General features: G+C 41.9%; 46 protein-coding genes and 1 pseudogene (2 of these 47 only partly in view). 23 read left to right on the top strand and 24 right to left on the bottom strand.

What is annotated here, in order from left to right; translation table 11 throughout:
- Positions 1–148, top strand: the 3' end of a protein-coding gene (locus tag AWW72_RS18430; protein WP_062848289.1) for a PoNe immunity protein domain-containing protein. 749 nt of this gene lie to the left of the window's left edge; only the last 148 of its 897 coding nucleotides appear in the window; its start codon lies beyond the left edge, outside the window; it ends in the stop codon at positions 146–148.
- An 89-nt stretch (positions 149–237) separates the two neighbouring features.
- On the opposite strand, the gene AWW72_RS18425 is transcribed toward AWW72_RS18430, so the two are convergent.
- Positions 238–1,611: an NAD(P)/FAD-dependent oxidoreductase gene (locus AWW72_RS18425; protein ID WP_062848288.1), complete on the bottom strand. Its 1,374-nt coding sequence runs from the start codon at positions 1,609–1,611 to the stop codon at positions 238–240.
- Positions 1,612–1,687: 76 nt separating this feature from the next.
- Positions 1,688–2,440, bottom strand: coding sequence for a hypothetical protein (locus AWW72_RS18420; protein ID WP_062848287.1), 753 nt, complete (start codon positions 2,438–2,440; stop codon positions 1,688–1,690).
- 81 nt (positions 2,441–2,521) lie between these two features.
- Here AWW72_RS18420 and AWW72_RS18415 point away from each other — a divergent pair, with 81 nt between their 5' ends.
- Together AWW72_RS18415 and AWW72_RS18410 are read left to right on the top strand one after the other, a co-directional pair.
- A complete protein-coding gene (locus AWW72_RS18415) occupies positions 2,522–3,118 on the top strand; it encodes a TetR/AcrR family transcriptional regulator (RefSeq protein WP_062848286.1) in 597 nt (198 codons plus the stop codon).
- Positions 3,119–3,412: 294 nt separating this feature from the next.
- Positions 3,413–3,820 carry a hypothetical protein gene (locus tag AWW72_RS18410; protein ID WP_005258706.1) on the top strand — a complete coding sequence of 136 codons (408 nt, stop codon included), beginning with the start codon at positions 3,413–3,415 and terminating at the stop codon, positions 3,818–3,820.
- A gap of 42 nt (positions 3,821–3,862) precedes the next feature.
- Here the strand turns inward: AWW72_RS18410 and AWW72_RS18405 are convergent, their stop codons facing one another.
- From AWW72_RS18405 to AWW72_RS18390, 4 genes are all read right to left on the bottom strand, one after another.
- The gene (locus AWW72_RS18405) at positions 3,863–5,872 is read right to left on the bottom strand and encodes an esterase/lipase family protein (protein WP_062848285.1); all 2,010 of its coding nucleotides are present in this window, start codon (positions 5,870–5,872) and stop codon (positions 3,863–3,865) included.
- A gap of 417 nt (positions 5,873–6,289) precedes the next feature.
- Positions 6,290–7,165: a phytanoyl-CoA dioxygenase family protein gene (locus tag AWW72_RS18400; RefSeq protein WP_005258702.1), complete on the bottom strand. Its 876-nt coding sequence runs from the start codon at positions 7,163–7,165 to the stop codon at positions 6,290–6,292.
- A 205-nt stretch (positions 7,166–7,370) separates the two neighbouring features.
- The gene (locus AWW72_RS18395) at positions 7,371–8,291 is read right to left on the bottom strand and encodes an alpha/beta hydrolase (protein WP_004773546.1); all 921 of its coding nucleotides are present in this window, start codon (positions 8,289–8,291) and stop codon (positions 7,371–7,373) included.
- 68 nt (positions 8,292–8,359) lie between these two features.
- On the bottom strand, positions 8,360–9,895 hold the full coding sequence (locus tag AWW72_RS18390) for a flavin-containing monooxygenase (protein WP_171254747.1): 1,536 nt from the start codon (positions 9,893–9,895) through the stop codon (positions 8,360–8,362).
- Between the two features lie 414 nt (positions 9,896–10,309).
- On the opposite strand from AWW72_RS18390, the gene AWW72_RS18385 reads away from it, so the two are divergent.
- Positions 10,310–10,915 (top strand): TetR/AcrR family transcriptional regulator, encoded by a 606-nt coding sequence (locus tag AWW72_RS18385; RefSeq protein ID WP_004773542.1) that lies wholly within the window; start codon positions 10,310–10,312, stop codon positions 10,913–10,915.
- A gap of 249 nt (positions 10,916–11,164) precedes the next feature.
- Positions 11,165–12,517: an OmpP1/FadL family transporter gene (locus tag AWW72_RS18380; RefSeq protein ID WP_062848283.1), complete on the top strand. Its 1,353-nt coding sequence runs from the start codon at positions 11,165–11,167 to the stop codon at positions 12,515–12,517.
- Positions 12,518–12,721: 204 nt separating this feature from the next.
- Here AWW72_RS18380 and AWW72_RS18375 read toward each other — a convergent pair whose 3' ends face one another.
- Genes AWW72_RS18375 through AWW72_RS18365 form a run of 3 tightly spaced genes read right to left on the bottom strand, consistent with a single transcriptional unit; the run spans position 12,722 to position 18,592 of the window.
- The gene (locus AWW72_RS18375; protein ID WP_062848282.1) at positions 12,722–14,173 is read right to left on the bottom strand and encodes an efflux transporter outer membrane subunit; all 1,452 of its coding nucleotides are present in this window, start codon (positions 14,171–14,173) and stop codon (positions 12,722–12,724) included.
- Between the two features lie 10 nt (positions 14,174–14,183).
- Positions 14,184–17,363, bottom strand: coding sequence for a multidrug efflux RND transporter permease subunit AdeG (adeG, locus tag AWW72_RS18370; protein WP_062848281.1), 3,180 nt, complete (start codon positions 17,361–17,363; stop codon positions 14,184–14,186).
- Positions 17,364–17,368: 5 nt separating this feature from the next.
- Entirely contained in the window at positions 17,369–18,592 is a 1,224-nt protein-coding gene (locus tag AWW72_RS18365) for an efflux RND transporter periplasmic adaptor subunit (RefSeq protein WP_062848280.1), read from the bottom strand.
- Between the two features lie 196 nt (positions 18,593–18,788).
- On the opposite strand from AWW72_RS18365, the gene AWW72_RS18360 reads away from it, so the two are divergent.
- Both AWW72_RS18360 and AWW72_RS18355 read left to right on the top strand, forming a co-directional pair.
- Entirely contained in the window at positions 18,789–19,820 is a 1,032-nt protein-coding gene (locus AWW72_RS18360; RefSeq protein ID WP_047428913.1) for a LysR family transcriptional regulator, read from the top strand.
- 133 nt (positions 19,821–19,953) lie between these two features.
- Positions 19,954–22,212, top strand: coding sequence for a TonB-dependent siderophore receptor (locus tag AWW72_RS18355; RefSeq protein WP_062848279.1), 2,259 nt, complete (start codon positions 19,954–19,956; stop codon positions 22,210–22,212).
- A 104-nt stretch (positions 22,213–22,316) separates the two neighbouring features.
- Here AWW72_RS18355 and AWW72_RS19755 read toward each other — a convergent pair whose 3' ends face one another.
- The 12 genes from AWW72_RS19755 to AWW72_RS18300 all read right to left on the bottom strand — a co-directional run bounded on the left by AWW72_RS19755 (position 22,317) and on the right by AWW72_RS18300 (position 34,988).
- Positions 22,317–22,541 (bottom strand): DUF4377 domain-containing protein, encoded by a 225-nt coding sequence (locus AWW72_RS19755; protein WP_249409187.1) that lies wholly within the window; start codon positions 22,539–22,541, stop codon positions 22,317–22,319.
- Positions 22,542–22,602: 61 nt separating this feature from the next.
- Complete coding sequence (locus AWW72_RS19750) at positions 22,603–22,746, bottom strand: membrane lipoprotein lipid attachment site-containing protein (RefSeq protein WP_249409186.1); 144 nt, start codon at positions 22,744–22,746, stop codon at positions 22,603–22,605.
- A gap of 303 nt (positions 22,747–23,049) precedes the next feature.
- A complete protein-coding gene (locus AWW72_RS18345; RefSeq protein ID WP_062848278.1) occupies positions 23,050–24,276 on the bottom strand; it encodes an acetamidase/formamidase family protein in 1,227 nt (408 codons plus the stop codon).
- 145 nt (positions 24,277–24,421) lie between these two features.
- Positions 24,422–25,120: a DUF1826 domain-containing protein gene (locus tag AWW72_RS18340; protein ID WP_062848277.1), complete on the bottom strand. Its 699-nt coding sequence runs from the start codon at positions 25,118–25,120 to the stop codon at positions 24,422–24,424.
- A gap of 207 nt (positions 25,121–25,327) precedes the next feature.
- Positions 25,328–27,079, bottom strand: coding sequence for a tannase/feruloyl esterase family alpha/beta hydrolase (locus AWW72_RS18335; RefSeq protein WP_062848276.1), 1,752 nt, complete (start codon positions 27,077–27,079; stop codon positions 25,328–25,330).
- A gap of 33 nt (positions 27,080–27,112) precedes the next feature.
- On the bottom strand, positions 27,113–27,502 hold the full coding sequence (locus AWW72_RS18330) for a PaaI family thioesterase (RefSeq protein WP_062848275.1): 390 nt from the start codon (positions 27,500–27,502) through the stop codon (positions 27,113–27,115).
- Positions 27,503–27,541: 39 nt separating this feature from the next.
- Complete coding sequence (locus tag AWW72_RS18325) at positions 27,542–28,078, bottom strand: DUF3237 domain-containing protein (RefSeq protein WP_062848274.1); 537 nt, start codon at positions 28,076–28,078, stop codon at positions 27,542–27,544.
- A gap of 57 nt (positions 28,079–28,135) precedes the next feature.
- Positions 28,136–29,386: an OprD family porin gene (locus AWW72_RS18320; RefSeq protein ID WP_005258687.1), complete on the bottom strand. Its 1,251-nt coding sequence runs from the start codon at positions 29,384–29,386 to the stop codon at positions 28,136–28,138.
- A gap of 82 nt (positions 29,387–29,468) precedes the next feature.
- Positions 29,469–30,608 carry an acyl-CoA dehydrogenase family protein gene (locus tag AWW72_RS18315; RefSeq protein WP_062848273.1) on the bottom strand — a complete coding sequence of 380 codons (1,140 nt, stop codon included), beginning with the start codon at positions 30,606–30,608 and terminating at the stop codon, positions 29,469–29,471.
- Between the two features lie 82 nt (positions 30,609–30,690).
- Positions 30,691–32,577: a feruloyl-CoA synthase gene (locus AWW72_RS18310; RefSeq protein ID WP_171254746.1), complete on the bottom strand. Its 1,887-nt coding sequence runs from the start codon at positions 32,575–32,577 to the stop codon at positions 30,691–30,693.
- Positions 32,578–32,659: 82 nt separating this feature from the next.
- A complete protein-coding gene (locus AWW72_RS18305) occupies positions 32,660–34,111 on the bottom strand; it encodes an aldehyde dehydrogenase (protein ID WP_062848271.1) in 1,452 nt (483 codons plus the stop codon).
- 37 nt (positions 34,112–34,148) lie between these two features.
- Positions 34,149–34,988 (bottom strand): p-hydroxycinnamoyl CoA hydratase/lyase, encoded by an 840-nt coding sequence (locus tag AWW72_RS18300; protein WP_171056853.1) that lies wholly within the window; start codon positions 34,986–34,988, stop codon positions 34,149–34,151.
- A gap of 248 nt (positions 34,989–35,236) precedes the next feature.
- Here AWW72_RS18300 and mhpT point away from each other — a divergent pair, with 248 nt between their 5' ends.
- From mhpT to AWW72_RS18285, 3 genes are all read left to right on the top strand, one after another.
- On the top strand, positions 35,237–36,469 hold the full coding sequence (mhpT, locus tag AWW72_RS18295) for a 3-(3-hydroxy-phenyl)propionate transporter MhpT (protein WP_062848270.1): 1,233 nt from the start codon (positions 35,237–35,239) through the stop codon (positions 36,467–36,469).
- A 70-nt stretch (positions 36,470–36,539) separates the two neighbouring features.
- Entirely contained in the window at positions 36,540–36,995 is a 456-nt protein-coding gene (locus AWW72_RS18290; protein WP_062848269.1) for a MarR family winged helix-turn-helix transcriptional regulator, read from the top strand.
- A 123-nt stretch (positions 36,996–37,118) separates the two neighbouring features.
- A complete protein-coding gene (locus AWW72_RS18285) occupies positions 37,119–37,811 on the top strand; it encodes a GntR family transcriptional regulator (protein ID WP_077162611.1) in 693 nt (230 codons plus the stop codon).
- Positions 37,812–37,854: 43 nt separating this feature from the next.
- Here the strand turns inward: AWW72_RS18285 and AWW72_RS18280 are convergent, their stop codons facing one another.
- Both AWW72_RS18280 and AWW72_RS18275 read right to left on the bottom strand, forming a co-directional pair.
- Positions 37,855–38,799, bottom strand: a complete 945-nt coding sequence (locus AWW72_RS18280) for a PDR/VanB family oxidoreductase (RefSeq protein WP_062848268.1) — start codon at positions 38,797–38,799, stop codon at positions 37,855–37,857.
- A gap of 12 nt (positions 38,800–38,811) precedes the next feature.
- Positions 38,812–39,888 carry an aromatic ring-hydroxylating dioxygenase subunit alpha gene (locus AWW72_RS18275; RefSeq protein ID WP_062848267.1) on the bottom strand — a complete coding sequence of 359 codons (1,077 nt, stop codon included), beginning with the start codon at positions 39,886–39,888 and terminating at the stop codon, positions 38,812–38,814.
- 518 nt (positions 39,889–40,406) lie between these two features.
- On the opposite strand from AWW72_RS18275, the gene AWW72_RS18270 reads away from it, so the two are divergent.
- The 4 genes from AWW72_RS18270 (at position 40,407) to AWW72_RS18255 (ending at position 46,111) form a co-directional block, all read left to right on the top strand.
- Positions 40,407–41,753 (top strand): MFS transporter, encoded by a 1,347-nt coding sequence (locus AWW72_RS18270; RefSeq protein ID WP_062848316.1) that lies wholly within the window; start codon positions 40,407–40,409, stop codon positions 41,751–41,753.
- A gap of 32 nt (positions 41,754–41,785) precedes the next feature.
- Positions 41,786–43,066, top strand: coding sequence for an OprD family outer membrane porin (locus tag AWW72_RS18265; protein ID WP_062848266.1), 1,281 nt, complete (start codon positions 41,786–41,788; stop codon positions 43,064–43,066).
- Positions 43,067–43,331: 265 nt separating this feature from the next.
- Positions 43,332–44,705 (top strand): outer membrane protein transport protein, encoded by a 1,374-nt coding sequence (locus AWW72_RS18260; protein WP_062848265.1) that lies wholly within the window; start codon positions 43,332–43,334, stop codon positions 44,703–44,705.
- 38 nt (positions 44,706–44,743) lie between these two features.
- Positions 44,744–46,111 (top strand): amidohydrolase, encoded by a 1,368-nt coding sequence (locus tag AWW72_RS18255; protein ID WP_062848264.1) that lies wholly within the window; start codon positions 44,744–44,746, stop codon positions 46,109–46,111.
- 59 nt (positions 46,112–46,170) lie between these two features.
- Here AWW72_RS18255 and AWW72_RS18250 read toward each other — a convergent pair whose 3' ends face one another.
- Entirely contained in the window at positions 46,171–47,175 is a 1,005-nt protein-coding gene (locus AWW72_RS18250; protein ID WP_062848263.1) for an AraC family transcriptional regulator, read from the bottom strand.
- Positions 47,176–47,389: 214 nt separating this feature from the next.
- On the opposite strand from AWW72_RS18250, the gene AWW72_RS18245 reads away from it, so the two are divergent.
- From AWW72_RS18245 to AWW72_RS18205, 9 genes and pseudogenes are all read left to right on the top strand, one after another.
- Positions 47,390–48,406, top strand: a complete 1,017-nt coding sequence (locus AWW72_RS18245; RefSeq protein WP_155858576.1) for a fatty acid desaturase — start codon at positions 47,390–47,392, stop codon at positions 48,404–48,406.
- 270 nt (positions 48,407–48,676) lie between these two features.
- A complete protein-coding gene (locus AWW72_RS18240; protein ID WP_062848261.1) occupies positions 48,677–49,621 on the top strand; it encodes a DUF4424 family protein in 945 nt (314 codons plus the stop codon).
- Positions 49,622–49,730: 109 nt separating this feature from the next.
- The gene (gene mumR, locus AWW72_RS18235) at positions 49,731–50,642 is read left to right on the top strand and encodes a LysR family transcriptional regulator MumR (protein ID WP_062848260.1); all 912 of its coding nucleotides are present in this window, start codon (positions 49,731–49,733) and stop codon (positions 50,640–50,642) included.
- A 338-nt stretch (positions 50,643–50,980) separates the two neighbouring features.
- Positions 50,981–52,235 (top strand): annotated as a pseudogene (locus AWW72_RS18230) (NRAMP family divalent metal transporter).
- A 34-nt stretch (positions 52,236–52,269) separates the two neighbouring features.
- Positions 52,270–53,034, top strand: coding sequence for a LamB/YcsF family protein (locus AWW72_RS18225; protein WP_062848258.1), 765 nt, complete (start codon positions 52,270–52,272; stop codon positions 53,032–53,034).
- Between the two features lie 2 nt (positions 53,035–53,036).
- The gene (locus tag AWW72_RS18220; protein ID WP_155858574.1) at positions 53,037–53,852 is read left to right on the top strand and encodes a putative hydro-lyase; all 816 of its coding nucleotides are present in this window, start codon (positions 53,037–53,039) and stop codon (positions 53,850–53,852) included.
- A gap of 32 nt (positions 53,853–53,884) precedes the next feature.
- Complete coding sequence (locus AWW72_RS18215; protein ID WP_062848256.1) at positions 53,885–55,468, top strand: 5-oxoprolinase subunit B/C family protein; 1,584 nt, start codon at positions 53,885–53,887, stop codon at positions 55,466–55,468.
- Positions 55,468–57,186 carry an acetyl/propionyl/methylcrotonyl-CoA carboxylase subunit alpha gene (locus AWW72_RS18210; RefSeq protein ID WP_062848255.1) on the top strand — a complete coding sequence of 573 codons (1,719 nt, stop codon included), beginning with the start codon at positions 55,468–55,470 and terminating at the stop codon, positions 57,184–57,186. Before AWW72_RS18215 ends, AWW72_RS18210 begins: the two co-directional genes overlap by 1 nt.
- A 366-nt stretch (positions 57,187–57,552) precedes the next feature.
- Positions 57,553–57,671: the start of a LysE family translocator gene (locus tag AWW72_RS18205; protein WP_062848254.1), read on the top strand. The gene runs 475 nt beyond the window's last position; 119 of the gene's 594 nt are visible here — the first part of the coding sequence; the start codon lies at positions 57,553–57,555; its stop codon lies off the right edge, out of view.

Here is a 57,671-nt window from a genome sequence, read left to right as displayed (position 1 = left end):
AGGTTACTATGGCTATTGGTCATGGGAAGCAGCAGCGGTAACGTGGTTGCTGGATATAGATGATACGTCATATCGTGAACATGAGTTCTATCCAAAAGATTTGGTTGATTTTGCCCGAATACATTCAAAAGTAGTTTTAGGTGATTAACTCCAACAAATCTCTATTTCATTTTGATTGTCATCGCTTTCATCAAATATAAGAAAGAGATTTGTTATAAGCTTTTATTTAAAACTTACTCACCTCACCGAATCTGTGGCAATAGAACGTGCTTTACGGTCAGTTAGACGATCATAAAAAGCAGCCGCTGAGAAAGCGGTTTTAAAAGCACACCACTGCAATGGCTCAGGGAGGGTCGAAGGCGTTTTATGATACAGGGCTGTTAAAATAGGACTCTCAACGCCTTTAATTTTCTCGGCAAGTAGCGGGCCCATGAAGGATTGAGTGGCAAGCCCATGTCCAGTGCAGCCAGCAACATAAATGATATTTTGATGCGTTCCTGTGGTGCCTACCACAGGCAGAAAATCATATGCCACGCTAACGTAACCACTCCAGCAATGCTTGATACCAAGACCTTGCAAGGTAGGATGACGTTCACGTAAGGTTTGTACCAATGCGGCATAGGCATCTTGATCTGGTATGTTCGGGGTCTTTGAACCATAAACATAATTTAACTTCTTCACCGTCAACACCATCGTATTGTGTGCTGTGAGACGATGGCTCTCCATCATGAGATGCGGTGTAATAATTCCTTCTCTATTCTGCCAACCCAAAGATGCCAATTGCTTTGGAGACAATTGCTCGGTTTCAATTGCTGATACGCGTATCGGCGCTACCTTATCACGTAGTAACCCCAACTGTGGTGTGAACGCATTTGTCGCCAATACCACGATTGGGGCAGTTGCACGACCCCGTGGAGTCTTGCAGGTTATTTCCGCGCCTTCACTGTAAGACAGCAAGGGCGTTTTTTCATAGAGCTTAACGCCTGCCTGAATTGCCGCACGACGTAAACTGCTGACATATTTACCGGGATTGAGCGTGCCGCCACGTTGCTCACTACCAAATAGAAACGCTGGTGGAATACCGCGAGCGCGCATCTCGGCTTGATCTACAAAGCGAGTGATTGACCCCAGTTCACGACCAACCTCCATACTGCGACGTAGCCATTTTTCCTGAGAAGGATCAATCGCAGCACGTATGATGCCAGAAGGGTTGTAATCACATTGAATTTCCAACTCGGCTAGACGCTTTTCGACGTAGCACACGGCTTCGTCATAAAAATTCACAAATTTTCGTGCATGCTCAACGCCGACGCGTTTTGCGAACATTTCAAACTCAATTCCCATACTGCCGAGCAGATAACCAGCATTACGCCCACTGGCACCGAAGCCACCAAACTCTTGTTCAAGCACAATCACTTTTGCGCCACGGGCGGTCAGCTCAAGGGCAGTGGAGAGCCCCGCAAATCCAGCCCCCACCACAATGACATCAGCGCTGTCAGAACCTTCCAGTTCGGGTTGAAGATCATCAGGTTGCTCTATCCAGCCACCCAGAAGACGAAAGGGTAACGATTTAGGGTTGTAGTTCGCCATTTCTTCATTGATATGATTCATTTGCTATCCTTTTTTATCTTCACCGTACTTCTGTACGGTGTTTGATTTTAAAAATAATGATGCGGTGATGTATGGATTAGTGAGCTGGAACCAATGATGCTCTGGAAAGTGTCTGCGAACGTGCCAATGCGTCATAGGCGTAATACAACTGGATGACAGCATAAGCCCAGGTAATGAATGCCCAAGTCATAAAGATCATATGCGTATCATCGCCAGGGATCGGGAAGAAGTCATAGACGATCGCGACGGCGAGGCTGATGATTAAAGTGAATGTTGTCGCCACGGCATGCAGAGTTTCCCCAGCACGTGCCAAGCAAAGAATGAAGTAGCAGAGATAGATCGCAAGAATCGCCCACATGACGACGTAAAAATACGGGCGTATCCCGTCAAAGAAATCGGCCAAGAAGATAACAAATGTGCCAGCGAATGCAGCGGCGAACAGCAGCACTTCCTTCAACGCTGTGGGTTTATAATTATGGGTCAGTGCCATTAAACCCAGTACGGCAATGACGGGCATACCAAAGCTGCGTGAGAATGAATCCAGAAACATTGTAATTGAATAATGAACATGCCCACCCGTCAGCATATATAACACAAAGTTTGTCGCAGAAAAAGCCACAATCCACCACTCTAGTCCAAGCAGATAATTGTTCTTCTTGAGAAATTTCGCGCCATAAATCCAGCCCGAAAGCGCCAGTATAATACAGGCAACCAGCCCACAGATATTGATAATTTCTAGAATAGCGGTATGCAGCATTTCACTATCAGTTAAGATTTGTGCTGTTGTAGCGTCCATTTCGCTACCGACAGCAAGTCCAAGTATTTTCATGATATGACTTCCTTTAATTAATTGACTGTCATGTCAGTAAAATAATATGGTATGATTAATTAGTAAACATTTTTTTTATTTATGACGATGATGGAAAACAAGATAGGAAGACCGAGTAAAGCGCATGAAAGGTCGTATGAAATTCTTCAAGCTGCTGTTTCAGTCGTTGCGAAGGAAGGACTAGAAGGAATTACTTTTGCCAAAGTAGCGGAAGCATCAGGCATGCAACGCACGCTGGTACATCATTATTTTTCTTCACGTGCAGATTTAATCAATGCTTTTATTGAGCACTATATTGGAGAAATGGGGACTGCAATTATTCATCGGTTTAGTGGAAAACCATTGAGCGAAAGAATCGTCATGTTATTCACGCCCGAAGTTTATCGGAGTCAGGATGATTTGATTGTTTGGTTAGAGCTGGTTGCGCAAAGTGCCAGAAATCCGTTGATCAAGCAGATGCTGCATGATCTTTGGACAAAGCATTGGCTGCCTGATTTTGAAAATCAGTTGGCACAAGAGTATCCAAACGCAACTCAAGATGCGATTAGTTCGACTGCTTACGTACTGGCTTGTTTATTTGAAGCATATTGGGGATTTAGTGTTCAAGGCGTTACGGATACACAGAAACAAAAGCAAATGGAACAAACTGTGTTAATGCTGTTGAATCGTTTAATCTGATTTTTAGCAGAATCAATTGAAAAAGGTCGCTTAGGAAATGTGGCACTGAATTAAACCAGTGCTACGGACGCTTGATTTAACTTATTCATGTATAGATGCTGTTTAGAGAGTAAATCATCATTCATCTTATTAGGAATGGGTTAGCTTAAATTGAGCGTTTTTGTGTTTGATTGAAAGGATCAAAGAGAGCTTTATTCAACTGATATAAAGAGGCCCGTTCTTGTGAAAGAGGGTTACTTCTTCCACAACAATTAGTAAGATTAAAGACAAGAAAACTAATAATGCACGGTATCTATGAAGAAAAATTCAAAACTCGATCAAGATACATTATTTATTAAATTATTATTCAAATCCTCCTCCAACGTGACAGAGGATGAAATCGAGTACTATCGAAAATATCCTGATCAAATTGACCAAGTCACAGCGCCGATCAATATCCATAAAATCTTTTTATGGACGGGGGCATTATTAGGTATTCTGGTTGTAGCAATCGCCAAGTTTCTGAAATTTTCTGGCATGTTAGCATTCTTATCCGAAGGCGTGCTTGAGTTCGTTATCGATATCATTTATGAAAGTGGTATTGCTTTGATTGGTGCGGCAGTGACTGCTTATATGCTCGGTGTGTTACTCAATAAACAACAAGAAAATGCACTGAAATGGCGAGAAGAAATTCGTAAAAGAATACAGGAAAGCGAACAATAAAAAGAAAAAAAGCTAAAGTGCTGTCACTTTAGCTTTGGATGTTTAGTTTTTCACTTTGTCTAAACCATGCTCGGTTAAATGTTGGCTCAAGATACGGCGAAGTTCCAATACCGTTTCAGGCTTTATTTGAATAGAATGCCCGCCTTTAATGATTTTCTCTGAAATCGCACCTTCTAAATGGGCACTTTTATAAGGAACAATGCCATCGGTAATCTTATCCGTATCATTACTTTTGGTGATATTACCCATGATGGAATGAAAAACTAGACCTTCTTTAGGCTGTATACCCGAGGTGAGTTCCATAAACTCAGATTTATTACTCAGATCGCTAGGGCCATTTTGCAGCCTATTATTGATGGTTCTGACAAAGTCTTTCAGATCATCATCATAGCTTGTCAGTGTATCGGTTAATGTTTTTAAAAATACTGAGGGCAGTCCAATAATCTTTCGTGCAGTGACGGTAAACCAGCGGTCGGCGTAGCTTGTTCCACGATGAGGCGCAGCGAGGAAAATGACGCGATCAAAGTTTGGAATTGGTTCCATCTTTAAACGTTCGCCTATGACGGGATGTTTTCTCATCCGTGCTTGTACGTGGTTACTCATCATTGGTAAGGCTTCTTTTGAAATATCCGCATGACTGACTAAAAGGCGGCTAATAATTCCTCCCATGCTATGACCAATCAAAACAGCATTTTGAGATGCAGGATCTTGGGGATTGAGAGAGGCAAACGTTTGTTTTAGTAAAGCAGAAATCTGAAAGCGACTTTCCAGAATAGGCATATTGGTTGAGTAAAATACCTGCCAGACTTGATAATGCTCGCGTAGCGTCTTATCGCCCATAATTTCATTGGTCACCGCAATCCACGCCTCTGGGCTACTAGCGAGTCCATGGATCAATACAATCACTTTTTTATTCGGATTATAAGGTTCAAGCATATATAGATGAGGCATGGTCAAACGTTGATTACGGTCAATCAAGGTTAGGTAGGCAGCAGAGCCCAAGTTATTCTCCGCTAACCATAAACCATAGGGTGCAGAGAAGTTCGCAGCAAGGGAATATTCTTTATCTTCAATTTTGATCTTTTCGATATTGTAAGGATCATAGATTTTTATTTTGAAATCAGGCCTGTTGAGTATCTCGCTGAGAGTGGCTTGCTCATTCACTGGTTGGGCAATCAGCGTCGACGCAAGATAATGGGCTTCATGGATATTGGGATTAACGCCATTTGGGTAAGCATAGTTCACTGGATCAAGAATATAGGGATTTCCATTTTTGGAATCATTTTCTTTAGTGTTCAAAACCGCGACGAAATCTGCACCGAAACCATCACGACGGTTAATGGTTCTTAATCCAGAGAAATTCATGTTGTAGCTTGAGGTAAATTTCTCAAGCTTTTTACCTTGTAGTTTGGGATAGGAGTTAATATCAATCTTATAAGTACTTTCACCAATTTTAATACTGTCTGGAATCGTCGCTGATGAATTCTTCGCACTGTACACATTGACTAACTGATTAAGTGCCTGATTATAGAAGTCCCGAATTTGCACCTGACGATTATCAAAAATACGATCTTGAGGCTGACGAGAGGTCTTAAACAGATAAGCATAGCTGTACCGAATACTTTTATCTAAAGCTTGCAGTTGTTGGTCTAAACATTCATTCACCTGTGGGGCAGGTTTAGCGCTGGTTTTAGGGTTTTTATTGATTTTGCAATCGTGTGAGTCTGCAAGTGCCAAAGCTCTAGAGAGATATAACTCGCTCGCGGCGGATAATAATTGCTCTGTCTGTACCTGAGGAATTTTTTCTAGATCGACAATACATGCATCTGGATTTTTCATGCACAGTTTCATGTCCATATCGGACATATAGAGCAGATTCAGGCTGGCGCCACTTAGTTTATTTTGAGTGAGAATACTGTTACGTTCATTGGCAATGGTGGTATGCAGTGTCTGTTTTTTTAGGCTAACCACCTGACAGCCATTTGTTATTAGAACGCTAAATACAGTCAGAATACACAGCGGCTGATATAGAGGAAATGTAAGTCTTTTCATAGATTGGCCCTTCGGCATTCTGTCCAGATTGGGGGAGTTTTGATACTGGTATTATTTTGAATGTTTGTGTAATGACGATTATTAAAGTGTGGAAACAGTGTGGAGATGAGAGGGTTAATTAGCTTCGATTGAGCATTTTAGCCCTATTACCGAAACCACTGACTCGCGTTGACGTGAGGAAGGGTATATATAGAATTGCATTGAAGGTGATTTCAAATATGCATAGCACAGTTGCATATAAGCTTTTGCAGACCAGTGATTGATTTGATGGTCTAAATGAACGGATAAGGATGTGATGAAAATATTTAAAACATCCAGAAATTTTTAAATATTAAGTCAGTGATTTGCGATAAAAAGTCTAAGAAAACGTCGACTTGATCGACGTTTTCTTACTTTCCAATTTCCAGATACTAAGGCTCAGATAATCCCAGTGGTTTTAAACTCCTGAACATTTAACATATCGATTGGACTCATCATCTTGCCTTCATGTTCGACAAATCCAACAAAAGTGGTGCTCATATTCCAGCCGAGCAATCCTCTTAGCTCATCTGGGAAGCTTTTAATTGTTTCGGTGGATAGAGATAAATAATGGTTTTCTTCCTGTCTGAGAAAGCCAAGATCATAAGACATCGTGAGTCCGATACGAGGTGCATGACTGACATTGGCACCTCCACCATGATAGGTCGAACCAATCCAGATTAAAGCATCTCCAGCTTTCATTTCAGCCGCGACGGTTTCGTCTTCTTTAGGTACTCTTAGATCATCCCACAAATGGCTGGCAGGAATGACGCGAGTCGCGCCATTTTCTTCTGTAAAATCAGTCACAGCAAACATAATCTGGACTCTGGCTTCACGACCATAACCCGGATGTTGCCACATCCATACTGTATCGTCACGATGTAAGGGTTGTGCTTTTTGACCTGGCCAGATCTGAATCGCTTGAGTCACACCCACCTGAATGTCTGGATAGAGTTCAATTCTATTTTCACCACTCCATGCCTGTAGTGGGGTTTGAAGAATCGATTTTGCGGTATCTAAAAATACTGGATTCATTGCCACCAAGGGCATTTGTGGCAAGCGTGCAAATAAACGGCTCATTCGGCGGGTCTTCGTACCTGCAAAATATTCATCTTCTCCGTCTGGGATCAACTCTAATTGCTGTGATAATGTTTGATAAATATCTTGGGTTATTTCATCATTTAAAAAATTTTCAATGATGACACCACCATCTCTTTTAATAATCGAAACGATTTCATCGATTTGTGTATCTTTGCTTAATTTGACGAGTGACATAAGATTTCCTTATCCATCCTGATTGATATGATTTCAAAGCATTTAAATGAACTGCTTTGTGATGCGATTGGTGTTCATACATAACGCTTCAGTTTTTAGTCTTCATCGCGATAGCTGATTAAATTTTTGAGGCTGTCGCAGAATGCTATGCACTTATGTATGTATTTGAATTAAATGTTTTTCTACAATGAAAATTTATAAACTTTCATTTCTCTAGGGAGGGTGGAGCAAGTGTCTTTTTCAAGAAATTGATCTGATCAATTAGCACGGTTTCACCCCATGATTCGGTATAGAAATCAAAATGATCAATTGGATATTCCAGCAATTCAGCTGGGCCTTGAATCAGACGCGCTGTTTTTCGGGCTGGGTTCGGTGGTGCAATTTGGTCATTGGCACCTACTTGGATCAAGGTCGGGCATTTCACATTTTTTGCAAAAGCCACAGGCCGGTTGTATGAAACTTCCAAAGCTGCACGAGCACAGACTTCATTCCGCCAAGTCGGACCTGCCATAGAGGTATAGCTTTCTTCGGCACCGGGTGTGCTGATCATTGCAGCCGTACCGGGTTGTCCAACAATTGGAATGAGATGGGGAGGGCGTTGAGTGATGGCATGCATTAAATCTTTTATGCCATGACCGATTGCAGTCGATATCTGCTTTATTCCACCATATTGGAATACTTGTTTTAGAGCTGCTAAACCATCAGTTGCCGGATTCATGGAGACGACAGCCGATATTTTTGGATCTTGTGCAGCAACGACCACCACATGACCACCCGAATAAGACGTGCCCCACAGTGCAATACGACTTCCATCGACATGGGGTAAATTCCGTGCAGCTTCGATCGCGGCATGATAATCCTCTCGTTGTTGAATATAAGAGACATGCTGTCTTGGTAATCCAGCAGACTCTCCAAATCCACGATAGTCAAATGCGAAAGTATCAAAACCTGCCTGACTGAAAGGTTCGGCAAAATCGAGTAATCCCGTATCTTTGGTACCGCCGAAACCGTTACCTAAAATAATACAAGGCCGTCCTTGAGAAGACTTGTATTCATCCGATTTTGCAGGGATGTACCATGCGGAACAGGTAATTCCTTTACTTGTAAATTTAATATTTTCCATCATATTTTCCTTGATCGATTTATGTCCCTGATTGCTACTGGCAATAAGAGATGTCAATGTAAATCGCTGTGTTAAGCCTGAATTTTGATCTGTTCTGGCATTGTTTCTGTGGTAACAACGCTTGGCTTTTTCTTTGGCTTAATCTGGGTAAAACTTAGTTCTTTATCGAAAACAGGACCTTTACGAAGTCGTTCAACATCGAATTTATAATCTTGTTTTACAATCCATGGGCCTTGTGTACCTGCCATTGGAAATTGTGCGATGCTTCGTTGAATGTAGCCTGAGTTCAGGTCTACAAATGGAATGCGTTTCATGCTCTTATTACTGATGACGGGTGTGAATGTGGCGTACTTATTTTCATCCATGTAATCCAGCAATCTACAGAAGTGTTTCCAGACCAAATCAACTTTTAAGGTCCATGCCAGATTGGTGTAACCGAATGCGAAAGCAAAATTGGGAATGTCGGATAACATCATTGATTTGAAAATCGTGGTCTCTGGATAAGCGATTTTTTTCCCGTCCACAATCAATTGCGTCTTGCTAAATGCGACGGCATTAAGGCCTGTAGCGGTCACAATGATATCGGCTTCCAGCGTTTTTCCTGATTTAAGTAAAATGCCTTCTTTGCTAAAACGCTCAATATGATCGGTGACGACAGATGCTTTACCCGCAGAAATCGCTTTGAACATATCGCCATCGGGGACAACACATAAACGTTCATCCCACGGATTGTATTTCGGTGAAAAATGAGTGGCGACATCAAAGTCTTTTGGTAGATTTCGTTGGACATCCGAGATTAAAAAGCGACGCATCAGCTTTGGAAAGCGACGACTTAAATTGTAAACGCCTCGCGTCAAGGCAATATTTTTGCGGCGGATGAGATCGAAAGCACGTTGTGGTGAGAGAATACCATTGAGAGTATTCGCGATTGCATCTGTACTTGGCGCTGCCATGACATAGCTTGGTGATCTCTGGAGCATGGTAATATGCCCGACCTTGTCAGCCATCGCAGGAATTAAGGTCACGGCTGTCGCACCACTACCAATCACCACAACCTTTTTGCCAGAATAATCGAGGTTCTCTGGCCAGTGTTGAGGGTGAATAATGAGTCCTTGAAATTCCTCCGCTCCCTTAAACTCAGGTGTATAGCCATTATCATAGTCATAATAACCTGTACTCATCAGTAAGAAGCGAGAGCGGAAAGTGGTTAAAGCTTTCTGATCTTTACGCTTCACTTTTACTGTCCATAGGCCTTCAGAAGATGAGAATTCGGCACTAGTCATATAATGGCCAAAGCGAATATGAGATTCGATGTCATTCTCAGTGATCGTTTCTTTTAAATAATTACAGATCATTTGAGCACTGCCAAAAACCCTTTTATTAGTCCACGGTTTAAAGCCAAATGCAAAAGACTGCATATCTGAATCTGAACGAATGCCTGGGTAACGGAACAGACTCCATGTGCCTCCAATTTCGTCGCGGCCTTCGAGCAAAGTGAATGTGGTATTCGGTCTATATTTTTTTAGATGGTATGCTGCGCTAATACCTGAGATCCCTGCGCCGATAATTAAAACATCAGTAATAGCAATTTGGTCTGATGTACTCATATCTTTTTCCTCTTCACACAATTTTAATAAATTGAGCATCAGTTAGATTTCCTAAGATGATGATTTTTATAATCTTCATTTTCCCTGATGAACAAAGTCCTTGATCCAGTCCACATTCACTTCGATTTAAATCGAGTGAAGTCTAGGCATGTGAATATTATTAAGCCAATAATTACGCACTGTCAATGACTGTGTGTAATTATTGCAATATTGTCTTTCGGGTTAAGAGAGAATAAAGAGAAAGGGGAAATTGGGTCGAATTAAGCTACTGAATTTTATAATTTATATTTTATTTTTTTAATTAGTCGTTTTTCTGATTTTAAGCGGATAGAGGGAACGCACAATGGTACAAAGACTTGTCGAAAGATTTATTAATACCTACAATGACACCATGCCAATAGGAAATGGGACCATATGACAACTTCTCGCCGTAGACCTAAACATGATCCAAAAGAATCTGAGCGAGAAATATTAGAGGCTGCTGAACAGTTTTTAAATGAACATCATTTTCGTGACCTCAATATTGATGAGGTTATGCGCCGTACAGGTTTAAAACGCCCAGCTTTTTATGTCCATTTCCGTGATAAACATGATCTTACACTTCGTCTTGTTGAGAATATTGCCAGAGAATTATTTAATATCACGGAACGGTGGTTGGCAGGAAATAATCTCCAAGACGATCTAGAGCGTGCCTTGGTCGACTCTATAAATGTCTATATACAACATGGTCGTTTATTAAGGGCCTTTGTTGAAGCAGCAAGTGGAGATGAACGAGTTGATAGCGTCTATCGAGCAATAATTCAAGACTTTATCAAGGCGGCTGCTCAACACATAAGAGCAGAACAGCAGGCAGGAAATATTAAAAAAAATTTAGATATCGACGAAACAGCAAAAGCGCTGATATGGCTGGAAGAGCGTTATCTTTCCGAAGCATTCGGACGTTCATCTCCTGTAGAACCTGAGGTTGTGATTCGTGTACTTCGAAATATCTGGACTTCAACGCTTTATGAGAATAAATAAAACACCAGCTACAGTTTAAACATTTTTAATTGAAAATATTTTATTTATGAATGGCTTGTATTAAAGATAAAAAGTCAGAGTAGCAATTTCTCTGCATAAATTACACATAGTCATTGACACTGTGTAATTTATTTATCAGTATATTCTTTATCCATTTCATCTGGTCTTCATGATGGTAAATGGATAAGGAAATATCTCATCATTTGTGTGATTGAACAAAAAATTATAATTTTCAGGATGAATTTAATAATGGAAAAATCTGTATGCAAGGAGAGTGTGGGCTTCTCTAGATTATTCTCGAAAACTAGAGAAGTAACTCGAAATAATGGTTTAAATGGCTCATTTTCTAAGATACATCGGTTCGGATTAGCTCCCATTATGTGCGGCATAATCGGTGTGCTGATCAGTGATCATACCCAAGCTTCCGCACTTGATCAGTCTGGTCAGTCGATACTGCCATTTTTAGAAAATGGTCATTATTTTGAAGCGAATGCATTTGCTGTCGATGCTTCAGTTTCTGGTGTCGTGCATGATCGTCCAAATCTTGTGCGTGCAAATCAAAGCCGTGATACAGGTGATATTGGGCAAAATGTGCAATTTTATACGGCTGCATTGAAGCTACAGTTAACTGATCAGTTTAGTTTCGGCCTGCTTTATGACCAACCGTTTGCGGCAAAAACAGCATATCCACTTCGCCCCAACAATAGCTATTCAGATAATGATTTTAGTCAGGAAGGTACATCCGTAAATGTGGAAAGTCAGGATTTAAGTTTCATTTTTGGATATTCACCTTTAAAAAACTTCCAGATTTATGGTGGGCCTGTTTATCAGGAGGTAAAAGGAAAAGCGTCTTTCCGAGGCATGGCCTATACCGAGGCTTTTAATGGTTACGAGGCGAATTTTAAAGAAAAAGGAGAGTTGGGCTGGCTGGCTGGGGTGAGCTATCAAATTCCAGAGATTGCATTGAAAGCGGCGGTCACGTATCGCTCCAAAATCAAATATAAATTTCAGGTCGATGAAAGTATATTTGGCGAACCATTGCAGTATGTCGAAGCCGCAAAAACGACAATTGAAACCCCTCAATCCGTCAATATCGACTTTCAAACAGGAGTTGCCGAAAAAACAATTGCTTATATGAATTTGAGATGGGTGAATTGGAAAGATTTTAATATCCGCCCGACCCAATACAACGCACTTACCGCGGATTATCTGGATGAGCTTACGGGAGGTGTGTACAAGGAAGGCATTGATTTAGATTCGTATCAAAAGGATCAATATAATGTAACCCTAGGAATAGGCCATCAATTTACAGAAAAATGGAGTTTTGCCACCGATGTCGGCTGGGATTCTGGCACGGGTAATCCTGCTTCTACGTTGGGGCCAATGAAGGGATCATGGTCAATGGGACTTGGTGCACAATTCAATCCTGCTCAAAATTATTTTATCGCCGCTGGTGTTAAATACTACTGGTTAGGAGATGCCAAGTCCGAAGACGGAGCCTACTATTTACCTATCGAAGGAATTAAGGAAATGGCAGAACAGGCTGAGTTTAAAAACAATCATGCTATCGCTTATGGGCTCAAAATTGGCTATCACTTCTAAATCATTTGATGAGAGTAATCGTAAATTGAAAAGACTTTTGATTTTTGTGCTTATCTAAAAAAATAAGTCATTTCTACTCTGACATTGGCAATTTATTGAATGACAGAGATAGATAGCTCATTTATCTTACCGTTGTATAAAAAGCAGCAAAGTAATGAAATTTCCCCAATACTTTGCTGCTTTTATTCTATCGTTGGGCGATTCCTATTGGCTATGCCAACCCCCACCTAACGCCCGAATCAGATCTACACTGGCAATCATTCGACTACCATGAAGCTGCGCAGCCAATTGTTCCTGTTGCAAGATACTTCGGTCAGAATCAATCACATCCAAATAGCTGATACTGCCTTCACGATAGCGCAAATGTGAAAGCTGATTGGCATGTCGGGATGAAGCAAGTGCTTGGCCCTGAGCCTGTATTTGCTGATCCAGAATACGTTGATCAGACAAACCATTTTCAACTTCACGAAAAGCATTCAGTACCGTTTGCCGATAATTGGCGACACTTTGCTCATAGCCTGCACGCGCTTGAGCGATACCCGCCTTACGTTGCCCACCGTCAAATAGTGGTAAAGACAAAATTGTGCCTGCAAGGGGGCCGAGTAAAAAAGTCCGACTCGACCATTTGCCTAAATCTCCTAAATTTGCAGATTCATAACCCAGCGCACCAGTGAGATCAAGTTTTGGGAAAAAGGCTGCACGTGCAATACCGATTCGGGCGTTATCCGCGGCCATCGCGCGTTCTGCGGCAGCAATGTCAGGACGACGTTCGAGCAAGGTTGAAGGTAAACCCGCAGGTAGGCGAATCGCCGTAGCAGACAAGGGTTGAATCGCTAAGCTAAAATCAGCAGGGGATTTACCAAGTAATACAGCCAATCCGTGTTCGGTACTGGCTCGACTCCGTGCAATGCTGAGAGCATTGGTCTGTGCTGTAGATAGTTCCGTTTGTGCGCGAGAAACGTCCAGATCACTGACCAAGCCATTGCGATAACGTGCTTGGATCAAATTTTGATTTTCAGTCAGTAATTTGATGTTTTGTGCATAAATGGCCTGTTCAGCATCTAATTGACGAATTAGAAAATAAGCTTGAGCAACATCGGCTTGCAGTGCTAACAATGCGGAATGATACAAGGCTTCTTGTTGCTGTACATCAGCCGTTGCGGCATTGACACTGCTGGCAATCCGTCCAAATAAATCCAGTTCATAGGAGACATTGGCTTGTGCTCGCCATAAGGTACGTGCAGATGTCGATGCATTTGCATCGAGTCCTAACGAAGAGGGTGAGGGCTTTTGACGGGTGGGGCCAAAACCTGCGCCGATGCTAGGTAAACGTTCAGCTTGTGCAGCAGACCTCAAGGCGCGTGATGCCTGAATATTGGCTGCTGCGGCTTTTAGATTCTGGTTGCCCGCGATTGCCTGTTGTTGCAGATCATTCAGCTGTGGATCATTAAAAATCAGCCACCATTCACCACGAGATTGTGCATCAGCGGGTTGAGCAATGCTCCAGTTAGGATCATCCAGTTTGGCATCCGCTTCTTTAAATTGCAGTGGAATAATGACCTTGGCTGGCTGATATTCAGGTGCCAATGAGCAGCCTGCAAGCAGCAGGCTTCCCATGAGCGAGGAGAGTATCCAGTGTGGTTTGAATCCTGTCATATCCTGCTCCTTAGTGATCATGTGAACTGTGCAATGGTGCTTCATGCACAGCTGCCGAATGCAGTTTATGTTTGCTGTTCAGGGTACGAATCAACACATAGAAGGCAGGCGTCAGGAACAAACCAAAGAAGGTAACCCCAATCATGCCAAAGAATACGGCAACACCCATGGCATGGCGCATTTCAGCACCTGCGCCTGTTGATGTGACCAGTGGAACTACACCCATAATGAAGGCAATCGAAGTCATCAGGATCGGACGCAAACGTAAGCGGCTAGCTTCTACCGCAGCATTGAATGCGGTCGCGCCTTGCATTTCCAGCTCTCGGGCAAATTCGACAATCAAGATGGCATTCTTACAGGCCAGCCCGACCAGTACCATTAAGCCAATCTGGGTAAAGATGTTGTTATCTCCACCAGTAAGCCATACGCCTGTCAGTGCAGCCAAGATGCCCATAGGTACAATCAGAATCACAGCCAATGGTAAAGTGAGACTTTCATATTGTGCCGCCAAGACCAAGAATACCAACAGTACACTGATTGGGAAGACCCACAATCCAGCATTACCTGCCAAGATTTTTTGATAGGTCAGATCAGTCCATTCAAATTTCACGCCACGCGGTAAGGTTTCAGCGGCGATCCGTTCAACCGCGGCTTCGGCTTGGCTCGATGAGTAACCCGGTGCAGGGCCGCCGTTAATATCGGCAGCAGTATAGCCGTTATAACGCACCACCATTTCTGGGCCATAGGTTTCAGTGACATTGACCAGAGAAGACAGCGGCACCATTTGTCCAGCATTGTTACGGGTTTTAAGTTGTAAGATATCTTCAGGATTGGCACGGAACGGTGCATCGGCTTGAGCACGTACCTGATAGACACGACCAAAGCGGTTAAAGTCATTCACATATTGTGAACCGAGATAAATCTGCATGGTGCTAAATACATCGGTCACCGCAACGCCTTGTTGTTTGGCTTTGACCCGATCCAGATCAACATTCAGTTGTGGCACATTGATTTGATAGCTAGAGAACATTGGCCCCAATTCAGGTGCAGATTGTGCTGCCTTCATAAAGGATTGTGCTGCATTATTCAATTCGGCATAGCCTAAAGCACCACGATCTTCGAGCTGGAGTTTAAAGCCCCCCATGGTACCGAGACCCATCACCGGTGGTGGTGGGAAGACCGCAATATAAGCATCTTGAATCGCTGAGTATTTCTGATTTAAAGCACCTGCAATGGCATTGGCAGAAAGATCAGCTGCTTTACGTTCAGCGAAAGGTTTTAAGGTGACAAAGACGATCCCTGCACTGGAACTGTTGGTAAAACCATTAATCGATAAACCCGGGAAGGCCACCGCACTTTCTACGCCCGGCTGTTTTAGCGCGGCATCACTCATTTTACGGATCACATTTTCGGTTCGATCCAGTGAAGCACCATTGGGTAATTGGGCAAAGCTGATCAGGTACTGCTTATCTTGCGCAGGGACAAAACCACCCGGAACGATATAAGAAATACCAATGGTCAGGCCAAGCAGGGCTGCATAAACGCCCATGGCTGAGGCTTTATGGGAAATCACCCGATTCACCCCTCGACCATATTGATCAGAGGCACGTGAAAATACACGGTTAAACAGTGCGAAGAAGCGTCCGAAGACACGGTTCATCACACGGGTCAAAAAGTCAGGTTTAGCATCATGTCCTTTGAGCAACATGGCTGCTAAAGCAGGAGATAGGGTGAGTGAGTTAAATGCTGAAATTACGGTGGAGATGGCAATGGTCATGGCGAATTGCTTATAAAATTGCCCTGTTAATCCCGTCATAAAGGCGAGGGGGACAAACACGGCAACCAGCGTCAACGCAATCGCGATAATCGGTCCACTGACTTCACGCATGGCACGATAGGTGGCATCTCTTGGACTGAGTCCTGCTTCAATATTCCGCTCGACATTCTCCACCACCACGATGGCATCATCGACCACAATCCCGATGGCGAGTACCATTCCGAACAGTGACAATGCATTGATGGAATAACCAAAGGCCAGCATTAAGGCGAAGGTACCAATGATTGAAACAGGCACTGCCAGTAACGGAATAATTGAAGCACGCCATGTTTGTAAGAACAGGATCACCACCACAACCACCAGTGCAATCGCTTCAAGCAGGGTGTGAATCACCGCTTTGATACTTGAGCGTACGAATTGGGTGGGGTCGTAAACGATGTCGTATTTAATCGAAGATGGAAAATCTTTGGACAGTTCCGCCATGGTGCTACGCACTTGGTCAGAGACCTGTAAGGCATTGGCACCCGGTGCTTGGAAAATTGGAATTGCCACCGCCTGTTTATTGTCCAGTAATGAACGTAAACCATATTGCGAAGCGGCAAGTTCAACACGTGCGACATCACCGAGTCGAGTCACTGCACCATCCGCAGCTGTTTTTAAAACAATATCGGCAAATTCCTGTTCGGTACTTAAACGGCCTTGTGCATTCACCGAGAGCTGTAAAGGTGAATTGTTGGGCGCAGCACCGATAGTACCTGCGGCAACCTGAATATTCTGTTCACGAATCGCATTCACAATTTCAGTCGCGGTGAGGTTACGTTGAGCCACTTTTTGTGGGTCTAACCATACGCGCATGGCGTAATCACCCGAACCAAACAGGCCGACTTCACCCACACCTTGTAAGCGTGCCAGACGGTCTTTGACATTGAGTACGGCATAGTTCCGCAAGTAGGTCATGTCATAGCGATTGTCTGGTGAGGTGAGATGTACCACCATCGTCAATGTAGGTGAACTTTTTATTGTGGTTACACCTAGGCGTTGTACATCTTCGGGCAAACGAGGCAAAGCTTGAGAGACCCGATTCTGGACCAGTTGTTGTGCCTTATCGGGGTCAATCCCGAGCTTGAAATTGACAGTAATAGTCAGGTTACCATCGCTATTGGCTTGAGACTGCATATACAGCATGTTCTCTACGCCGTTAATGGATTCTTCCAACGGAGAAGCAACAGTTTCAGCGATCACTTTGGGGTTGGCACCCGGATATTGTGCGCGCACGACTACAGAGGGCGGCACTACTTCTGGATATTCAGAAATCGGCAATTGAAAAACAGAGAGTAAGCCCGCCAGTAGAATCAGGACGGACAGCACCCCAGCAAAGATCGGGCGATCAATAAAAAACTTGGAAATATTCATGAGGATTAACCTTTTGCCGAAGTTGGGGTTTTATCTGTAGGCTGAGGTTGTTGTGTGCTGTTATCGGTGGTGATTTGAGGGTTTGGCATAGCAATGAAGTGAGGTTTGACAGGATCACCTGGTCGGATGCGTTGTAAACCATTCACGACAATGCGATCACCCACTTGCAGACCGCTATTGATGATTTGCAAGCCATCTTGCTGAGCACCCAATTTAACTTCGCGATAAGCGGTTTGATTTTTCGCATCGACAACGACCACAAAACGTTTGTCCTGATCAACACCAATCGCCGTTGGGCTAATCAGAATGGCTGCGCGTGGTTGCCCACCACCCAAGCGAATGCGTGCATAGAGTCCTGGTAGCATTACGCCTTTAGGATTATCAAACGTCGCACGTACACGGATCGTGCCTGAGGTGGTATTTAAATTATTATCGATAGAGCTGATATAACCTTCACGGCTAAAACCAGATTCATTGGCGAGACCGAGATAAACGGGGACTTGGGCTGAATTACGTTGATTGCTGATATATTTCAGATAGGTTTGTTCATCTACATCAAAAGATGCATAAAGACGAGAAACGGATACCAAACTGGTCAGTACCTGTGCGCCATTGCCTGCGGAAACCACATTACCGACCGTGACTTCGGCACGGGAAATGCGGCCACTGACAGGTGCGGTAATACGGGTGTATTCCAAATTTAAACGGGCGGTTTCGACTGCGGCTTTGGCAGCTTGCAGGTTAGCATTAGCCGAACGTGCTTCATTTTCTGCTTGATCGAGTTCTTGATGGGCAATCGCATTACTCTGGATTAAACGCTGGTTTCGTCCCAAGTTTGCTGAGCTATAAGTCACTTGCGCTTGTGCTGAAGCCAATTGTGCTTTGGCCCGATTCAATTCTGCTTCAAAAGGACGTGGATCAATAGTGAATAACAAATCGCCTTTATTCACTAAACTGCCATCTTTAAAATGGACTGCAATCAGTTTGCCTGAAACTTGAGGGCGGACATCGACTTGATCAATCGCTTCAAGACGTCCTGAATATTCTTGCCAGTCAGTTATGGTTTGGCTCACGACGCTGGCAACATCTACGGTTGCGGCAGGTGGTGAACTTGCTGTTGGGGTCGCTTTGGCATCTGCATTTTCTTGGAAGAGAATAAAACTGCCACCTGTTGCGAAAATGGCAATAATGACAGCAGACAGCGTCAGCTGTTTGCGGGAAAGTGACATGGGATGCTCCTGGTTATTTGAATCCCTGTTTTCAGACTTTTTGTTTTGGTCTGTATGGGAGAAACAGGTTTATGGAATGAAAGGAGCATAAAAGTTTGTCAATTACGAATAAATATACTAAATTTGATAACACTATTCGTATTTTTATAACAATTGATGTATAAAAGCCAAAAAATGCATCAATGGGAGTGGGCCAGTGGATCTATTTCATGCAATGAAAGTCTTTAATAAAGTGGTTGAAACCAACAGCTTTAGTCTGGCTGCCGATAGTCTTGGACTACCACGTGCATCGGTTACGACCACGATTCAGGCTTTAGAAAAACATTTACAAGTTCGCTTACTCAATCGAACCACACGTAAACTCAGTCTAACCCCCGATGGTGCAGTGTATTATGACCGTACGCTCAGAATTTTGGCGGATGTTGAAGATATTGAATCTTCTTTCCATGATGAGGAACGGGGACCGCGAGGACGATTACGTATTGATGTGCCAGTTTCAATTGGGCGTTTGATTCTAATTCCAAGATTAAGAGAGTTTCATAACCGCTATCCCGATATTGATTTGGTGATCGGAATGAATGATCGGCCTGTGGATTTGGTTGGTGAGGCGGTGGATTGCGCTATTCGTGTGGGGGAATTACAGGATTCGAGTTTAATTGCCCGCCGTATCGGAACATTCCAGTGTGCAACAGCAGCATCGGCATGCTATTTAGAAAAATATGGTGAACCGAAAACACTTGAGGATTTGCAAAAAAATCATCAAGCCATTCATTTCTTTTCCAGTCGTACAGGGCGTAATTTTGACTGGGATTTTGTGGTCGATGACCTGATTCAAAGTGTTAGTGTCAATGGGCATGTGTCTGTTAATGATGGTGATGCTTATATTGATTTGGCCTTGCAAGGCTTTGGTTTGATCCAAGGCCCGCGCTATATGTTGACCAATCATTTTGAGGCGGGAAGTTTAAAAGAAGTTTTGCCAAAATGGACACCTGCACCGATGCCGATTTCGGTGGTTTATTTGCAAAGTCGACATTTATCGCAAAAGGTTCGGGTCTTTGTTGATTGGGTAGCAGAGCTGTTTGCAGGCTGTCCATTGCTTGGGGGGAGTGCGTTACCTTTGGATCAAAAATGTGAATTTGCTTGTGACCAGAAAACCAATCATGAATATACGATTCGTACTTTGGTTGAGCAGCATAATATTGCTGAGGCAAGGGCGTTAAAGACTTGATTCAATGAATTAAAGACAAAATATGCGATCAAGAGGCTTATATTTCTAATAAATAATAGAAATCAGTTAAATTTGTTTGTTTTTGTTGGCTAAATGATAATAATAATGATTCTTGTTTATTTGTTAAAATATTATGGACAGCCAGATCAGAAAAACTGCTTTAAATATTGCGATAAAGTCAATCTTAGTGTGGGGCGTTTTATCAAACAGTGCGCTTGCAGAAGAACAGCTTTTGGCCAAGGAATCATCTTCAATCTTACCTACGATAAAAGTTACTGCGGAAGAAGATGAAAAAACTGAAGGGAATAAAAGTTTTAAAGCGAACTCATCTAGAAGTTCATCCAAGCTTAAACTTTCTTTAAAAGAAACCCCTCAATCAGTCAGTGTGATTACACGAGAACAGATAGAACAGCGAAATCTAAATATTATCGATGATGTCCTTGCTGCTACACCTGGGGTAACAGTCACTAAAAGTGATAGCGAGCGTTCAAATTATTTTGCGAGAGGTTATGCAATTACAAATCGACAAATCGATGGAATGCCAATAGGTGAAAATAGTCCACGTGTAGATAGTTTTTTCTTTGACCGTATTGAGGTTGTGAAGGGTGCGACGGGTTTAACAGGGAGTACAGGAAATCCTTCTGCGACCATTAATATGATTCGTAAGCGACCAACTAAAGAACTGTCGGGTAATGTAGCAACTTCATTTAGCCGTTGGAATAAAGTTCGTAATGAAGTTGACGTTTCGATTCCATTATCCACAGATGGAAGTGTAAGAAGCCGAGTGATGGCAGCCCGAACTGAGGGTGATTCATATATGGATTACTACTCTCTAGAAACTTTGGCTGCAATGGCAATGGTAGAAGCCGATATTACAGAAAAATTAACGGGTAGTGTTGGCTTCCAGTATCAAGACAATCAGCCTCGTGGTTCGACATGGGGAACAGTACCTTACTGGAATCAAGATGGTTCGCTTGCTAATTTACCAAGAAATTTTAGCTTGGCGAATAGCTGGAACACCATTAGTCAACGAGATAAAACAGCATTTGCCGATTTGACCTATAAATTTGATAATAATTGGATGATCAAGGCTGCTGCGGCATATTCATTATCCAAAAGTTTTTGGTTGATGTCCTATGGCGGTTCTGGTTTCCCGAATCAAAATGATGGGACAGGAGTCGGAGTATGGTCAACAGTCTATCCAACATCAGAGTCTAAAAAAACCAGTTTAGAGCTTTATGCGAGTGGTCCTTTTAAGTTATTTAATCGCGAACATGAACTTATTATTGGTGCTAATGGCTTTGACCGTTCTACAGATAGTCCTTCAGGTCAGCTCAATGGTTTGGCGAGTGGTCAATTGACCTGTACTAAAAAAGTGAATGATGTCACTTTACCTTCTAATAATATTGGTGATACATGCGTGATTAATGATTGGCGTACATGGGATGGCAATGCAACCATTAAACCAGATTATACCATTACGCCAGCAACCAAAGATGCCAAACAACGTAATTATGGGGTATATAGCACTTTAAAACTCAATGTTACCGATGAATTAAAATTAATTGTAGGCGGACGCTATAGTGATTATTCAGCGACGAATGGAACGAAAAGTGATGTAAAAGCTGATGCATTTACGCCTTACTTTGGGGTGACGTATGATCTTAATGATTTTATAACGGCCTATACCAGTTATACCGATATGTTTAATCCAAGTAGTCAAAAAGACCGTAATAATAGTTTCTTGGAGCCAGAAGTTGGTAAAAGTTATGAAGCAGGTTTGAAAGCAAGTTTGCTAGACAATCAATTACTGGCAACAGCTGCTGCTTTTTGGTCTAAAAAATCGAATGTTGCCATACTTGATAGTGAAGCAGTCGCTGCGGGTATTAAAACAGATGATGGTGCTGATCCAATGAAAGCATCAGGTGAGGGGTTAAAAATTGAAGGTTTTGAACTCGAGGCTATTGGGCAGATCACACCTAATTGGAATATTACAGCTGGTTATACCTATGTAAACAGTATAAGTTCAGAACAAGTAAGTGCTTCTACCTCTATTCCCCAAAACTTAGCGAAGGTTTATACCAACTTTAAATTACCAGAAAATTTATGGGATGGTGCAAATAAGGTAAACGTAGGCTTTGGGATAAATTGGCAAAGTGAAGTAAAGCGCAAATGGGGTGGAGCACCATCGAATACAGATGGTTTTATTCGACAAAATGCATATTTTTTAGCAAACGCCAATATTGGCTATGAATTAAGTAAAGATCTGAGTGCTAATATTCAAGTTACTAATTTATTTGATAAAAAGTACTATCAGGAAATAGGGTTTTATAATGGCGTGTATTGGGGAGAACCACGTAATGTAACCTTATCTTTGCGAGCAAAATTCTAAATCATATATAAGAAAGGTGTAGGCGGGCCGCCAACTAAACAGTTCAGGTTTTAAAAATAAAAAGCACTCGGTACTAAAACCAAGTGCTTTTTATTTAAAAACTTTTATTTGCTAGGAACCGTTTCAATCACTTCATCTAGCACATAACGAACACTTGAGCCATCAGCTGGTGGATTCGGGATGTCATATTCTTTAACACGAATAAGGACTTGTTCATTGCTCTTATGCGTAAAACCTTCGATTCCTGCATAGAAATTTTCCCAATCTTTGCTCTTATATGTTTTTTGCCCATCTTTATAATCAAGTTGTTTAACTTGTAAGCAATCCATTTGTCCTGCTCCAGCATCACATTTTTGAGTTTTTGGAGAAATCTCAAGATAGGAAACTCGATTAGGCGTTTGCTCTGCTCCCGTTTGTTTGTGCAGTGACAGATTTATCTTCAGTTGTGGGTTTGGTCTCAGTCTGTTTATTCGCGTCTTTTGAACAAGCTGTTAGGGCAATTGTTGTTAATGCTATAAATAAGATTTTTTTCATTTGTTTTCTCAATTATTGAACAGTCTCATCATAAAAGAAATCATAAGAACTGATGTTAATAAAGTGTTAACTAATTATCATTTTTATTGAGCAATCTAGTATCTTTTTTCTAAGATATTGGGTGATATTCCTAACCAACGGAACGTGTTTTATTCCATCTCTACTGGTCATTGTAGAGAATATATAGCGTGAATAGGAATATTCTCACATTATTGTCATTCGTATCAATTAAATATAAAGCTCAAAGAGCCAAGTGATACACGCTAACTCTCTGAGCAAAATAACAATTAGGAATTAACCATATTATTTGGCTGCTTGATTAAATTCTTTAAAATCAGCTTTACGTATTTTTGCGTGAATTCCTTTGGTTTTATCCACCACCTGCGAAACCTCAAAATCTGTGGCTGCACTTAGATAAGCATAAGCAAGCGCTTCATCAATGCCATATTCCTGATTTAAAAAACGGATTGCTTCACGAGTCGATTTTTTCATAGCTTCATCTAAATCCTCATCCAGTCCTGGCGTAATCCAGAATTCAGCATTCTCTGCCAAAGGCTGCACAATTTCCTTACCCGGGATTTTATCTTTGCCTGCTTTTAATAAGGTAAATTTAAGGGTTGCACGAGCGGATGCTTCTAGCGCTGTCAGCGCAACTTCGCCATCACCCTGTGAAAAATGGCTATCGCCTGTATAGAACAGCGCACCGGGAACTTGTACTGGATAATAAATGGTTGATCCAGCGCCTAACTCATTGATATCAATATTGCCGCCATACATTGCAGGCGGGACAGAATGGACAGGCTCAGATGTATTGGCCGCTACTCCCATGATGCCCATAAATGGATAAAGCGGGAAACGAATCGCTTTTCCTGATTCTGTTTTGAGTACGCCTTCGTATTCACCTTTGGCGTTTTTTTCGATTGGGGTAAATACTGAAACATTCCCATAACGTTCTGGGTGAGCAGCAGATGCATTTTCTTGTTTAGGTGTTTTAGGAAATTCACCCACCAGCGCTCCTTTACCATGACGATTGGAAATCACGCCGTAAGGAACACGAGGTTGAACTTTAATGACTTCGACTTTTAAAATATCACCGGGTTGTGCACCTTGAATTTCAACAGGTCCAGTGACGATATGCGGGCCATCCTGATGAAAATCATGTTTTAAATTAGACTTCGTAATTGTTTTTGCTTCATCGAGAATATTTTCAGCTTTTACACCTTTCGATTTAAAATATTTTTCTGCATCACGCCCTTGATCCTCCAATAAGCCTTCATGTGAGACCGTATCAAAGGTCACCACACTTCCTGATGGAACAGCAATAACAGGCTTGGCGTCTTTATTGGGTAAATAGCCCCAAGTGATGGTCTCTAAAGTCGAAGGAACATAATAATTGCCTTTATAGTCACCATTTTTTAGCTGGACAGGTTTATTTGAGATCTGTTTAAGAATATTAAAACTTTCTGCGTAAACCGTTGACGTCGCAAAACTGCTGAGAATGACAAAAGAGAGGAGCGAGCGCTTAAACATAAAACATATCCTAATGAATTTTAAAAAATAACGGATATGTTTAGAGCAAATTTTATGCCACGCTAAAATTCTATTTTATTGGATAATTTAAATGAAAAATGCACTATATTCACACAATAGCTGTCTAATCTAGTGCATTAGCCTCCTAACAAATCAACAGCAACCTATATTCGCCATCTTTTTCAATCGGTGCTCTATGCACACAAGGCAAGACCTGTTGGGTTGGATGATCGACGGCCAAACGCCAAAGATGTCCCACACCTAAATTGACCGGTTGTGCATCAGGCTGGGCCTGATAATGCAAATCAAAAAAGTATTCTTGCAAGAAATGCTCAAATTCAGCTTCTGGCCCGTCATGTAATTTTCTGAGCTGTTCTCTGATTTCTGGAATTAAAACCTTTTGTTGTGCCTGATCATTGGGCAGGATTTCGCTAGCAGCACCATGATAGGTGCATAAAAATGTATCTGTTTCGATGGGTGAACGATCGACGTGATAGGAATACACATCTGTTGAAATGAAATTCAGTTCATCATCGCGTTCGTAACTTTGAATTAAATTAAGCGCAGGCGAGGCTCCAAGATCAGCTAATAATTGCATATCATTTAAGATAATTTCTCTTGCCAGATGACCTTGTACTGAAAGTTGCAGTGCTAAAAGATCTTCTATTGAAATTTCTGTAACGTTCTCTTTTAACTGAAGTTGAGCCACAATTTCTTTAAAATCGCCAACCAAATTTCTGTACCAGCAAATAGCATTCATCTCTCCTTGAAAATGGGTGCTTATAAGTTCGGAAAAAGTAGAAACTATTCCAACTTGTTTGTTGTTAGAGAGCGTATTGTTCATAGCAGAAATAAAAAAGAGACTATATCCAATAATATTACACTTCATTTTAAAGTTTTTTTTATTTTGAGCTATAGGCGAATAAATTTGGGCTCTTAGGGGGAAATAGATGATTTATAAAACGATATTTATGAAAATCATCTGCTTGCCTCCACGATTCTTAAAAAATAAAAAAGAGCTTAAATAAGCTCTCTTTTAATTGCAACGGACTTATTTACAGCTAAAGTTTTCAGCTTTTTCACTATCACCTTGACCCTTGTAACGGGCAACCAGTGGGTAAGGACAAAGTGGACGGGTGCGGTTTGCTGCCCAATCTTGCGGAAGTTCAGTATTCACTTCACCACTTGGATTGCCTGTACCGCGCGCAGTCGCAATGATACGGTCTGGTGCCTGTCCATATTCAACCCAGTTGACTAAAGTGGTTAAAGCATCAAATTGGTCGGTTGCAATGCCACCACGGGAATGGTTCATGCCCGGAACTCTAAAGAAACGTGCAAATTCAGGTGCTTTGCCTTTTGCATCATTTTTATAGTGTTGTAGTAGTTGATCGTACCAATTTTGGGTGTCATCTACAGAGAAAACGCCGTCTGCTGTGCCTTGTACCACAATCATTTTGCCACCGTGATTGCGGAGTTTATCTAGATTGAGTTCATCGGGTGGCATCATGAATGACATGGAGCTTTCGGTGTATACATCATTGGTTGCCGAGAGTTTTGGATAGTCAGTATCGAAGTTAAAATTAAAGGCAAATTGTCTAGAGTTTTGCGTCATGGTTGGGTCTGGTGGAACCTGAAACAGAATGCCGACTGCAACAGGATCACGTGCTGTTCCCACCGAAGATTCAAATTTCCAGCTTGCCCAGTTACTGCCAACTAAACCGGGGTCGAAAGGCTGAGTTGCATAAAGTGCTTGTCCAGCAGAATTTACAGGGCCGCGGTAAATGTTGGCTAATACATCAATTTGTTCGGTACTTAAACAAGTACCATCTCTTGTGCTTGAGCAAACGGGTACATCTTTGTGAATATCAAAAGCTGTACGGCAAGCCTCAACATCTTGAACCAAGCCATCTGCAACACCATCTAAAGCATCGCATCGATCTAAAATCGCTTTTGCTAAAACTTTACGCTCTGGAAGGGTAAGGGCGGTACTTAGGTCATTTTCATCTGTTGCGACACGACGGAGCTGCTGTGCTGTATAGAGTTGAGCCGCAGCTGCACGAGGTAAATGAAAACCTGGTGTACTTGCCAAAATACCATCATATTGATCGCCTAAACGGGTTGCAGCAATCATGGCATGACGCCCACCGTTCGATGTGCCGCCTGCATAGGAGCGGTCTGGCAATTTACCATATGCTGTTTTAATTAGGTTTTTTGCCATAGGCGTGAGTTTGGTAATCGCACCGTAGCCGTAGTTAATTCTGGCTTGAGGGTCTAAACCAAACATTGGATTTTGTGAAGCATTATGTCCGGCATCGGAAGAAATAACAGCAAAACCATCATGCAGGGCATTGGTGAGTGGACCACCGCTACCAACCTGACCCGTTGCAGGTACTAAGTTACCATCGGTTCCACCATTGCCTTGATAGAGAAAACGGCCGTTCCAATCAACAGGTAAGCGCATTTCAAAACCAATTTGATAGGTTTGTCCATCGACAGGGCTTACACGTTGGTCTATATAACCTTTGACTAAACAATGAGCGCCAATCGGTTTGTTGGCGACAGTCAATGTGCCTGCTTCTTGAAGGGTAGCTGAGCTAATGACTGTATTGTTGTACTGAAACCCAAGTAAGTCGGTACAGCTTCCTGTCATTTTTACGCCAACAGCAGGAGATAACTGCGGTGGTTTCGTTGTTGACGGAAACGTTGTGTCATCATTATCACTTCCACAGCCTGCCAAAGAACCAAGCATGGCAAGCATTAAAACGGAGTGGGTCAAAATTCGTTTATTGTTGGTGTAATTCATTTATTCATATCCTTATTGAATGAATGGTAGTAATTAATCTAAAACCAGAAAATTAGCTGTGCTTCGTGCAATCATTTTGTTGTTTTGCCAAGCCTCACTTTCGAGATTCAGTACAGTTTTGCCTTGTTTAATGAATCGACATTTTGTAATGACTTCGCCCACAGTACAGGGCCTTAAAAAATCCATCGTTAAGTTGATGGTGGTAGCGGGTTTATGGCCATTGGCGAGATATGCAAAAACTCCCATCACATCGTCAAGCATGGCGCAGATCATGCCACCTTCAACGGTGCCGCGTGGATTGGTAAAGCTTTCTAGCGCCGTGTAGTGGATGGTGAGTTCAGTGTTCTTGTCATTCCAATGAATATTGTGTCCACCCAAATGGTGATGGATGGGCGGTAAGTGTTCTAAAGTTTTTTGATCCATAATGAAGGGTCCATCCTTTTGTAAGTGTTATAAAAATTATTATTTCAGCGTATAGGCATCATAAATAACCGCTTTGCCCAAACGCATAGCACTACCTACTGCAACGGTCTGGTTAAGCCATGCATATTTAGGTGAGCTGGTTTCAAACTGCATGGTGATTTTGAAATAGTAATTTTTCGGGTCGACATCTTTGCCTTGGGCAAGCTGTTTTAGCGTTTCGGCTGAGCCATGTCGGTAACCTTTGGTTTGAAGGTAAATAAGCGCACCATCATCGGTTTCTAACAAATATCGCGTATCAATAATTGCCAACCCTTTACTGTCGACAATTTGCCAATCTGCGCCATTATTTAAAATGTGGCCCTTAAGTGATTTCCCTGCAAATGTCCCACCTGTAATCGGAATAATTCGGCGTTTACCTGCATCACTGGTGGTACCTAATTCCCAAACAGGTGCATTCAGATCAACACTAAATTTTGCTAAAGGCTCAAGTTGAATGGGTGGTGGGCTATATTGCGTTTCGGCATGAGTCAGGGCAATCAGACTCATTCCGCAGAGTAGTGTTACAACTTTCTTCATGATGAATTTTCCGAAATAAAAAGAGGTTCTATCTGTGACAGAACCTCTTGTTTTGAATTATTTAAATTTCCATGTGTAGTCGATGTTGATACGGGTTTCATTGACAGGTTTGATGTTGGCTGTAGAGAGCATGTTGTTGTCATAAATGGCATAGCGCGCGCGTAACCCTAGATTTTTTAACCAGCCACTTTGAACGGTGTAACCTAAATCAAAGTCTGTTTCGCGTTCTTTTAGATTGGTGCCACCTAAGTTGGGTGCATAAATATTGTGACCTGTGGTGTAACGGGTCATAAAACGTAAACCCGGTACATAATCTTTAAAGTCATATTCATAACGGAAGCTATAGGCTTTTTCTTTTGGGTTTAAAAACTCACCCGGCCATGTATCAATGAGTAAGCCAGTTTCACCTCCAGTCAAATACGGGAAGGCAGTGTCGCCGTGGTGTTGGAAAGTTCCAAAAATAAATTTATGGTTTTGATGTTTGAGTTCGAAATGCGCATGATACAGGTCATTATCGACTAAGCCTGCTTTTGCTTGTCCGTCATCGCGGCTGCGGTAGTAGCGTAATTGTGAACTCAGATTTGTGCTGTCATTAATTTTATATTGGTGTAATACACCGACCAGAGTCTGATTATATAGATCATCAACATCCATATAAAAAGCGGTGAGCTTGAATGCGGGATTGAGCTGATAGTTCCCCCCTAAATAATAGAGCCCATCGGTTTCAGCACCTTTGAAACGTCCATTCACGCCTGAAATTTTAATTTTTTCGTAGTCGGTCGAATCACGATGATTCACTTTATCGAGATAGGCTGCCTGTAAGTCGAAGTCTTTAATATCTTTACTGGTCAGTGAAATACCTCGATAAGTCTGAGGAAGCAAACGAGCAGGTGAAGCCACTAGAACAGGATTCATCGGCATAAGCGTACCGATCCGTAGCTCGGTCTGGCTCATTTTGGCTTTTGCGGTAACCCCAATTTCTCCATAAGAATCGGCGGGTTCATTGGTGACCGCATTTCTGAGTAAATTGCCAGTACCAGCATGTTCGGCATCAGCATCGAGTTTAAAACCTGCTGTTGCCAGTACATCCAAGCCAAAACCGATTGTCCCTTCGGTATAACCTGAGTTGGCTTTGAGAATAAACCCTTGCGTCCAGTCCTTGGCAGCGGGGTAAGCGGATTGCTCTTTGTAGTCACGGTCAAAATAGAAATTTCGTGTGGTGAGTTCTACTGAACTGTTATCAATAAAACTGCCCGCCCAGACCGAGCCTGAGAGCATAAGGGTAGAGTACATCCATAATTTCGACATCGCATTTCTTCCTGAAATATCATTTTTTTGTTTTCAATAAGGCATGATTGTTGTGTCTGCCTGATTTAGTTTTTAAAGCGAATTATTTTCCGAGCAGTTCTCGGGCCACGATTTCCTTCATAATTTCATTGGTTCCCCCATAAATTTTCTGTACCCGTGCATCCACAAAAAAGCGTGAAATCGAGTATTCCTGCATGTAACCGTAGCCACCAAAAAGCTGAAGTAACTGATCAATCACTTCACATTGAACATCGGTAATAAAGCATTTCAATGCGGCAACTTGGGTTACGCTTAAATGGTGTTGTTGATACAGGGCTGCGCATTGATCTACAAAGGCTTGAGCAGCTTTTGCTTTGATTTGCGCATTTGCCAGCACAAAGCGCGTGTTTTGCATTTGACTTAACGGTTGTCCGAAAGCTTTACGTTCCAGTACATAGTCTTTGGTGATTTCAATAGCCCCCAAAATCGATCCCAAAGCCATCATAGAAATGCTCAAACGCTCACGCGGTAACTCTTGCATTAAATAAGCAAAACCTTGTCCTTCTTCACCCAAACGCTGAGTCGTAGGCACACAGACATCATCAAAAAACAGTTCAGCTGTATCTTGGGCATGCAGCCCGATTTTTTGTAAAGAGCGGCCTTTTTTGACGCCGTCTAAATCAGCATCAACTAAGAAAATTGAAATACCTTTTGCTTTGGCTTGCGGATTGGTTTTTGCTACCAAAACGATCAGATCGGCATGTAATCCATTTGAGATAAAAGTTTTTGAACCATTAATACGGTAGTGGTCATTTTCTAAAATCGCTTGAGTACGGATGGCCTGTAAGTCTGAACCTGCATTGGCCTCTGTCATGGCAATTGCAGTGACGACTTCACCTGTGACCATTTTCGGTAACCAATAACGTTTTTGCTCTTCGGACCCGATATTTTGTAGGTAAGGAGAGACCAACTCATTTTGTCCACCAATCGCGACTGCCAAAGATGCAAAACCAGCTTGAGCAGTTTCTTGAACTAGCATGAGTGAGTAATGAATAGGAGCGCCGTAGCCGCCATATTCCTCGGGCACATCAACACACAAAAAGCCATTTTCCCCAAGACGAAGCCATAGATCACGCGGGATGAGGCCATCGTGTTCCCACTGTTCATAATACGGAGCAACTTGTTCTTTTAAGAACCTGCGGTAGCTGTCTCGAAATAGTTCAAATTCTGTATCGTGTGGCATGTTGAACCTTTTTTTAGGCAAAAGTGAGGCTAAGGCCCAAACCGAAGTTTGAGCTTCCTTTTTTTATTTCAATTGCTTATGCTTATTGCTTTAAGGTGGGCACCCGAATAATCAGCGGGTTATCAGTTTGCTTTTGATAAAGTTCATCAATTAAAGCGGCTCGACGCTTGGTAATATTGCTTTGATTGAGGTTGCCTTTATCGGTCACTTCGCCTGCATCGAGTTGAGGTGGCTCGGTCATTAAATAAAGCATTGAGACTGTATTTGAGCTACCAGTCGCATCTTTATTAAAGGTCGTTAAAAATTGGCGGAACCATTGCTGAACTTTAGGATGCTGTAATATCTCTGTTGCAGAATGTTCGCCCAGCTTAAGACCAGCTTGTTGAGCACACGCGTCTAGTTTTGGAAAAATAAGAAAACCAACAGCATTCAGGTTTGAGCCTGTAATGCAGACATCTTGAACCAGTAAATTACCTTGAATGAGCACTTTATTGCGTAGTGTGCCCACATTCACAAAAGTACCCGTATTGAGTTTAAAGTCTTCAGCAATTCGTCCATCGTACATCAGGCCTTTAGTCGGATCATTGATATCGACTAAATGAACAGCATCACCCGTATGGAAAAAGCCTTCATCGTCAAAAACAGTGCTTTGCTGGTCTTCTTTTAAGCGCCAATAGCCTTTCATGACATGTTTGCCGCGAACACAAAACTCTAGTTTGTCACCACATGGAACCAACTTGATTTCGCATCCCGGCGCTGGGTAACCAATAAAGCCAGCCATCACGCGTGGGCCAGTCGTGAATGCACAAGAGGGTGCAGTTTCAGTCATGCCCAATCCGCTCATAATGCGAATTTTTTCTCCGCAATGTTGCTGAGCAATTTTATCGAGTCTGTTCCAGCCCGCTTCTGAAAGTGCTGCACCTGCAAAGAATAAAATTTTAACTTTGGCAAAAAAGCGGTCTCTTAATTCTTCATCTTTTTCTAAAGCTTCGGTGAGTTCTTCCCAACCCTTTGGCACATTTAAATAAACGGTTGGAGAAATTTCTTTGAGATTACGAATGGTTTCGTCAAATTTTTCTGCAACGGGTTTGCCATCATCAATGTAAATGGTACCGCCGTTATAGAGCGCAATGCCGACATTGTGACTACCGCCAAATGTGTGGTGCCAAGACAGCCAGTCCAGTAGGACAGGTGGTGTTTCTTCAAACTCAGGGAAAGTCTGCAATAACATTTGCTGATTAACACACAACATTAAATGCGTGGTCGGCACAGCTTTAGGTAATTTGGTTGAACCTGACGTAAATAGAAATTTAGCAATCTGGTTTTCATCAAGGGTTTGATAAAACTCTTGTACATTTGAAACTGGCGTATCTAATAGCGACTGAAAAGATGTGCAGATCTGATCGCCTACAATTCCTTTATTGGTCACCACTTCAATGTCGGATGTAATACAAGCTTGAATGGCTTTGGCAAAGGCTTGTCCATCACTGGCATAGACCATACCAGGTGTCAGCACTTCAAACACATGTTTGAGTTTGCCAAAGTCTTGAGAAATCAGAGAGTAGGCGGGCGAAATAGCAGAGAAAGGCACACCTGCCAGCATGGCAGCCATAGACAGTGTTAAATGTTCGAGATCATTACCACTTAAAATAACGAGTGGTCTTTCTTGGCTTAACTTACGTTCATGTAATGCCTGAGCAATGTGCCATGCACGTTGTAAAACTTCTGCATAACTCAGTTTGACCCATTCACCTTGAGCATTACGTTTTGCTGCAAAAATATGGTCTGGTTTAGTTTGTGCAAAATGAATTAACCGATCTGTCAGTTTTTGTGGATACGGTTTTAATTGCTCTTTTGGGCTGATATAGAGCGTGTCATCTTTATGGTGATAATGAATATCATGTTGCCCTAATTTTACGAACCGTTCGCGGTCTTGTGATTGAGTGGCATTCATTTGCATTTCTTTCACTCCATGGAAAGCGCATCACTGCGCTTTATTTTTTTGCATCATGCAATTTTTATTTAATATGTCTGTGTCCGCATTAGCCTGACTAAATCGGGTAATGACGTGATTGGGTTTGAATGGTAATCCAGCGTAGTTCGGTAAATTCGGCAATAGAGACTTTACTACCAAAACGTCCGTAACCACTCGATTTTGTTCCGCCAAATGGCATTTGAGCTTCGTCATGTACGGTTGCGCCGTTAATGTGACAAATACCCGAATCAATCTGGTGAGCGACTTCTAATGCTTGCGAAATATTCTGGCTAAACACTGCTGAAGACAGACCGAACTCGCTGTCATTTGCCAATGCTATACCTTCTTCAATGCTTGAAAAACGTTGAACTGTGCATACAGGCCCAAATGATTCTTCGCGGTAAAGCAGCATGTCAGGTTTAATATTGAGCACCAGCGTCGGTTGCATGGTGGTGTCTTCAATATGAATACCTAAAGGTAAGTCAGCACCTTTGCTTTGTGCATCTTCCAGCAAATGCTGAATACGGTTTGCAGCACGCCGACTTTCTAAAACACCGAGTACATTGTCTTTTGAAGTTGGATTACCTGCCCGAATAGAGCGGGTTTTCTCAATCAGTTTTTCAATAAACTGGTCGGCAATTTTGTCTTGAACCAAAACACGTTCGGTCGACATACAAATTTGTCCCTGATTAAAGAACGCTCCAAAAGCAACTGCATTTACGGCTTCATTAATGTCAGCTTCATTTAAAACCACAACAGGGGCTTTGCCACCAAGTTCAAGCAAAACAGGTTTTAAATATTTGGCAGCAGTCTCGGCAATAATTTTTCCGACTTTGGTTGAACCCGTAAAATTAATGCGTTTCACGGCTGGGTGAGACACTAAACGCTCCACGATTTGTGGTGCATCTTCGGCGGCATGCGTAATCACATTCACCACACCTTCACCAAGACCTGCTTCATGTAACACTTCACCAATGAGACGATGTGTTGCTGGGCAGGCTTCCGATGCTTTTAACACTACCGTGTTACCACAAGCCAAAGGCATAGCAAGCGCACGTGTTGCCAAAATGACAGGGGCGTTCCAAGGTGCAATCCCTACAATCACACCACAAGGAACTCGGACACCCATTGCAAGATTTCCCGGCACATCTGACGGAATTAAGCTTCCGTCAATTTGTGTGGTCATGGCTGCGGCTTCACGTAACATGTTGGCAGCAAGGTGAACATTAAACCCATACCATGTCGCAGTTGAACCTGTTTCCTGCATTCCAGTTTCAATGAATTGCTCGGTCTTTTGGTCCATTAAATCGGCTGCTTTTATCAAACGTAAGCGACGTTCGGTAGGCGAGAGTTTCGACCATATTTTAAAAGCTTGTTGTGCCGAGTCTATTGCACGATCAACATCGTCCAAAGTTGCAGCAGCGGCTTTCGTTGCCACTGATCCATCAATGGGGCTAATACGCTCAAACGTTGCCTGATTTGATGCATCAATAGATTGACCGTGAATAAGTAACTGTACATTTTGCATGGGTTGTGTCCTTACATTGCCATTAGAGAATCAAAAGTTAACCAGTACGTTTATAGCTCTGTAAACCCGGTTTAATTGATTTTTCATCTAAAAATTGTTTCAAACCTTCTTGGCGACCGTTTTCTGTATCGCGGTGGATACATTGATCAAGTTTGGCATATAAGTAGTCTTCATTTTGATCCCAAGTCAGTTCACGACAACGCTTAAATCCATTTTTAGCGGTACGAAGAACCACAGGGTTTTTCTCAAGTAGACAGTTTGCAAGCTCAGTCACTTCTGCTTTTAACTGTTCAAGCGGTACGCTTTTATTCACAAGACCCATAGTTTCAGCTTCTTTACCACTAAAGGTTTTACCCGTCATGATGTAGTACAAAGAGGCACGGTGACCAACAGTGTCTGCCATTGCTTTGCTTACAAGGTTACCCGGTGGGATCCCCCAGTTAATTTCAGATAAACCGAAAGTTGCTTCATCTGCTGCAATTGCCAGGTCACAAGCCACTAAAGGTGAGAAACCGCCTCCAAAGCACCAGCCGTTGACCATAGCAATGGTTGGTTTTGAATACATACGAAGAAGTTGCCACTGCCAACGGCATGAGTCGCGGCGAATACGTTCTTGATAAATTTCTGGCTGAGTATCGACTTCACGGAAATATTCCTTCAAGTCCATGCCTGCTGTCCAAGAATCACCTGCACCAGTCAACACAAGCACACGTGCATTTTGATCAAGTTCTATCGCTTCAAGTACATCAATCATTTCACGATTGAGTGTCGGGCTCATGGCATTTTTCTTTTCTGGGCGATTTAGTGTTACCCATGCAATTCCATCTTCAACTTTAACATCTACTGTTTCCCAGCGGTTTTCATAACTCATCTTCATACTCCTTGAATGATTTTTAGCTGTTCTGGGATTTAATTTAATATCAGTTAAACTTACATTCAAGTCTTTTTTATAAAATTTCATAAATATTTTATAATCTATTGTATTTTATATATTAATTAATTTTATTTATTATTTAATATAAAAAAATGTTGATTTTTTGGTAAGTTTAACTGATATTTTTGGTGTGTTTAAACAATAATACACAAAGGGCTAAATGGAACGACTAGTCAATAAGGGATAACACAATGGAAAAGATATTAGGACAGTCTGCAAGGGCAAAAATCACGTTGCTATTATGCTTTGCAATCGCAATTTTTGAAGGTTTTGATCTTCAGTCAATGGGGGTAGCCGCCCCACGAATGCGGGCTGAGTTTATGTTGGACAATGGACAGATGGCGTGGGCATTTAGCGCTGCAATTTTAGGAACACTACCAGGTGCCATATTAGGTGGTCGGTTTGCCGATATTGTCGGGCGTAAGAAAATTCTGATTTTTAGTATTTTACTTTTTGGAATTATGTCTTTGCTAACGGCTTATGCTGCTAACTTTAGTTTGCTGTTACTCATTCGTTTTTGTACTGGTTTAGGAATGGGTGGGGCACTTCCGATGATGATTACACTGGCATCTGAAGCTGTACCCGATAAATATAAAGGGACAGCGGTAAGTATTATGTATAGCGGCATTCCTTTCGGTGGATTACTCACCTCTGTCGTTGCCATGTCGTTGGCAGGCGATGCAGAGTGGCGTCATATTTTCTATATTGGTGGGATTGCGCCTATTTTACTCATTCCACTGATTATGCGATTTTTACCTGAGTCAAATGATTACCTACAACGTAAAGGTCAAGCGCAAAAAACCACGCCATTCTTGGAAGTTTTATTTGCAAAAGAGCGTCGTATGTCGACGATTCAGCTTTGGGTCAGTTTTTTCTGTACGCTCGTTGTACTGTATTTCTTGTTGAATTGGTTGCCGTTACTGATGGGCGCGCAAGGCTTATCGAAACTTCAGGCAAACTATGTGCAGATGGGTTACAACGTTGGCGGAATTTTAGGTTCGATTCTCATGGGTGTATTGCTTGATAAATTACGTATGGGCTTTGTGATTAAACTGATTTATCTCGGTATTTTATTTTCACTGTGCTGTTTAGCAATTTCTCCGACAGTGGCTTTACTTGCACTTTCGGCAGTGGGTTGTGGCTTATTCATTGTGGGTGGACAATCGGCATTATACGGTTTGGCTGCCATGTATTACCCAACAGAAATGCGTGGAACTGGAGTAGGTGCAGCAGTTGCAGTCGGGCGTATTGGTTCTTTTGCAGGACCTTTAATGGCTGGTTTTTTACTTTCACTTGGACAAAGCTCGACCATCGTGATTGGTTCAAGCATTCCAGTGATCTTAATTGCAGCGATCTCTGCATTACTTCTTGTCAAAAAACCTAAACAGCCTGTACATTTAGTACAAAGCTCAGGTGCTCGCTAAGTTTTAACGAAAGTATGGGGTTAGTGCTTCATACTTTCACTACAGATTTTCTTATGATGATTGAAAGGTTATGGTACGTTCGAATTCAGTTCAAAAAAAAGTAGAAGATGAGCCTAAGTTAAGTTACATGATTGCTCGTGTTGACCGAATTATTAGTAAACATTTAACAGAACATTTAAAAGAGCTTGAAATTACCTTGCCGCAATTTACTGCGCTTTCCGTTTTAGCTTCAAAAAGTAATTTATCCAATGCCAAGCTTGCTGAGCGATCTTTCATAAAGCCGCAATCAGCCAACAAAATCTTGCAAGATCTACTGGTGAATGGCTGGATTGAGAAAAAACCAGATCCTACACATGGCCGCCGTATTTTAATTACGCTGACCGACAGCGGTATTGATAAGCTCAATAAATGTAACGAAGTGGTTTCAAAAGTTGAGGAAAAAATGCTGGAGGGCATTGATATTAACTTGGCTTATTTAATTCGTAATAACCTCGATATTATGGTGAATAACCTTAAAAACCTTTGATAAAAGGTGGTTGGTAATTTAATTTTTTAAAATCTACAGAAATGCTTAAGCACTGATTCACACAGAAAATTTATTTCATTTTACAAATGAACTTGCTAGCATCGAAGTGACGTTTTTGGTGATGTGTGGCAGCGAATGTCTTCAGGACAACAAGTTTTACTTAAACTAAGAAAAATGATTATTTCAGGGGAACTTGAAGGCGGTGCCAGAATTGCCGAAATTCCGACTGCCGAGTTACTTGGTGTTTCAAGGCAGCCTGTTCGTATTGCCTTTCGGTTGCTCGAGCAAGAAGGCCTCCTCATTAAAAACCCAACTCGTGGTTACACAGTTCGTGAAATTTCAGAACAACTTGTTCATGATGCGCTTGAAGTGCGCGGTGTGCTGGAAGGGTTAGCTGCGAAAACTTTGGCAGAACAAGGCTTAAGCGAAGAGCAAAAAAAGACGTTGCAACATTGCATTCAGGAAACTGAAAAACTATTTAATGATAAAGACGAGTTTGGTGATGCTGAATTAGAACGTTATCACCATTTCAACGTCATTTTTCATGACACCATTATTGAAGGCGCGCAAAACGTCGCACTCATACAAGCTTTAGCGAAAAACAACCAATTGCCGATGGCTTCTGCTCAAGCCATTACCTATGACCAGAATCAAGCTTTGTCAGAATATCGCCGTTTGCACTATGCACATTTACAGCATTGCTCGATTTTCGATGCCTTGGTACATCGTCAGGCAGGGCGTGCTGAAACCTTAATGCGTGAACACAGTAGCGTAGTGATTTTGGGTGAAACCTTAAGAAATGTTTTAAGTGCTTAAGATGAAATAAGTTCCTTTATGTTTGAATAAAGGAACTTGAGTATTAAAGCTCAATCACAAGATTTTTAGTTTTTGCACGAGAACAGCAGGGCGTAAACTGGTCATTCAATGCATGTTCCTCATCGGTCATAAACATATCCCGATGATCAGGCGTGCCTTCTACTACGCGGGTAATACAGGTACCGCAAATACCTTGTTCACACGAAACAGGAATATCAAAACCATTTGCAATCAATGCCTCAGTAGCAGTCTGCTCTGGTAATACTTCAATTCGACGGCCCGTACCTTTCACTTCAATCGTAAAAGCTTCATCGTTAGATGTATCTACTTTTTGAGCAACAAAATGCTCTTGATGTAACTGTTCGCTATGCCAACCTGCTTGTTCAGCCGAACTCATAACAAACTGCATAAACCCTGTTGGTCCACATACATATAAGTGTTTATCAGGTGAAGCTTGGTCCAAAGCCTCTGCCATATTACATTCGGTGTCTGGTTGATCTTGAATATGAAAATGAACTTGGTCACCAAAGTGCTCGGTTAAGTTGCCATAGAAAGCAATCATTTCATGACTACGAACAAAGTAGTGCAATTCAAAAGGAATATTGGCCGACTTAAGCCGATACGCCATCGACAAAATAGGGGTAATACCAATCCCACCCGCAAATAAAACCGCTTGTTTGGTTTGAGGGTGAATTTCAAATAAATTGCGTGGTTCACCAATCTTTAAATGGTCGCCTTCACGATATTCAGTATGTATGCAACGTGAACCACCGCGTGAATTAGCATCATGTAAAACACCAATGACATAGCGATGCTTTTCAGTGCAGCAGTTTGAAAGTGAATATTGGCGGGTGAGACCGTTTTTCAGATGCACATCAATATGCGCACCTGCTCCAAAACTCGGCAGCTCCGTACCATTTGCTGCAACCAATTCAAATGCACGAATAGTCGGGGTGAGCTGGTGAATTTTTTGAATAATAACGTCCATGTTTATGCTCCTTTAAATAATCCGAATGTTTGGAAACTTCTGTACGGACGTTTCAGGAGGTGTTTTATTTTCTTCGGCAAGCAGTCGCTCAATCACCTTACGAGACTGTACACCGCCTGCATCGATGTTGAGCATGAGTAATTTGCGATGTGGATTGTTTAAAATATTTTGCTGCTGTTGCTCAAGCATTTCTAAATCTTCAGTAAAGATTTTGCCTTGGCCTTCACGAATTTGATCGGTGAGTTCAGTATTATCTGGCTGGAAGTTACGTGCCATTCCCCAGAAATACCAATGTGAGGTTTCAGTTTCTGGCGTAATAAAATCGACCACGATTGAAGAAACCTTCTTGTCACTTGGCGCTTGATAACCACCATGCCCAGCATGTGCGACACCCACTTCAATATGCACATTACTTGGCGCAAAGAAGTGACAACGTTGCCAACGGTCAACAGGTACATCATCTGCTAAGTGGTTACCGCGAAGGGCCATTTGCCAAAATGGAGGTGCGATCACATTTTCCATATAGCGTTCGGTAACCACATGGTCCTCGTCAACTTTAGTCACAGGCAATGATTCATCAATCTCTTTTTGTCCGATGCTGCTTGAGTGAACATAGGTCTCGTGGGTTAAATCCATCAGGTTATCGACCATCAAGCGATAGTCACAGTGAATGTGAAACAGGCCTCCGCCATAGCTCCATTCAGGATGATCTGCCCATTCTAAAGTTGGCAGTTTTGCTTCATCTGCTAAAGCTTTCTCGCCTGGCCATATCCAAATAAAACCGAATTTTTCGACAACTGCATATGCTTTGTTGCAAGGGAAACCATTTACACGTTGGGCTGGCATAGAAACAGTTTTTCCGTCACAGCCCATGACTAAACCATGATAACCACATACAAGGTTGCCATCTTCGACATAGCCAAGTGAAAGTGGGGCACCGCGATGGGGACAAAAATCTTCAACGGCTGCAACTTGGTTTTCTTTACCGCGATAAAAAACAATTTTTTCACCACAGATGGTGCGACCTAATGGTTTGTCTTGGATTTCTTCTGGGCGGCAGGCAACATACCAAGCATTTTTAATAAACATTGTGACGACTCCTTATCACTTATTGGATCCAATTTATAATAAATAAAAATATTGGTCAATTGATAGGCAGTATATTTTTTAAAAATATTGATCTTTAGGTTAGGTTGTTTTGTGGATTTTTAGTTGCTATTAAAGACTCTTGTATTTGCTTTGAATTTTAGAGGCTAAATTTTTATTCATCTTAATTTGGATCCATTTTTGTATGATTGAAAGCTGAATTGGATCTCATATTTGGAATTGTGGTAAGGAAAATAGGCAATGTTTTATGGATCCATATTTTTTATTTCATAAAGTTAAAATAAATTATAAATATATTTTTCAATTGTTTAATCCATTGGTAATTAAATTTTAAAAATATTGTTGATTTTTTGGATCCAAATATTCAGTATAGAAAAAGAGCAGGACGCTCCAAAACAAATATTCCTCTAGGTCATTATGGATACGGATATGCATAACCACCCAATTGCTCTTATCAGCAATGTCGTATGTATCTCTTATCCACATTGGGAGATACACAAATGGAAAGAGATGTTCTAAGTGAGATCAATCAAAACAACATGAGCCGTTATCAATGGTTCGTCATTTTGATCTGTATTTGTCTCAATATTATTGATGGCTTTGATGTGATGGTGATGGCATTTACTGCGCCGTCCGTGTCAGCAGAATGGTCACTTTCAGGTGCACAAATTGGCTTGTTACTCAGTTCAGGCCTTTTTGGAATGGCTGCTGGTTCCATTTTTCTCGCACCATTAGCCGATAAAATCGGTCGCCGTTTACTTATCTTGGTTTGTCTTGTCATTGCAGGTCTTAGCATGTTGGGCTGTGCTTTTGTGCAAAGTCACGGCATGTTGGCCGCACTTCGATTTATTACCGGAATTGGGGTAGGTGGAATCCTTGCAAGTAGTAATGTACTGGCAAGTGAATATGCCAATGCTCGCTGGCGCAGTCTTGCAGTGAGTTTAATGTCTACAGGTTATGGAATTGGCGCGACGCTCGGCGGAGTACTATCACTGGCATTGATTGAGCATTTAGGTTGGCGTTCAATCTTCTTGGCAGGCGGCATTACCACCATTGCAATGTTATTGATCAGCATATGGTTATTACCTGAATCTTTAGATTATTTACTCGCGAAACGACCAAAACAGGCACTCGAACGCATTAATGCAACTGTAAATCGTATGGGCCTTAACCAACTACCAGTGATGCCACATTATGAAAAAATCAGTACGCAAAATGGCAGTGAACTCAGCAAATTATTTACAGGACAGCTTGGATTCCAAACACTTTGTCTTTGGTTTGCCTTCTTTTTAGTGATGTTTGGCTTTTACTTTGTCATGAGCTGGACACCAAAAATTCTTATATCAATGGGGATGTCGCCAGAACAAGGCGTAAGTACCGGTATTTTAATTAGTATTGGTGGAATTTTCGGGGCGGCTATTATTGGTTTATTGGCATCACGCATGAAAATTTTCTATGCCTTAAGTCTATTTTTAGGACTTACTTCGGCATGTGTTTTTCTCTTCGTGGCAGTCTCATCTCAAGTCAGCATCGCTCTCATGGTGGGGTTATTACTCGGCACACTGATTAATGGCTGTGTCGCAGGTTTATATTCGATTTCTCCAACAATTTATGATGCCGAAATTCGTAGTCGTGGCGTGGGCTATGCCATTGGTTTTGGACGAATTGGGGCAATTTTATCGCCAACGGTTGCAGGTATTTTCCTAGATAAAGGTATAGCACCCGCAACTATTTATGCTTATTACGGTGTGGTCTTTATTTTAGCCATTTTCCTGATTTTAAGTTTGAGTAATGCTTTTTACCGAAATAAGAAAGAGCCAGATTACGCACTTAAAACAGCGCCTTAAACCCTTAAAAAATTAAATAGTTGAGATAAAAAATGAAAAAGACACCATTGTGGGTGGGGGTATGCTTGTGCCCATTATTGAGTCAAGTTGTGCATGCCGAGTTTATTGAAGACAGTAAAGCTGAGCTGACACTACGTAATTTTTACTTTGACCGAGATTATAAAAAAGACCCATATCCGTACACAGCGGCTAGAGACTGGGCGCAGGGTCTAATTTTTAAAGGACAGTCTGGTTATAGCGAAGGGACAGTTGGCTTCGGTGTTGATGTGCTGGCAATGGCTGGTTTTAATCTGATGGGAAATCGGGCGGATGACTATGCGCGTAGTGGCTTACTCCAAGTCAATACTGATAACTCACGTGACGATTATTATGGAAAAATAGGCATTACAGGGAAGGCGAAATTTAGAAAAAATGAGCTTTTTGTGGGCGATCTGGTTCCACAGTTGCCGACTATATTCTCATCGCCAGCGCGTTTATTTCCACAGACTTATCGCGGTATCCGCTTTGTTTCAAATGAAATTCCAAATCTTCAACTCGAAGGCTTTTATGTTGATGAAGTACGTCAACGTGACTCAATCCGTTTTACCGATGTCGGCACGGACAATATCAATCATCGTTTTGATAAAGCGGCAACAACCGATTCTTTTTATACATTGGGAGGAAGTTATCAGTTAAAGGATTACCGTTTACGTGCTTATCATGCCGAACTGAAAGACATTTACCAGCAACAATTTTTGGGCTTTAACGGCAAACAGCCTTTAAATGATCAGCTTAACTTTTTAAGTGATGTACGTTTTTTTAACAGTGAAGAAGCTGGAAATAAAAAAATAGGAGAAGTCGATAACCGACATATGAGTGGTTTATTTGGTTTAAACTATCAAGATCATACGGTTTCTTTGGGTTACATGCAGTCATTTGGCTCAACAGGTCTGCCGTTTTTGTCGGGAACAGAAAGTCCAGTTGTGCTTGATTTTATGAGCTCAGACTATTCAAATAAAGATGAAAAAGTCTATTCGATACGTTATGAATATGACTTTCAAAATGCGCGATTAGGGGATGTTTCATTAAACGGACTACGCTTTATGACCCGCTATGCCAAAGGCGAAGACATTGATTTGTTGCAATACGGCGATCAGCGTTTTAAAGAGGAGTCGATGGAATTTGATTTGGGTTATAAAATTCCAGAAGGCAAGTTAAAAGGTTTGGGAATGCGGGCTCGCTTTTCTCATTATCGCAACGATATGCCCACTAATATGACTTTCCATTCCGCCAATGAAACACGATTAAATATTGACTATAGCTTTAAGTTTTAATGTCTTGCGCTAGTCGTCTTTAATTTCATAAAAGAAGCTTGAGATTGGATCTCCGCAATATTTGAGCGAGGTTGTGGAGTTCTGATCCCTTTTTATTACACCTAAAAACATTTATTCCCTCACTTAAAACCCTCTTTTCATTTAGCACAGCCTATTGGCATGCACAGCCAAGTGTTTGGCGTTTAGGGTTAAGTAAATTCCTTCATATCTACATATATTGATTCAAGAAAATAAAAAAAGTCCAGGATGGATTTGGGAATTTACAATGCAAAAGAAAATCTTAGTTATAGCAATCACCTCTATTTGGACAGGTTCTTTATATGCGGCAGCCTTTGATAAAACAGGACAATCTGTTGCGGCATTTTTGCAGCCTGATCATTATTTTGAAGCAAGTCTTGGAGTTACGGACACGTCTTTAAAGGGGCAGGAAGCAGGTACAAATTCAGGAAATAGTACGATTTCTGATATTGGTCATACAGATTACCGCCCCACAGCTGCCTTAAAGTTACAGCTAGCTCCACAGTTCTCTTTTGGCTTGCTGTATGACCAGCCTTTTGGTTCAGATACAGAATACACAGGAAATAATAGCTTTGTTGCCACAGGCAAAGATATGGTGATGTTGCCTGGACTGACAACTACTAGATTGGCAAATGCAACCCAAGGCAATATTCCCACAGGAAATTCCAAATCAAGTTTCGATATACAAAATCTGAGTCTCATTTTGGGCTATCAACCCAATAAAAACTGGAACGTTTATGCAGGGCCGGTTTATCAGACCTTCAAAAGTGAAGTTGAGCTCAGAGGCAATGTCTTTAGTGTTTACAATGGCTATGACTTGCATAGCAAAAGTGTTGGCGATTGGGGGTGGCTGGCAGGACTCGCTTATCAAATTCCAGAAAAAGCAATCAAAGCCTCTATAACCTATCGTTCTGAAATTCAGCATAAAGTGAATGCAGTTGAAAATGCACCTTTGGTCGATATGTTAAAAACTCAACAAGGCCGTGATTTGGTTGACCAGCATTTAGATTACATGATTTCTATTGGTCAAATGTCACCACAGAAAAAGGCGGCATTGAATCAGATTGTTGCAGGTTTGGCACATACCCAAGATTCAGGAAGCACCCAGTTTAAAACCCCAGACTCAGTCAATCTTGAGTTTCAGACCGGTTTACGTCCAGGGACTTTGCTGTTCGGTAATGTCCGTTGGGTGAACTGGAGTGAGTTGAATTTTCAACCTTATCGCTTTGGTGAAATCTCAAAAGTAGTAGGTGTCCTTTCTACGCCAAGCCGTCCAGATGGCTTTAGTCTGGTTCGTTTTTATGATGATCAATGGTCTGCAAATTTAGGGGTCGGGCAGCGATTTTCACCTCAATGGTTGGGGAGTGTATCGGTCGGATGGGATTCGGGAGCGGGAGATAAAGTCTCTACAGGTGGGCCTGTTAAGGGATATTACAACTTAGGTTTAGGTGCTCAATATAGTCCAACAGCTCAATATTTTATTTCTGGTGGGATTAAATATTTCTGGTTAGGCGATGCCAAAGGACAGCTTGGGGCACAGGCGGGCAGTGACTATTACGTCGCAGATTTCAGCGATAACCATTCAATCAGTTATGGTCTGAAAATTGGCTATAAATTTTAATGAGATTAAAAAAGTTCATTGAGAAAGGAATTTAGACAATGAAAAAAGTTGTGAATCAATGGGGTTGGATCGGAGTAACAGCATTTCTGCTCGTCAATGCAGGCGCTGTACATGCCGATGAAGCAAAAGCAAGTCTCCCTGCGGTATCGGCAAAAGCATTAGACCTTATTGATGGTCAAACAGAATGGTTGAGCAAAACTTACAAGGATATTCACGAACATCCTGAATTGGGATTTATGGAAACCCGTACCTCTGCAATTGTAGCCAATGAACTAAAAGCTTTAGGTTTTGAGGTTTCGACAGGTATTGCCAAAACAGGTGTGGTCGGTGTTTTAAAAAATGGCAAAGGCCCAACGGTGATGTATCGTGCCGATATGGATGCATTAGCCATAGAAGAGGCGACCGGCTTGCCTTATGCCAGCAAGGTTCGCGCTAAACTTGCTGATGGTACTGAAACGCCAGTTGCGCATATGTGTGGTCATGATGCACATGTGACATGGATGCTAGGAATGGCGCGTACCATGGCGGCTTTGAAGAATGAATGGAGTGGTACCATTATTCTGGTTGCCCAGCCCGCTGAAGAACCGGTCACAGGTGCGAAAGCGATGTTGGCTGATGGTTTATGGAAAAAATATAATTTACCCAAACCTGATTATTTCTTTGCAGTGCATACCACGCCTATTCCAGTCGGTATGGTATTGAATGCACCAGGTCCACGTATGGCAGGAACAGATCAGCTCGATGTTTTATTTAAAGGTGTTGCTGGGCATAGCTCAGTGCCTCACTTAATTAAGAATCCGATTAATATGGCGGCTAATGCGATTACCCAATATCAGACGATTATGGGCAATGTGGTCAGTGCTCAAGAGCCAGCGGCACTGTCTGTCGGTTCAATTCAGGCCGGCGCGACCAATAACGCTGTGCCGTCTTCGGCTTTGGTCAAAATGAATATCCGCTGGTTTAATCCAAAAGTCCGCGACAATATGCTCAATAGCATCAAACTCATAAGTGATGGCGCAGCCCAGATGCAAGGCATGGAAAAAGATCAACTCCCCGAACTGACCATGAGAGGTTCTGTAACACCTGTGGTGAACGATAAAGATCTTTCTAACCGCCTAAATGGGCCTTTAAAAGCATTATTGGGTGATAAAAAGGTGGTGAATGATTTCCCTGCATTCATGGGATCAGAGGATGTGCATCATTTAATCGATGAGCAGAAAGATGTTCCATTTACTTTTATGTTTGTTGGGGTTGCCAATCCACTTACTTTTGCTGCGGCGAAATTAAAGGGACAAGCTGTACCTTATCTCCCGCATAGTCCGAATTATGTTGTCGATTTAAAGGCATTGCCAATGGGGGTAAAAATCACCACTGTTTCGATGCTGGAACTATTGAATAAGAAGTAAGGCTTTGAAAAAAGATACATCGCAATTGATGTATTTTTTTTTATTTTAAGAGGGAAAAATCAGGTTTTGGAGAGATTTTCACGGTAGTGCAGTGGAGAGCAATCGGTCCAGCGACGAAATGCCCGCGTAAAGCTGCTGACATCTGTAAAGCCGAGAATATAGGCAATCTCAGTAATACTATAAGAATTATTTTTGATATAAGAGCTTGCCAGTTCCTGCCGCGTCTTATCCAAAATTTCACTATATGAGGTATTTTCTAAAGACAGTTTTCGTTGCAGACTACGCGTGCTCAGCCCGAGACTTTTAGCAATCTCTTGTTGTTGTATTTCTCCTGCCGCGAGATTTTCAATAATTTTTACCTTGATCCTTGCCTGAATATTTTCCTTATCGAAACGTGCCAAATAGCGCATGATAATTTCATCATATTCCTGTGACAGGATCGGATTCGCACCTTCCAGCGGAAGTTCTATCGTCGCCGTATCAAAGACAATCATATCTTGGGGTGCATTGAAAATAAGAGGGGCTTTGATAATACTGCGATATGTTTCGAGATCACTGGGCTCAGAACGTCTTAACTCGATCCGTAACGGTGAAAAAAGTGATCCTTGCAACGCTCTGCATGAACGGATAAACACGGAAATAAAAGCATCGATTGATTCGTACTGAACTTCATCAGGCACATGGATGATGAAGTAATGATTCTGGTCTTTGTCATAGAACTCCAGTTTTGGAATGTCCGTTACCAAACGAAAATATCTGATGATTCGGATAAACATCTCTTTGAGTGTGGTACTGGTCGCCAAAGAATGTCCCAGAACATGGAAGGTATGTTGATTGACCTGATTGGCGACTTTAAGCCCAAAACATGAATCTTGTGTTGCCGCGGTTGCCAGTTGCCATAAACGTGCGGTTTGTTGCAGAGAGTAGCGGGCATTCGGATCATTCAGCGCCTGTATATCTAGTCCAGCCTGTTCAATTAAACTTTTACTATCACAACCTGCTTTTTCAAGGGCTTTTTGAATTGCTTTTACCCAACTTGTCAATGCTGTGGCCGTCTGTGGCATGTCATGTCCTATAACGTTTAATTCTCATTCTTGAACTGAGTATAAGGTTTTTTTCATCATTTTTTTATTCAATTCTGCTGACAATCATGAATTGGCATCTATAGCCAATAAATTGGCGTTTCGGGTTAAGCATCAAATCACTGATCTAAATACAGTAGAGTCATAAGAACATCGAGGAACGATGATGAGCTACGTATACAAAGATCCGGCAGGTATGACTGATACCGAAAAAACAGAACATATTAAACTTGTCGTTATGGACGAAGGCGTTAGATTGAGAAAACGTTATTCTGTTTTAAATCACCAAAATACCATTGGCGCTTTAATTCTATTATTTTCCTTACTCGGAATGGGCGCTACCGCCTATTTTTACATCACACAACAGCTTTCCGTGTGGTGGACTATTCCGCTGATTGCATTTTTTGCTTCTTTCACCCATGAATTAGAACATGATCTGATTCACTGGATGTATTTTCGTAAAAAACCGTGGGCACATCATTTAATGATGGGGCTGGTTTGGCTGGCTCGACCAAGTACCATTAATCCCTGGTTACGTCGAGAACTGCATTTCAATCATCATAAATGTTCGGGTACAGAAAAAGATGTTGAGGAAAGAGCATTATGGAACGGTGAGCAATGGGGGGTACTGCGCTTTTTTGCTACGGGCGATAATGGGCTATCTGTTTTATTTAGAGTATTTAAGCTGAAAGACAGTCATCTCCGAAAAATGGTGATTAAGCGGAGTTTAGCTGCCTATTTTCCTTTGGGTATCATTCACTGGTCAATCTGGTATGTGTTTCTAGGTTTCCATGCCCTGAATGCGATTTCAAGTATTGTTGATGCACCGATTGTATGGTCAGCAACGACATTACAAGTCATGCACGTGATCAATATTTTGACCGTGGTATGGGTTGCCCCAAATGTTTTACGGACTTTTTGCCTGCACTTTGTTACCAGTAATATGCATTATTATGGTGATGTTGAATTGGGCAATGTGATTCAGCAGACGCAGGTGTTGACTCCGTGGTGGATGCTACCGTTCCAGTTATTCTGCTGTAATTTTGGTTCAACCCATGCAATCCATCATTTTGTGATTAAAGAGCCTTTTTATCTTCGACAGATGACTGCACCCGTTGCTCATCAGGTGATGCGTGATATGGGTGTTAGATTCAATGACCTCGGCACATTCAAGCGTGCGAATCGTTGGGAACTGAATAAGATTGTCGATTAAGCATAACAGGAAGAGTGTAGCGCGGGACGTTATACTCTTTCTCTCGCTGGCAGGACATTGTTTTATTGAATCCTTGTAAAATCTCTTCTTGGATGCAGAAGGCTGCACTGATCGCATTCAATGAAATATCTTGATATTGAAAATTCACATTCACTGTATAGAAATAATTTTCTCTCACCCATCACAATAAAATTTCACATTGTTGCTCTATAAACGCTATGATTCTAATGAATATCTGATAAGAACAAGTTCCATTAGAGCAGTTAAAAAATGAAAAAAATTGCAGTAGCTTTGGTTTGTTTAGCTCCATTATCAACATCTAGTCTTGCCAATGATTCTACGGGCTATGTTGGGACAGGCGGCATTCAATATCTCAAAAATGCCCAGATTGCGATGCAAAGTGAAGACTTGTTTATTAGCAAAAAGCTGATCAAGGTTGATTATGTTTATAACAATTTAAGTAAGAACGATATTACTGAAACCGTGTTATTTCCCTTGCCGCGTATCGATAATTTCTTTGAAGCGGATTTTGCGCATACCGAGCAGCTTCTAAAAAGTTTTAAGGTTATTGTCGATGGAAAAAATATAAAACCTGAAATGCATGTGCGAACATTTATTCAAAAGGATGAAACGTCGCCGCTCATTGATACGACGGATGCATTTAAACAATGTGGCTTTACTCAGACCGATATGCTCAATCCTTGGGCTAGAAATAACGATGATTATGAATATTATCAAGATAAATTGAGACAATGTAAGCAGCCACAAATACAAAAAATTCTAGCCAATTTCCAAAAAGATGATGTGATTCCGTGGTCATCTCAAGTGATTTATAGTTGGAAACAGACCTTTAAAGCCAATGCATTGACCAAGATTCAACATGCATATCAACCATTGGTCGGTGGTTCTGTTGCGTTATATCCAGATGAATATAATCAGAAATTTTGTATGGATGCCAAATTTAAACAGGGACTAAAAAAAGCCAGTGCAGAACATTCGCCGTTTAGTGCCTTGAGCTATATCCTGACCACAGGAGCAAACTGGGCCAAGCCAATTGAAAAGTTTAAATTGACGATTGAGCGTGATAAAAATGAGCTGGTGTCTTTTTGCTGGAAGGGAAACGTCGAGAAAATTAGCCCAACCCGCTTCCAGATGATCAAGCACAATTTCATTCCCAAAAATGATCTGGATATTATCTTTGTGACTGTGAAATAAGCACTCACTGAAGGTCATCCTCATAAAAATTCAATAAATGCCTAGCGTCATCAGGGGTGTAACTCTCATACTATCAGGTGAGTTAGGGAGAGACGACACAGGATTAAGCGTGAATTTAAAGAATCTGGAAGCATTTTATTGGGTGGTGACTTTAAATAGCTTTAATAAGGCTGCGACTAAATTACAAACCACCCAGCCTGCGGTATCTCAAAAAATCACAGCACTTGAAAACGATCTTGGTTTTAAAATTCTAGATCGAAGTTTTCGTCAGCTTAAACCAACGCATAAGGGCATAACTCTATTTAAGTATGCTGAAAAGTTTATGCGCCTAGAGACGGATCTGGTGGCTGAGCTGACTGAAAACCAGCATTTGACTGGCACAATTCGCTTGGGTGTATCGGAAACTATTGTTTATACATGGCTAGTTGAATATATCGAAAAGGTTCAGCAAGAATTCCCCAAAGTTTCAGTTGAAATTGTGGTCGATCTGACGCCTAACTTACAGGAAGGTGTACGAACAGGTGATCTGGATATGGCCTTTTTGCTTGGGCCAACCTTAGCCTTTGAATGTATCGAACAGGCACTGTGTAATTTCGAACTAAGTTTTTTTGCTTCACCTTCGTTTAAAGGTGGAATTGGGCAAATGTCATTTAAGACATTAATGTCTCATACCATTCTGACCTATCCAAAAATTACCTATCCTTATAAAGAACTCAAAGCAAAAATGAAGGAACAGGGCATTGATGAACCACTTTCAATTACCAGCTATTCATTAGCAACATTGCTACGTCTTGCTGAGCAAGGTTTGGGCATCGCCGTTGTACCGACCTTAACCGCCTTGAAGGAGATCACTGACGGTCGGCTGGAAATCTTAAATACGCCGATTCGCTTAAAGACCTTCCACTTTACCTCGGTGTATATTCATGGCAACGATGTGGCCTTGAAAGAAAAATTAACTGACGTTGCGGTGATGGTGTCGGATAGTGCCATGAAAAGACTGAATGCGCAGATTAATACCTAAATGATCGGCGGCATTTTCCAGTTCTTTTTCTCATTCTTATAAACATTGCTTATTTGCCCAATGATAAACACAGCTTATAGAACGTGATAAGTAAAATTTATCATTAAAGATATTAAAAATAAAAATATTTAAAATTCAGTATCTTAAGTTTAATGGTTAATGTGAAAAGTCGTATTGTTCAGCTGGCTGTGCTGTGTTTTTATCTTAAATACAAGATTTGATGAACTCATGTGGTCATTCAGGAACAGAGAATCTTGGTTATTGAAAAGGATTGAAGAAGATCATTGGTCAAAAATGATACTTCTGAATCAAATTAAAAATAGCGTTATGAAGCTCAAATGGATGAGGAACGCATTCAATATGTCTTTACTGAAATCTTCTTTTTTATCAGATCGCCAATGGGCCATTGTCGCCTCGATCTTTATGATGGCAACCTCAGCAATGGGGCCAGGATTTTTAACTCAGACCGCTGTATTTACAGTCAAGTTAGGCGCAGCATTCGGCTTCGCAATTTTAGTTTCCATTCTGATTGATTATGTGGTTCAACAAAATATTTGGCGTGTAGTCACACTGACGCAAATGCGTGCATCAGATATTGCCAATAAAGCATTACCGGGTAGTGGTTATTTACTGGCTTTTCTGGTGATTTTGGGCGGTTTTTTCTTTAGTGTCGGTAACATTGCAGGCGCAGCTTTAGGTTTAAATGCACTTTTTGGTCTAGACACAAAGTGGGGCGGTATTTTAAGTGGTGCGTTAGCCATTTTGATTTTTGCATCAAGAAAAGCAACGCTTGCCATGGATAAAAGCATGATCGTGTTGGGATTGCTGAAAATCATCCTGATCATCATCGTCGCAGTCATTGTGATGCCTCCTGTTGGGCAAGCGGTACAGCAAACCTTTGCTCCAGATCAGATTGACTTTGCCATTATTACCACCATTGTCGGTGGTACGGTGGGTGGTTATATCTGCTATGCGGGTGCACACCGTTTACTCGATAAAGGTGCTGTTGGCCCTGAAAATATTGATGAAGTTGCTAGAGCTGCGACCAAGGGCATTGTTGTGGTTGGCATCATGCGCTACGTATTGTTTTTAGCGTTTTTAGGTGTGGTGGTGAGCGGTGCAACGATTGATCTTGCTAGTCATAATGCCAATCCGGCAGCTCAAGCATTCCAATATGCAGCGGGTACATTCGGTTTTAAATTATTCGGTTTAATTTTCTGGGCAGCGGGTATTAGTAGCACCATTGGCGCAGCATATACTTCAGTGTCATTCTTTACTGCGTTTAAAAAGAATTTAACACCAAAACAAACCAACTATACGACCATTACCTTTATTGCATTAGCTTTATTGCTCTATGTGTTATTGGGTGCAACCCCAGCAGGTCTACTCATTTTTGTGGGCGGTTTTAACGGTCTGGTGTTGCCAATTGGTCTTACAATTTTTGTGTATGTTGCTGCTTGCCGAAAAGATTTAATGGGTAATTATAACTATCCAAAATGGTTACTTATTTTGGGTGGGTTAACATGTCTTTTAACGTGGTGGATGGGCTATATGTCGTTTACGACAGTGTTTAACTATTTGACCAAGCTTTAAGCCAGACTGCGTGAAGTAATAAAGGAATAATGCCATGTTTGTAGATTTAAATAGTGATTTGGGTGAAAGCTTTGGTTCATGGAAAATGGGTAATGATGATCAGATCTTACCTGTCGTGACCAGTGCCAATATTGCGTGTGGCTTCCATGCTGGTGACCCACTCGGCATTTTAAAAACGGTTCGTAAAGCAGTTGAGCTTGGTGTGACTATTGGTGCTCATGTGTCTTATCCAGACCTTGTTGGTTTTGGTCGCCGTAATATGGATGTGTCACGTGACGAACTGATTGCCGATGTGCTTTATCAAATTTCCGCACTCGATGGTTTGGCGAAAGTAGCAGGCTCAAAAGTGCAATATGTTAAACCACATGGCGCGCTCTATAACACCATTGCACATGACCAAGCTCAGGCAGCCGCAGTGATTGATGCGATTAAAATGTATAACCCTGAACTGGTTTTAGTGGCTTTAGCTGGGTCGAACTTAGTCGAGCAGGCACGTGCAGCTGGCTTAAAAGTTGTGTCTGAAGCATTTGCAGACCGCGCTTATAACAGCGATCGTTCACTGGTTTCTCGTCGTCTCGAAGGTGCGGTTTTACACGACTCGGCATTTGTTGCGAGCCGTGTGGTTTCAATGCTTAAAAATGGTGGGGTTGAGTCAATTGACGGTGTCTTTACACCAATTCAGGCCGATACCATTTGCTTACATGGCGACACCGATGGTGCGCTAGAGATGTCGGCAGCCATTAAAGCCGAGCTTGTAAAAAACAATATTGAAATCCGCCCATTTGTAAATAAAGCATAAGGATGAGCACCATGTATAAGGATATTAAAGTCGACCCAGCTCAGCTTGAAGCCGCTTTAGATGCGCGTTTAAAAATTCGTGCTGGCTTTGATAAACCGACAGCAGGCATGGCTGCGGGTATGACGCAGGTCAACATGATTTCGGTGCCAAAAGAGTGGGCATATGACTTCTTACTCTATGCGCATCGTAATCCGCAAAGCTGCCCAGTGCTTGATGTGCTTGAAGAAGGCATCTATGCAACTAAGCTTGCAGCAGACTCAGACATCCGAACTGACTTCCCGCGCTATCGCATTTGGAAAGATGGCGAAATGGTCGATGAAGTGACCGATGCGAGTGAGATTTACAACGCTCATCCTGATTTGGTGACTTTCTTAATTGGCTGTAGTTTTTCGTTTGAAACAGCTTTGCAAGAAGCGGGGATTGAAGTTCGCCATATTCATGACGACACCAATGTACCGATGTATTTAAGCAATATTCAGTGTCAATCGGCAGGGCGTATTTCAGGAAACATGGTCGTTTCTATGCGGCCAATTCCATCGCATCAAATTAGTGAAGCGGTAAAAATTACTTCACGTATGCCAAGCGTGCATGGTGCACCTGTACATATTGGTCACCCTGAAAGCTTAGGAATTTTAGATGTAAACAAGCCTGACTTTGGTGATGCTTCTCGTATTGAGCCGGGTGAAATTCCGGTGTTTTGGGCATGTGGGGTAACACCGCAAGCCGCCGTTATGAACTCGAAAATTCCTTTTGCGATTAGTCATGCACCAGGGCATATGTTTATTACCGACATTCCTGACCGTGCTTGGATAGGCTAATTGGACTAAAGAACAATTAAAAGGATAAGCAAATGCGTTTTTTATCGGTAAACGCCGACTGTTTTCTGATTGAGCTTGCGAGCTTAGAGGAAACTTTGGCGTTGTACAATAAATTGCAAAATACGCAATTGAATGGAATTAAAGACTTAGTCCCCGCTGCAAAAACAATTTTGGTTTTTTTTAATGAGATTGAAACCAACTTTAAAACGCTGGTTGCTTCAATTCAGAGCCTTAAAGTTGATTCTGGCTTTGAGCTTAGCAGCCAAGAAGTGATTGTGCCGATTCGTTACGACGGTGAAGACCTTGCTCAGGTTGCCGAGTTACAAGGGTTGTCTGTTGCCGATGTGATTAGAAAACATCAAGAAAGCGTGTGGAATGTGGCTTTTATTGGTTTTGCGCCGGGCTTTGCTTATATGAGCAGTCCCGATAAGCCTTTTACCGATATTCCACGCTTAACGGTTCCACGTAAAAAAATACCGTCAGGCTCTTTGGGTTTGGCTGGAAAATACTCTGGTATTTACCCAAAAGACAGTCCGGGTGGCTGGCAGCTAATTGGTACAACATCAGAAAAAATGTGGGATTTAGAGCGTAAAAATCCTGCATTGCTGTTACCGGGCATGACCGTACATTTTGAAGATGTTACGCATCGTCCAACCACTGTAGCTGTACCGAAGCAAATCACGCGTAAGGTTGAGCCTCAACAATCTTTGCCACTGTTTACGATCACTGCGCCAAGTTTACAGATGCTTATTCAAGACGAAGGGCGCTTAAACCAGACCAATATTGGGGTTGGGGTTGCAGGTGCAATGGACTTATCTGCCATGCATAGTGCTAACCGTATTGTGGGTAATCCAACCGATACACCTGTTATTGAAGTTTTAAATGGTGGCTTAAAAGCCAAAATGCAGCATGCGGGCGTTATTGCAGTGGCTGGGGCTATTTCAAACATTCGTGTGAAATTTGCCGACGGACAAACCGCAGACTTTGCAAGCTATCAGCCGATTGATTTGGATGAAGGCGATGAATTTCAAATTCAACCACCGACAGCAGGATTAAGAAACTATCTGGCAGTTCGCGGTGGTATAGACGTTGAACCAGTGCTCAATAGTGCTTCGTTTGACAGCTTGGCAGTGTTAGGACCAGAGCCTTTAAAGCTTGGAGATACCATTTACCAAGGGCAAATAAAGGCAGCCAACATTAGTGTAAATGAAGTGGGCAAAAATGATTTGCCACAAGCTGGCGAAGTCGTTGAGCTGGATATTGTGATGGGGCCGCGTACAGACTGGTTTGAACAAGACAGTATTGAGCTGCTCTGTCAGCAAGAATGGCTCGTGACCAATGAAAGCAACCGAGTCGGGCTAAGACTTTCAGGTGAACAGTCTTTAACGCGCAAAATTACCCATGAACTGGAAAGTGAAGGCACATGTATTGGTGCTTTGCAGATACCACCAAGTGGGCAGCCCGTTTTATTTATGAATGATCACCCTTTAACGGGTGGATATCCAGTTATTGCTTCTGTTGCTAAACACCATTGGGACTTGGTGGCACAGATTCCAGCAGGTTGCCGCATCAAATTTAAAAAAATTGCCGAATTTACAGATTTTGAGAATGAATGATGAATACAGAAAAATTATTGATTGCGAATCGTGGTGAAATTGCCGTTCGTATTATTCATGCCTGTCGTGATATGGGCATTGCTTCGGTCGCGTTATATGCAGATGACGACATTGGCAGCATGCATGTCGAACTTGCAGACGAAGCATGGGGTTTGGCTGGTGCAACTGCCAGTGAAACCTATTTAAATATTCCTGCGATTATTGAAGTTGCAAAGAAATCAAAAGCGACGATGGTACATCCGGGTTATGGCTTTTTATCTGAACGTGCCGAGTTTGCTCAAGCTGTGATTGATGCGGGCTTAAAATGGGTAGGGCCATCACCAAGTGCCATTGAAAAACTAGGTGATAAAATCGAAGCACGTAAAATTGCTGCTTCGGTTGGTGCGCCGTTGGTTCAGGGTACGCAAGATCCACTCAATAACGCAGATGAAGCTTTAGCGTTTGCCAAACAATTTGGTTTACCCATTGCCATTAAAGCGGCGTTTGGTGGCGGTGGCCGCGGCTTAAAAGTCGCGTGGAAACTCGAAGAAGTTCAAGAGCTTTATGAATCGGCAGTACGAGAGGCAAAAGCTGCCTTTGGCCGTGGTGAATGTTTTGTCGAGCAATATTTAGATAAACCGCGCCATGTAGAAGCACAAGTGATTGCTGACCAGCACGGTAATATTGTGGTACTGGGTACACGCGATTGTTCATTGCAACGTCGTAACCAGAAGTTAGTTGAAGAAGCGCCAGCACCATTTATTAGCGACGAGATTTATCAGCAAATTTTAAGCTCGGCAAAAAACATTTGTCAGGCTGCAAACTATGTGGGTGCGGGAACAGTTGAGTACTTACTGAGTCGTGACGGCAAGCTTTCATTTTTAGAAGTAAATACGCGTTTGCAAGTTGAGCACCCAGTGACCGAAGAAACCTCAAAAGTCGATTTGGTGGTTGAGCAAATTCGCGTGGCTCAAGGTGAAGTGCTTTCTATTAAAGAAACACCAAAAGCACAAGGTCATGCGATTGAGTTTCGAATTAATGCCGAAGACCCAGCACGTGGTTTTATTCCAGCGTTTGGTGTGTTGAGTTTATTCGAAGCGCCGTTTGGTCACGGTGTACGAGTTGATACAGGTGTTCGAACTGGCTCTTTAGTGTCTAGCCACTTTGACTCACTCATGGCAAAACTGATTGTGACTGGCCCAACTCGTGAAATTACAATTGCTCGTGCTAAACGTGCTTTAAAACAATTTAAAATTGAAGGCGTGGCTTCGGTTTTAGATTTTCACCGTGCAGTACTTAATGAACCTGACTTTACCGATGAGTTTAATGTACATACGCGCTGGATCGAAAATGACTTTAAACAAGAGTTAAAGCCAACCAAACGTGGTATTCCAAACCATCAACAACCGATGTTGCTCAGCTACATTGAAATTGATGGCAAGTTACATCGTTTAGGTTTACCTGCGGGCATGTTTGCGCAAGGCCCAGCAACCGCAGTTCAAGCCCAAACCGCTGAACCAGAAGTGAGTGCCGAGCATTTACTTGCCCCAATTAATGGTGTGATGAGCGCTTGGAAAGTCGAAAATGGTGAGCAAGTCACCGAAGGTCAAGTGGTTGCCATTATGGAAGCCATGAAAATGGAAGTGCAGGTACTGGCACACCGCAGTGGTATAATTCAGATTGATGCAGAGAAGGGTACGACTTGTCAGGCAGATAGCATCATTGGCACGATCCGTTAAGTTTATTTAATAAACTTACAGAAAATTTTTGGCCTGATGACGCTAATCTGCTTTATCAGGCTGAATTCAACCTGTTTATTTGAAATAGAGAAATATATAACCAGATAGAAGGCTAAATTTTGTTGAAGAATCAAAATATTGTGTGAAATATAACTAAGTTACAGAGAGTGTTTTAATTTTAAATTGTGATTTTAATCACAGATTTATCTTAACTAAGGAAAGTTTCAACTGATTGGTTTTTGCTTTTAACTTATTGTTTTTTAATATTTAACAAGAAAATCTACATTTTTCGTTACAACCCTTTAGTCGACAAACTTTGTTTTTATTTGCGATATTCGCTTGCAAACTTAGCAAAGGAATTTGCGTATGGTGTCATTTTTATTCATTGGTTTGATCATTACGATTTTACTTACACCAGGTCCAACGAATACATTATTGGCTTCATCTGGAATTCAGGTTGGTGTAAAGCATTCACTTAAATTAAT

The sequence above is a fragment of the Acinetobacter sp. NRRL B-65365 genome (genome assembly GCF_001605865.1).
In the GTDB taxonomy this organism is placed as follows: domain Bacteria; phylum Pseudomonadota; class Gammaproteobacteria; order Pseudomonadales; family Moraxellaceae; genus Acinetobacter; species Acinetobacter vivianii.
This window is presented reverse-complemented; position numbering and strand designations above follow the sequence as displayed.

Coding starts and splice junctions, on each gene's coding strand:
- AWW72_RS18335 (WP_062848276.1), bottom strand. CDS start 27,079: ATGAATTACACCAACAATAAACGAATTTTGACCCACTCCGTTTTAATG.
- AWW72_RS18290 (WP_062848269.1), top strand. CDS start 36,540: ATGGTACGTTCGAATTCAGTTCAAAAAAAAGTAGAAGATGAGCCTAAG.
- AWW72_RS18385 (WP_004773542.1), top strand. CDS start 10,310: ATGACAACTTCTCGCCGTAGACCTAAACATGATCCAAAAGAATCTGAG.
- AWW72_RS18345 (WP_062848278.1), bottom strand. CDS start 24,276: ATGTTTAAGCGCTCGCTCCTCTCTTTTGTCATTCTCAGCAGTTTTGCG.
- AWW72_RS18245 (WP_155858576.1), top strand. CDS start 47,390: ATGACTGATACCGAAAAAACAGAACATATTAAACTTGTCGTTATGGAC.
- AWW72_RS18365 (WP_062848280.1), bottom strand. CDS start 18,592: ATGTCACTTTCCCGCAAACAGCTGACGCTGTCTGCTGTCATTATTGCC.
- AWW72_RS18255 (WP_062848264.1), top strand. CDS start 44,744: ATGAAAAAAGTTGTGAATCAATGGGGTTGGATCGGAGTAACAGCATTT.
- AWW72_RS18275 (WP_062848267.1), bottom strand. CDS start 39,888: ATGTTTATTAAAAATGCTTGGTATGTTGCCTGCCGCCCAGAAGAAATC.
- AWW72_RS18210 (WP_062848255.1), top strand. CDS start 55,468: ATGAATACAGAAAAATTATTGATTGCGAATCGTGGTGAAATTGCCGTT.
- AWW72_RS18265 (WP_062848266.1), top strand. CDS start 41,786: ATGAAAAAGACACCATTGTGGGTGGGGGTATGCTTGTGCCCATTATTG.
- AWW72_RS18280 (WP_062848268.1), bottom strand. CDS start 38,799: ATGGACGTTATTATTCAAAAAATTCACCAGCTCACCCCGACTATTCGT.
- AWW72_RS18355 (WP_062848279.1), top strand. CDS start 19,954: ATGGACAGCCAGATCAGAAAAACTGCTTTAAATATTGCGATAAAGTCA.
- AWW72_RS18400 (WP_005258702.1), bottom strand. CDS start 7,165: ATGTCACTCGTCAAATTAAGCAAAGATACACAAATCGATGAAATCGTT.
- AWW72_RS18375 (WP_062848282.1), bottom strand. CDS start 14,173: ATGACAGGATTCAAACCACACTGGATACTCTCCTCGCTCATGGGAAGC.
- AWW72_RS18320 (WP_005258687.1), bottom strand. CDS start 29,386: ATGTCGAAATTATGGATGTACTCTACCCTTATGCTCTCAGGCTCGGTC.
- AWW72_RS18220 (WP_155858574.1), top strand. CDS start 53,037: ATGAGCACCATGTATAAGGATATTAAAGTCGACCCAGCTCAGCTTGAA.
- AWW72_RS18425 (WP_062848288.1), bottom strand. CDS start 1,611: ATGAATCATATCAATGAAGAAATGGCGAACTACAACCCTAAATCGTTA.
- AWW72_RS18410 (WP_005258706.1), top strand. CDS start 3,413: ATGAAGAAAAATTCAAAACTCGATCAAGATACATTATTTATTAAATTA.
- AWW72_RS18395 (WP_004773546.1), bottom strand. CDS start 8,291: ATGATGGAAAATATTAAATTTACAAGTAAAGGAATTACCTGTTCCGCA.
- AWW72_RS18340 (WP_062848277.1), bottom strand. CDS start 25,120: ATGAACAATACGCTCTCTAACAACAAACAAGTTGGAATAGTTTCTACT.
- AWW72_RS18250 (WP_062848263.1), bottom strand. CDS start 47,175: ATGCCACAGACGGCCACAGCATTGACAAGTTGGGTAAAAGCAATTCAA.
- AWW72_RS18305 (WP_062848271.1), bottom strand. CDS start 34,111: ATGCAAAATGTACAGTTACTTATTCACGGTCAATCTATTGATGCATCA.
- AWW72_RS18325 (WP_062848274.1), bottom strand. CDS start 28,078: ATGAAGAAAGTTGTAACACTACTCTGCGGAATGAGTCTGATTGCCCTG.
- adeG (WP_062848281.1), bottom strand. CDS start 17,363: ATGAATATTTCCAAGTTTTTTATTGATCGCCCGATCTTTGCTGGGGTG.
- AWW72_RS18270 (WP_062848316.1), top strand. CDS start 40,407: ATGGAAAGAGATGTTCTAAGTGAGATCAATCAAAACAACATGAGCCGT.
- AWW72_RS18330 (WP_062848275.1), bottom strand. CDS start 27,502: ATGGATCAAAAAACTTTAGAACACTTACCGCCCATCCATCACCATTTG.
- AWW72_RS18380 (WP_062848283.1), top strand. CDS start 11,165: ATGGAAAAATCTGTATGCAAGGAGAGTGTGGGCTTCTCTAGATTATTC.
- AWW72_RS18300 (WP_171056853.1), bottom strand. CDS start 34,988: ATGAAGATGAGTTATGAAAACCGCTGGGAAACAGTAGATGTTAAAGTT.
- AWW72_RS18215 (WP_062848256.1), top strand. CDS start 53,885: ATGCGTTTTTTATCGGTAAACGCCGACTGTTTTCTGATTGAGCTTGCG.
- mhpT (WP_062848270.1), top strand. CDS start 35,237: ATGGAAAAGATATTAGGACAGTCTGCAAGGGCAAAAATCACGTTGCTA.
- AWW72_RS18315 (WP_062848273.1), bottom strand. CDS start 30,608: ATGCCACACGATACAGAATTTGAACTATTTCGAGACAGCTACCGCAGG.
- AWW72_RS19755 (WP_249409187.1), bottom strand. CDS start 22,541: ATGGATTGCTTACAAGTTAAACAACTTGATTATAAAGATGGGCAAAAA.
- AWW72_RS18420 (WP_062848287.1), bottom strand. CDS start 2,440: ATGAAAATACTTGGACTTGCTGTCGGTAGCGAAATGGACGCTACAACA.
- AWW72_RS18390 (WP_171254747.1), bottom strand. CDS start 9,895: ATGAGTACATCAGACCAAATTGCTATTACTGATGTTTTAATTATCGGC.
- AWW72_RS18240 (WP_062848261.1), top strand. CDS start 48,677: ATGAAAAAAATTGCAGTAGCTTTGGTTTGTTTAGCTCCATTATCAACA.
- AWW72_RS18225 (WP_062848258.1), top strand. CDS start 52,270: ATGTTTGTAGATTTAAATAGTGATTTGGGTGAAAGCTTTGGTTCATGG.
- AWW72_RS18405 (WP_062848285.1), bottom strand. CDS start 5,872: ATGAAAAGACTTACATTTCCTCTATATCAGCCGCTGTGTATTCTGACT.
- AWW72_RS18415 (WP_062848286.1), top strand. CDS start 2,522: ATGACGATGATGGAAAACAAGATAGGAAGACCGAGTAAAGCGCATGAA.
- AWW72_RS18260 (WP_062848265.1), top strand. CDS start 43,332: ATGCAAAAGAAAATCTTAGTTATAGCAATCACCTCTATTTGGACAGGT.
- AWW72_RS19750 (WP_249409186.1), bottom strand. CDS start 22,746: ATGAAAAAAATCTTATTTATAGCATTAACAACAATTGCCCTAACAGCT.